The organism is Rhodobacteraceae bacterium M385 (assembly GCA_025141835.1).
GTDB lineage: Bacteria > Pseudomonadota > Alphaproteobacteria > Rhodobacterales > Rhodobacteraceae > Gymnodinialimonas.
Genome location: CP081102.1, coordinates 2,727,907 through 2,785,040, shown reverse-complemented (window position 1 = coordinate 2,785,040; position 57,134 = coordinate 2,727,907). Strand labels below are relative to the sequence as shown.

Sequence of the window (57,134 nt, the reverse complement as noted above, 5' to 3'; positions counted from 1 at the left end):
GACAGAGGCGGAAGTTGCGCGGGCGCGCGCACAGATGAAGGCGGGCCTTTTGATGGGGCTGGAAAGCCCCTCGGCTCGGGCCGAGCGTTTGGCGCGTCTGATCGCGATTTGGAACCGCATCCCGCCGTTGGAAGAATCGGTGGCCCGAATTGATGGTGTCACGCTGCAAGGGTTGGGCGAACATGCCAGCGCGTTGGGCCAGGCAGGTGCGGCAATGGCGCTATACGGACCGGTTGAAAAGGCCCCCGACCTTGCCACTGTGAGGGAGCGTTTGGCTGCCTGATGATCGCGCGAAAACGGAACCTGCGCCTAGAGACGGAGCGTTTGACGCTTCGCCTACCGCATCATTCGGACTTTCGTCCGTGGGCCGCGTTGCGGCATCAGTCGCGTGATTTTCTTGTCCCGTGGGAGCCGGTGTGGGCGGACGACCACCTGACACGGAAAAGCTTCACAGCCCGTGTCTATTGGGCGCAGCGCTCTGTCAACCAAGGCTCCGCAGTGCCGCTTTTCATCGTGCGTCGTGCCGATGATGCGCTGTTGGGGGCCATCACGCTGGACAATATTCGTCGTGGTCCGGCGCAGTCGGCGACGCTTGGCTATTGGATCGGCCTTCCGTTTGTGCGCCAAGGCTACATGCGTGAGGCCATCGGTGCAGTCTGCCATTACTCCTTCCATTCCCTGGATCTCAGCCGGTTGGAGGCCGCTTGCCTTCCCGAAAATGCCGCGTCGCGCGGTGTGCTGGAGAAGTCTGGGTTCAAGTATGAAGGCGTTGCGCAGAGCTACCTGCAAATTAACGGGCGCTGGCGTAACCATGTTCTTTACGCAAATTTGCGCAGTGACCGACGCGGGCGTACCGAAGTCGGGTGACGCGCGGCGACGGCTAGGGTAGGTCTGTTTTCATGACATGTCTTGATCGCCTGAAGGCTGAACTACCGCACGCATTGCGTGATGTTGAAGACCGCTATTTGGAAGAGCCTAGGGGCCGATGGCGGGGTAAAGCCTTGGCTGTCGTGGCACCGTCCAGCACCCAAGAAGTGGTGAAAGTCCTCGAAATTGCCGCGGAAACGCAGACTCCGGTCATCCCCTATTCCGGTGGCACGGGCTTGGTGAGCGGCCAAATCAAAGAACACGGCGCGCCGCCAATTCTGGTGACGATGGAGCGCATGAGCGCCGTGCGCGCAATGGATGCGCAGGCGGGCACGATGGTCGTGGAAGCGGGGGCGATCCTGCAAAACGTCCATAGCGTGGCCGAGGCCGAAGGCTGGATTTTCCCGTTAACTCTGGCGTCCCAGGGCTCAGCCAGGATCGGCGGCTTGTTGGCCACCAATGCGGGCGGCGTGAACGTCATTCGTTACGGAAACGCCCGAGATTTGGTTCTTGGGGTCGAAGCTGTATTGGCGGATGGCACCGTGGTTAACGGCTTGTCGCCACTGCGCAAGAACAACATGGGATATGACCTGCGCCACCTTTTGATCGGCTCGGAAGGGACGTTGGGCGTTATCACGGCGGCGACTTTGCGTTTGTTCCCAAGGCCCTCGGCTACAGGGGCCGCGCTGATGGCCGTGCCGTCTGCACATGCCGCGCTAGAGCTGCTGCGGATGGCGCAGGCGCAGATTGGAGAGGGGATTTCCGCCTTCGAGTTAATCGGCAGAGCGGGGTTCGACTTTCTTTCGGAAGTGGGGCCAGAGGTACGGATGCCACTTTCAGAAGTGCCGGATTGGTGCTGCCTGATCGACCTTGGCCTTGCGCAGGGCTCGCCCGAAGACGCACTAGAAGCCCTGTTCGCGGAAGCGTTTGAGGCCGGCTTGGTCACCGACGGCGCCATCGCACAGTCCGAGCAACAGCGATTGGATTTCTGGAACATTCGAGAGAGCATACCCGAAGCGAACCGCCGGATCGGTTCGGTGTCGTCCCACGACATTGCGGTTCCGGTGGCGCAAGTCCCTAGGTTTGTCGCGGAAGCGCCGGGGCGGTTGCAGAAGATAAACACGTTTAGGATCAACTGCTTCGGGCATTTGGGCGACGGGAATTTGCACTACAATGTGTTCCCACAACGGGGCAAAACACGCGCAGATCACGAAGGCGAAGCCGCGGCGGTGAAGGCCTGCGTCCATGATCTTGTACATGAAATGGGCGGCTCTGTATCCGCTGAGCACGGCATCGGGCGCCTGAAAGTGGGCGATCTGGAGCGCTACGGCGACCCCGGAAAATTGGCCGCTATGCGCGCGATCAAACAGGCGTTGGACCCGCATAATATCCTGAACCCCGGCGCGATGCTCCGATCGGAGTGAGCCGCGCCAAGGCAAAGATATCAGTGCGTTAGCTCCGCACGCCGGAGAAGCGTTCCGCCCATTCTTCACGTTGCTCATCGGCGATTTTCGCGAACAAGACCTCGGGCACTGTGAAGGCATGGCCACCGGGTAGCGCGGAAAGCGCGGTTTCCGCATCGGTCGGCCACGCGACATCTACGTTCATGCCTGCCGCCATTGCCTCAGCCGCGTCAGGGATGAAAGGCGCGGAAAGGCCAGCATAAAAGGGGATCAGGTTCAGGGCAAACCGGGTGACGGCGGCCGCCCGATCAGGGTCAGTTTTGAACGCGGTCCAAGGGGCTGCGGATTGCAGATACTCGTTCCCGGCGACCCAGATTGCGCGCAGTTCTGAGGCGGCTTTGCGCACGTCGATGGCGTCCATATGGGCTTGGTAAGCGGTAAGACGGGTTTGCAGATCGGCGATCAAAGCCGCCTCTTGCTCACCATATGCGCCCGCGTCTGGAACCACTTCGCCAAACTTGGAACGGCAGAATTTTGTGATCCGGCTCACAAAGTTGCCCAACACATCCGCCAGGTCTTTGTTCACGTCCTGCTGGAAGGTTTCCCACGTGAATTCGGAATCCGATGTCTCGGGCGCATGGGACAGAAGCCACCAGCGCCAGTAATCCGACGGCAGAATCTCCAACGCTTGATCCATGAAGACGCCACGGCCCTGAGAGGTGCTGAATTGGCCGCCATCGTAGTTCAGGTAGTTGAACGACTTGATGTAATCTACCAGCTTCCAAGGCTCGCCTGATCCAAGGATCGTGGCGGGGAATGATAGGGTGTGGAATGGGACATTGTCCTTCCCCATGAATTGCACATATCGAACGTCATCGGCGCCTTTATCCACACGCCACCAGCGCTCCCAATTCGAAATCGTACCTTCTTCCACAGCCTCGGCAGCGCAGGCGATATACTCGATCGGAGCGTCGAACCATACGTAGAAAACCTTCCCTTCCATGCCCGGCCAATCCGCATCACCACGTTTGACGGGCACACCCCAGTCCAGATCCCGGGTGATGCCCCGGTCCTGCAATCCGTCGCCGTCGTTTAACCATTTCTTTGCGATTGAGGTCGTAAGAAGAGGCCAGTCGGTTTTGGAAGAAATCCAATCGTTCAACTGTCCGCGCAGTTGCGATTGACGCAAGTAGAGGTGCTTTGTTTCGCGGACCTCAAGATCGGTGGACCCGGAAACGGCAGAGCGCGGTTCGATCAGATCGGTGGGATCAAGCTGTTTGGTACAGTTCTCGCATTGGTCGCCACGTGCCTTGTCGTAGCCACAGTTGGGGCAGGTGCCCTCGATATAGCGGTCGGGCAGGAAGCGGCCATCGGCGTGGGAATAAACCTGCTTCTCTTCCACTTCGGAGATCAGGCCAGCGTCGGCCAGTTTACCCGCGAAATGCTGGGTCAACGCATGGTTTTGCGGCGAGGAAGAGCGCCCGAAATGGTCGAAGGACAGGCGGAAGCCTTTGGCGATCTCGGACTGCACCGCGTGCATGTCGGCGCAGAACTCATCGACGGGCTTGCCTGCTTTGGCGGCGGCAAGCTCTGCCGGGGTGCCATGTTCATCGGTGGCGCATAGAAACAAGACCTCTTGCCCGCGCGCGCGCAGGTAGCGGGCGTAAAGATCGGCAGGCAATTGGGAACCCACAAGGTTGCCCAGGTGTTTGATCCCGTTGATATAGGGAATGGCGCTGGTGATAAGCGTACGGGTCATAGGTGCGGCCTTCGGAACATGCGGTTGCGGGCAGCTTTAACGCCGCAGGGCGCGCAAGGCCAGTGGCGGCATCACATCCGGCTTGCAATCATCCGGCCAAGGCCCGTGTCGGAGGCCGATACACAACCGCCAGTCCAATTGGCGGAGAAGACCACCCCATCGCCACGGGCGTGAAAATAGGCGCCGGTGCCGGTGCGGTCGCCATTGCAGAACGAGCCAGCATGGGAAACCTGAGCCCCATCGCCGCGCCCCTCGATCGTATAGCCGACCGAGTAGTTGTCATGCATCGGGCGATCAAACGGACGCGCCACAAGACCGGCCCTGTCCGAAAACCAATGCTGCGCAAGGCGCGCGTAGCTTTCGGCGGACATCTCCCATCCGCCATAGGACGACCGGGACCCCATGCGCCCGTGGATTGTGGCGTCGGTAATGCCTGCCGGCGCAAGGACGCGGTCCATGCAGGCCTCGGAATATGATTGCCCGGTCAGGGCTTCGATCGCGACCCCTAGTACGGCGTAATTGGTGTTGTTGTAGAAATAGCTGCGCGCGGTGCCCTGCATATTCTCTTCTCGCAGGGCTTCCGAGGCGATGCGGCGATGCAGGCCAAGGGCACCATGAAGGGTGCTGCCCATGGTGCCTTGGGTCAGGTCGGGCGCAAGGCCAGAGGTGTGATTGGCCAGGGCCGCCAGGGTGATCTGGGCGTTCCAAGGCTGCGGCGTAACCCGCACTGCGGACATCTGCGGGGCGATATCGCCCAAAGAGGTGTACCAGCTAAGCCCTTGCTCTTGCAGCACAACGTCCATGCAAATCCCGGTGATCGCTTTGGACAGGCTCGCCACGGGGACACTGGCATCGGTGGCCTGCGCCAGACCCGCGCGGTGCATTGTGCCATCGGGAAACAGCACCACCATTGCGCCTTGCGTCAGGCCGTTGTCGGCCATCCAAGTGCGCCAATCCCCCTCAATATTCGCCGCGAGAGAGGAGGGGGCGGCGGCTTCTGCTTCCGGCATCGGAATGATCGGCGCGGCTGTGGGGGACGTGGCCTCAGGCGCTTGGGGTGGGGTAATGCCAAGCAATGACGTGGCCATGTCGCGCAGGCTGATCTCGGCTGTGGGGCGGGCAAGGGCGGAGCTGTCGGCAGAGGCAACCTCGACCCGCTCTTGGCTGGCGGGAAGGCCGGACACGGCAAGATTGGCCACAGCAAAGAGGAACGCGGTGCCGATAACGACGCAAAGGGTGCGGAGAATGAAGGTCATGGAATACTCTGCCTGTTTTGTCGGGCAGAATATCACGGGGGATGGCGTCAGAATTGAGACGTGGATGGGGCGTTATTTGTCCTGATTGCGCCGAAAGATGCGCCCGACCTGAAACGAGGTGCGTGGTATCCAGACGTAGGGTTGCCGCGTATCTGACGCGGCGCGGCGGCCCATGCGGATCAGGCCGAACACGATCAGCCCGATGTGGGCGACAGAAACGAAGTAAAACAGGGCCGCGGGGCCATAGGCAGAAATCAGCCCCGAGGTGGCCAGTGGCGCAACGATGGCACCGCAAGCGAAGAAGAACATCAGCGCGGCCGACAGCTCGATCCGTTGGTCATCGCGCGCCCAATCGTGGGCATGGGCCGCCGAGATCGAATAGATCGGGAAGGTGGTAAACCCAAAGAGCAACGCCGCCCCGAACACGCCCGCAGGCCCAAGGACCGGCACGGCAACGGTCACGGCACATGACACGATGGAGGCCGCGGAAAAGCCGATCATGATCCAACGCCGGTCATAGCGATCTGCCAACCAACCCGCCGGCCATTGCGCCAAGGCGCCGCCTAACACGAAGGCGGCCAGAAACAGGCCGATGTCGCTGGCGGCCAAGCCCACTTGTTGGCCATATAGAGGCCCGGTCATCCGCAGCGACGCCGAGGAGACCCCCGCCACCACCACACCGCTGACCGCCAGCGGCGATAGGCGCCAAGCCAGCCAAGGGCGAAGGCGCGGCGTGCCGTGGCTTTCTGGTTGCTTCAAACGGGTCATCGTCAGGGGCAAAAGGGCGGCGCAACACAAGATCGCCAGCAGGTTGTAGGACACATAAGAGGCGGGGGCCAAAACGCCGATCATGAACTGCGCAACAAGCTGCCCACTGGTATCGACCATCCTGTAAATACCCATGGTGCGGCCTCGGTTCTGGTTCGTGGCCTTGGCCTGCAACCAGGCTTCGATCACCGTGTAGCAGCCCGCGATGCACAGCCCGATCGCGACTCGCATCAGCGCCCAAGCATAGGGGTTGAGGATCAGCATATGGGCCATCAGCCCAATGGCCCCCAAGGCGGTGCAAACCGCAAAGGCGCGGGAGTGGCCGACCGTTCCCATCAGGCGCGGTGCCCACCAGCATCCGACGAAGAACCCCAGGAAATGCGCCGATCCCAAAAGGCCGATATGCCCGTTGGTAAAGCCAAGTTCGGTGCCCGATAGCACGTCCAAGGGGCCCACACCGCTAGAGGAGAGTTGCAGCAGGATCACCGAAAGGAACAGGGCGGCGAAGGAAATCAAAAGACGCATGGGCAGCCTTGTTGGCTAGGGTCCGGTTTTTGTGCGCTTGTGGGGGCAGGGGCGCAAGCCTGTTTGCGTCACCCCAGGGGTGTTTTGGGGCAACAATGCCGCGCTTTAGGCAGGCTCCAACGCCGTGGGGCGCACCACATGGACCGCACCACGAGCGCTTCGGGTCACGGCCCAATCGGCCACCGGCGCGGTCCGCGCACGCAGCCGCGATAGCCGCCAGCGATCCGCGTCGGAGGTGTGATCCGGCATCAACTGCCATCGGCTCTCAACCCCGGCGGCTCCACCATTGCCGGGGGTCAGGATCACGCCCACAGGGGCGCGGCCCGTCTTCTCTCGTCCTGCCTCGGCCGCCAAATGCAGGCGGCGCACGGGCGTCAGGCCCGGCGGTTCTGGCAGGTCCAACACCACCAAGCGGTTCAACCCGCCGCGCAGAGCCTCTTCCATGCACCACAAAAGATCACCGGGGCGGCAACATTCCACAAAGATCAGGCGGCCCGGGTCAATCTCTTGCCGGACGCCTGCCAGATGCAGGCGATCGGGGTGCCAATCGGGCCTGATCCACAGGATTTGACTGGCTATATCGGTCTGCTTGTCGGACGCTGCCAACCAAAGGGCCAAGCGCCGCCGCCCGTGACCGCAGAACTCATGGGCGCGCGCGCCTGCCAGATCAAATTGATCCAGAAGCCGCAGGCCGGGCCGGGTTTTGTGGTGGGATTGACGGGTAAGCTTGGTGATGTCCATGGAGGGTAGTATAGATGTTCCCGATATGTTCTCAACCCTTGCACCTGCCGGAAAGCTGACTAGGTTGGCCGCGACGCAGCCCACCCCAGCGCTGCCCGAACACCGCTTCACGAAAGGCCTCCCCCTATGCGCGCGATCCCCTTAGGCTCGACCGACGAGACGATTACCGACTTCTGCCTCGGCACCATGACGTGGAGCACTCAGACCCCCGAAGCGGATGCCCATCGCCAGATGGATATGGCGCTTGAGGCCGGAATTGATGTGGTCGATACCGCCGAGATGTATCCGGTCAATCCCGTCAGCGCCGACACGATCGGGAACACGGAAAAGACCATCGGCAACTGGAACGCCGCCAATCCGTCGCGACGCGGGGAATATAAACTGGCAACGAAGCACTCGGGCCTGAACGAAGGCTTCGTGCGCCCCGGTCAGCCGATCACCTCGGCCACCTTTGCCGACACGCTCGATGCCTCGCTCAAGCGGTTGAAAACAGACTACGTGGATATCTACCAGCTGCACTGGCCCAACCGCGGCAGCTACATGTTCCGCCAGAATTGGACCTACGTGCCCAAAGGCGACCGGGCCGAGATCCTTGATGATATGCGCGACGTGCTGGAAGCCGCCGCTGCCGCGCAGAAGGCCGGCAAGATCAAGCATTTCGCCCTGTCCAACGAAAGCGCATGGGGCACTGCGCAATGGCTGCGACTGGCCGAAGAACACGGCCTGCCAAGGGTGCAAACGGTGCAGAACGAATACTCTTTGATGTGCCGCGCTTTCGACACCGACATGGCCGAACTGTCGTACCATGAGAAAGTGACGCTTCTGGCCTTCTCGCCGTTGGCGACAGGCATGTTAACCGGGAAATACAGCGGCGGGGCAGAGCCTGCGGGCTCTCGTCAGACCCTTTCCCCGGGCCTTGGCGGGCGCATGACACCACGTGCCTTGGCCGCCGCCGATGCCTATGTTGCCGTTGCGCGCAAACACGGGCTGGACCCGGTCCACATGGCACTGGCCTTCACCGTGCAACGGCCCTTTGCGGTTTCCACGATCTTCGGCGCCACCACGTCCGAGCAATTGGCCCACATTATTGAGGGCAAAGACATTGTGCTGTCCGATGAGGTCATGGATGATCTGACCGAGACCCATCGCCAACACCCAATGCCGTATTAATCGCCCATGTCCCGTATCCTGATCTTTGGTGATAGCAACACCCACGGCACCGTGCCCTTGCAGGTTTTGGGCCAATCCGACCGTTTCAAACCGGGCGTGCCATGGCCTGATGTATTGGCCGACCTGACAGGCCACACGATCTTCACCGAAGGTCTGCCGGGGCGCACCACTGTCCACGACGACCTGATTGATGGCGGCGCTCGCAACGGCGCTGCGGTACTACCCGCTGTGCTTTTGAGCCACGCACCGCTGGACGCGGTTATCATCATGTTGGGCACCAATGACCTGAAGCCACGCTTCGCCACATCCGCCTTCGATATCGCAAAATCGGTGGAGCGTTTGATCGGCATCACGCGGTCCCTCGTGCCGGCGGCCCGCATCCTCGTGGTTGCCCCCGCTCCGGTCACGGAAACCGGCGTTCTGCGCGATGCCTTTGCTGAAGCCGAGGCGCGACAACGGGGCTTGGACCGGCATCTGGCCGAGGCCGCCGCCCGCGCGGGCGTGGAGTTTGCCGCTGCCAAAGATTACGCCGCCGTGTCGCCCGTAGATGGCGTTCACTTGGACGAGGCTGGCCACAGCGCCTTGGCCCAAGGTTTGGCGCCGCTTGTGGCCGCGCTGCTTGACGGGCGGGGCTGAACGCGACCCGGCAACAGACCGATAGGACCGGGCCCGCCTTGCCGAGATAAGGTTAACGGATCTCGGCCCGCAGGCGCTTGAGCACACCTAGCACGTCATGGGACGCCACCGAGGCGTCTCGAACCAAACCATCAAAATGCTGCGTCATCGTACGCACGCGATCCTTGTCGCGAAACGCGAGGTAGTGACGGCCTATATACAGCACCGCCATCTTCGGCCCAAATACAGTGACCGGGGCCGAATAGGTAGTGCGCGCGTCGAACAGAACGATCCGCAGCGCCGGATACAGGCGGTTGTAGATATCGGCCATCCAGTCCAGTTGCTCGGCGCGCACATCCGCGCTCAGCCCGGTGTAATACCCTTCGGCGCGGGCAAAACTTTCCAACTCGTGGATCGGCATTGCCATCTCATAATCGCTAAGGGTCAAGGCCAACCAATCAAGGCGTTGGGCGGCGGCATCAATCGCCTGATCGGGCCTGCGGTGGGTCAGCGGCGCATATTCCCACCGCAACACGGCATCGGTTTTCAAGATGTCGGGCAGGGTCGCGGGGACGTGGCGGATTTTGTAGCCTTCGGCCTCTCGCTGCCATTCAAAAATCTGGTCGTCCAGCGTCGTTGCTCGCCCGGTTTCCGAGATCGACAGGCTGGTCGCCAGTAGCTTCCCCGCCTGTTCCGGCCTGTCCGACAGGCCAAGCAACCAATCCGCCGACACGTCGAGCGTTTGGGCACAGGCCGCAACCACATGCCCTCCGGGCACCCGCGCATCGTCCAAGGCCAGCATCTGCGTCACGGTGGAGCGGTCAATGTTCACCGCCCGTGCCAAGGCAGCCCGGCTCATCCCGGACGTGGTCAACGCGGCGATCAAACGCTCTCGAAACACCTGCGCCCGCGTAGATCTGCCCTGAGAACTCAGCATTGTTGATTTTATCCAGCATAGTTTGATTTGTGTAGAGAAGACCCTGACTGCTCCTGACAATCAAGGTGCCCTATCACCAAAACATGATGACGCGTCCCACCAACTTCCCCCCGGAATGGCCGACGCTGGCCTTAATATTCGCGTGTTACGGCGCTTGGGCCGCCACCTTGTTCTGGGTCCCGTGGAGCGTCGTGTCGGTGACAATCCTGATTCCGGTGATCGCTCTGCAAGCCTCTCTCCAGCACGAGGTTATCCACGGCCATCCCTTTGCCAATCGCCCTTTGTCCGAAGCCTTGGTCATGGCATCCCTCAACCTTGCCGTGCCGTTTCAGCGCTTTCGTGACACCCATTTGGCCCATCACACCGACGACACGCTGACCGATCCCTATGACGACCCCGAAACCAACTATCTGGATCCAGTGCGGTGGGGAGATCTTCCGCCTGTGTGCCGCGCCGTCTTGCAGGCAAACAACACGCTCCTTGGCCGCATTCTAATCGGGCCACTCTTAGGACAAGCAAGTTTCATGGTGTCCGAAGCCCGCCTGATCCGTGCCGGAAACCGTGTCGTCCTACGCGCTTGGGGCTGGCATATCGTGACCTCGGTGCCCGTTGTGGCGCTTATCATCGCCTCTTCCACATCACTCGGACACTACCTTGTCGCCAGCTACGGTGCCCTTTCGGTCCTGAAAATCCGCACCTTCCTAGAGCATCAGGCCCATATCTCTGCTTCTGGGCGTACCGTTGTGGTAGAAGATCGCGGGTTCTTGGCGTTTCTCTTTCTCAACAACAACTTCCACGTCGTCCATCACATGCACCCCGGCGTGCCTTGGTATCGCCTGCCAGGGCTATATGCGGCCAATCGAGGGGCATATCTCAGCAGCAACGACGGCTATCACTACGCCAACTATCGCCAGATCTTCCGAGACTACCTTTTGCGCGCGAAAGATCCCGTGGCTCATCCGCTCTACCCGCAAAAATAGCTTGGCATCCCCTTACTTGGGGCGCATGGATCACCCATGCCTCTTTGGATCATCGCCACAATCTTCGCCGCGTTCATGCAAAACCTCCGGTTCGTGCTGCAACGCCACCTCAAGGTCACGACCCTTTCCACGGGGGGGGCCACCTGGGCCCGTTTCGCCTTTGCCGCTCCCTTTGTCGCGCTGGCCCTGCTGATTTACAAATCCGCCAGCGGACAGGCTTGGCCCCTGATCGGCCCCGGCTACTGGAGCTATGTGACCACCGGAGCGCTCGCGCAAATGACGGCAACAGCCTGTGTCGTCGCATTGTTTTCGCGCCGCAACTTCTATGTCGGCATCACCTTGAAGAAATCCGAGGTCATCCTGACCGCCCTCATCGGCCTTTTGGTATTGGGCGAGGCCGTCAGCGGCTCGGTCCTTGTCGCCATCGGCGTGGGGTTTGTGGGGGTGCTCGTCCTCTCCGATCCGCCCCAGGAAGACGGCCTTCCTTGGCGCGCGCGAATCTTTAACACGGCCTCCGGCTTCGGCCTTGCTTCGGGGCTTCTCTTTGGGATATCCGCCGTGTGCTACCGGGGCGCGATCTTGTCTCTGGATGGCGGCGATGCGCCGCTTCGCGCCGCCATGGCGCTACTCACAGCGACAATCGTGCAAACCGCCACCCTCGGCTTCTGGCTTGCCCTGCGCGAGCGGGGGCAAATCGGCGCCGTCTTCGCGTCATGGCGTATCTCTTCGCTTACCGGGCTCACCTCAATGCTTGGCTCCATGGGGTGGTTTATCGCCTTCGCCCTGCAAACGGCGGCCTATGTCAAAGCGCTGGGGCAGGTTGAGCTGCTGTTCACCTTCCTCTTCTCCGCCTTCTGGCTGCGTGAAAAAACCAGCCGCAACGAAATCATCGGCATCGCCCTTATTATCGCGTCCCTCGCCCTCATCCTGTGGGCAGGCTTCCAAGGCTAGGCGGCCCCCTTCATCTTTTCAAAAATATCGCGGGGGGTAAGGGGGGCTGGCCCCCCTTGAACGCTCCCCAGATGCGTCCATGGCCGCTACCAATCTACAGCCTGTAAAACCGGCTTTCTTCCGTGCCGTTATCAAAGAATGGCACGCCGGGCGCGGCGCGGCCCTCTACCTTCGCGGCCAGTTCCGCAAGGACAACTTCAGTGATGAACGGCATATCGAAACTGCGCACTTCATCCAGAGGAATCCATTGCAGATGGCTCAACTCGTCCTCCGCCCCCGAAAAATCATCGGGATCAGAGGCCAAACCATCAGCATTTACCAGAAAGAACCGTGCATCGAACCGCCGGCTTCGGCCCGGTGGCGTAATGGCGCGGAACACATATTCCATCGCGGCGCCATCCGGCAGATGACCCGTCGCCAGATAGCCGCGCCATCCCTTGGGGGCGTCTATCGCTTCGGCCCGCGCGTCTTTGGCACCCAGTAACAGACCGGTCTCTTCCCAGATTTCGCGCACGGCGGCGGCCATCAGGGCAGTGCCATTGCCTCCATCGTGGGCAAGCCGTGTGGCGCAATCGGGGGCAGGGGGACGGGCGAAAGGGATCTGCGCGTCCACGGCATCCACAGCCCCGCCGGGGAAGACGAATTTCGACGGCATGAACGCGGCATCCTTGCCGCGCTGACCCATAAGAACCCGGGGGCGCGTCGCAGCATCCCGCAGCACGATCCCCGTGGCCGCGTCCCGAATGGCTGTCTTGTCGATCAAAACCCGTGCATCCGCTTGGCCCATTGCACGCCCACGATCAGCCCCTTGAACCGAGGTAGCAAGGCGAGCGCCATCACCACCACACCGATGCTGAACGTCACCGCCATGACCCAGGCCGAGGGTTGGAACAGCTCGTAAACCAACAACTGTAAAGATCCCATCACATGGGCCGTCACAAGGATCGACATATAGGCCGGGCCGTCATCGGCGCGGGCGCGGCTCAGGTCCTCGCCGCATTCCGAACAGGTCTTGTTCAACTTGAGGTACTTTTCATACAGCGCGCCCTCGCCGCAGTTGGGGCAACGATGCTTCATGCCTTTGCGGATCGCAGGCCAGACGGGCCGCTCCGCATCTGCGTCCAACACGGCGTGAACCGCAGGCGCTGTCTGTGTGTGTTGTGTCATAGGCGCAAAATGGCCCTTCCGCTGAAATAGGTAAAGGGGAGGCCCGTGCGACTTGAAAGCACGTCCCCATCGCAGCACCCAAAACTTTTTCCGACGGAAGTGCGCCCGCCCCCCGTGAGACTAAGCAGACGAGCAAAACAAAGGAGACACTCGTATGACTTTCCTGAAAGCAGGCACATTGGCCCTTATGATCCCTCTCGCGCTGAGCGCGCCGGTTTCGGCCCAAGAAGCAGACCGTCAAGGCGGGCCGCGGATGATCTTCTCAGAAATGGATGCCGATGGTAACGGTGCCCTGACCTTGGAAGAGCTTCAGGCCGCAGGCTCTAACCGTTTCGAGGCAGCAGATGCCGACGGCAACGGCGCCTTGTCGCGGGACGAGCTTCTGGCACAGGCCCAAGACCGGGCAGAATCCCGTGTGGACCGTCTGTTGGAACGCGCTGATGCCGATGGCAACGGCGAACTGACAGTGGCCGAGATGGAAGAGGCCCGCGAAGAAGGTCGGGGCCGAGGCCGGGGCCATGGCCGCCGTGGCGGTCGCGGTGGCCCGAACCCGGAGCAGATGTTCGAGCGTATGGACGCCGATAGCGACGGGTCCGTGACACAGGCCGAATTCGACGAAGCCGTCGCTCAGATGCTGGAGCGGATGGGCCGTCGCCACGGTGGCCGTGGTAACTAAAGCGGGGTGGGGCCTGCCGATTGGCGGGCCCCCTTCATCGGGCAGGGGCCGCATTGTTCAAATAACGATGGCCCATTTCCTGAAGACGAGCAGCAGGATAGACAGGCAGAATGACCACGGCCGACACACAGCTTGGCGCGTTGGATGATGGGGCTTTGATGGTCCTGTTCGCCAATGGCGACCCACAGGCCGCGCGGCTATTGAGCGAGCGTCTGCTGCCGCGTGCCTACCGCCATGCGGTGCGGGTCTTGGGCAATGCGTCAGATGCCGAAGATGTGGCGCAAGAAGCCATGTTGCGCCTGTGGCGCGCGGCGGCGGACTGGCGCACGGACGGGACGGCCAAGCCCTCGACTTGGTTGCATAAGGTCGTGGCCAATCTTTGTGTGGATCGGCTGCGCCGATCCGGGCGCTCGGTTGAATTGGGTGACGATGATTTTGCAGACGACAGCCCCAGTGCGGATGCGCGCCTGCAAGACCAACGCCGCATGGCGGCCTTGGATGCCGCCCTGTCTGAATTGCCGGAACGGCAGCGGCAGGCAGTGGTTTTGCGCCACATTGAGGGGTTGTCGAACCCCGAGATCGCGGCGGTTCTAGAGATTGGCGTGGAGGCTGTCGAAAGCCTGACAGCACGCGGGAAAAGGGCGCTGAAGGTGGCGCTGGAAGGTAAGAAGGAGGCCTTGGGATATGACGGATGAGCACAACAAAGACCCGCTAGAGGCGCTGTTTGCACAGGCCAAAGCGGATGGTCCCGGGCCCGACCTGATGGCTCGCGTATTGGCAGACGCCGATGCAGTGCAAAGCCATAGTACGACGAGCGCTCCTGCCGCGGAAAGCCGTTCCGGCGGGACATGGTGGGCGGGACTTCTCAGCGTGCTCGGCGGTTGGAGCGCTGTTTCAGGCATCACGGCAGCGGGCGTGATGGGGCTGGCGGTGGGGCTTTACTCGCCTGACACTGTATCGGGCTTTCTGGACGACCAAAGCCTGTTTTTCGGCACCGATGCGCTTGAGATGACCCCTGATATGGCGGATTTCTGGACGGAGGACGGTGATGTCTGAAGACAATAAACCCCGAAGCCCGAAGTGGGTGAAGGTGGTGCTTGTGATCTCGTTGGCGATGAACCTTGCGGTCGCCGGATTGGTTTTCGGCACCTTCGCGCGCGGCGACGGAAATAGGGATCGGGTAGAACATTCTATGGCGCTGCGGTCTTTGGGGCTTGGGCCGTTCTCTCGGGCCTTGTCGCCTGAGGATCGCGACGAGCTGCGCGAGCGGGTCACCCGCAACGGGGTGGAACTGCGCGAAGAACGCCGCGCGGTGGGCCGTGAGTTGCGCCAGATCGAACAGGCGTTGCGGGTGGAACCTTTCGATCGCGCTGGCGTGGAAACAGCGCTTTTGCGATCCCGCAACCTCGTGGTCGCTTTGCAAGAAGTGGGCCACACGGCCCTGTTGGACCAAATCGAAACGATGAGCTTCGAAGACCGCATTGCGCTTGCCGATAGTCTAGAAGAGGTGACGCGACGCAATCGCCGTCCGTAAGCTGCGCCCTTTGAGCAGAGTGCTGTTAAGCACAGTAGGTAGGCGTCAGGCCGCGGCTACGCAGACATGGCTGACTTGGTTACGCCCATGGGCTTTAGCGCCGTAAAGGGCGGTATCGGCCTGGTGGATCAGGGCCTCTGGAGTGACGCCTGGGATCTCTCCAAACACCTCGGGCAGGGCTAGCCCGACGCTTGCCGTCACCCGAATGGGGAAGGTGTCATCGCCCAGATCAAAGCTAGTCCCACCAATGCACGATCGCAGCCGCTCGGCGCATTCCTTCGCGGTGTGCACATTGGCCCCGGTCAAAGCGACTAAAAACTCTTCCCCCCCGATGCGGGCCAAAAGATCGTTGGCCTGAAGTTGTCCGCGAAGGCGGGTCGCAACCTCTTGCAGCACCGTGTCTCCGGCGGCATGGCCGAAGGTGTCGTTAATACTTTTGAAGTAGTCCAGGTCTATCATCATAACAGCCAACCCTGCGCCGGGCCGGGCCATCATTTGTTCCATCCGGTGAAGGGCGAAACGACGGTTATAAAGCCCGGTCAAGGGATCGGTGATCGAGGCTTCGATACTCGCGCGAACACCTTCGCGCATACGGTCGGATTGACGCTTGCGGTCCAGTTGCGCGGAAATTCGGATCGCCAGTTCCTGCGCGTCGAACGGGTCGTGCAGCACGTCACTGGCCCCTAAATCCAACGCAATCGCGGCCCGTTCGCTATCGCCTTCGGGCAGCACCATAACACAAGCGGCGTGGCGCGTACCGGGGCGGGACCGTAGGTCCGACAGCAAGCGTAACCCTTCGTTGCGCTGGTTCAAATCGACAGAAATCACAAAAACGTCCGGCATCTCCCCGTCATGGGCGTTTTGGGACAGGGCCTTTTCCTTGGGGATAGCTTGCACATCGCCCCCGGTGCGGGCATCGATGGCGGCTTTCCACAGAACCGCGCCACGGGGGCCGGGGGCCACCAGTGCGACGCGACCGGGCTGGGTTTTCCCTTCAAACCCAAGCGCTGCCTCGGCGAATCCAAACGCCGATACTGTGTCGCTACGCCCGCGCAGTTCTTTTACAGAATCACTGGCCCGCAGAAGCGACCGCACCCGGGCAAGAAGCGTGACTTCCTCCACCGGCTTCGTCAGAAAATCGTCCGCGCCCGCCTCCAGCCCATCCATTTTGGCAGAGCGATCCGTGAGGGCGGTGATTAACACAACGGGAATATCGGCGGTTTCCGGGTCCTGCTTCAGGGCCCTGCACACTTCTAACCCGCTCATGTCGGGCATCATGACGTCCAGTAAAATAAGGTCCGGCTTAGAGCTTCGTGCGGCCTTCAGGGCTTCTGTCCCATTCTCTGCCTGCTCAACGGTGTAACACGCGGCCGTCAGTTTGACTTTCATCACGATCCGATTGGTCGCAACATCGTCAACGACAAGTATACGTCCCGCCATGAGCTATTAACCTCGTGTTACCGTTTTAGGTCGAATAAGCATTTTTACTTATGCATTCTGAATGTGAACGCGAATAGTTAACAAACCCTTTAAGAAGAATTGGAAGAAAAAGGATGCAGCAAGAAACCGCCGAAACAAAGGCGCTGGCGTTGCTGGCATGGCTGGCAGGGCACGATGAAATCCTGCCAGTTTTCATGGGGGCCACGGGCGTCGGAGAGGACGATCTTCGCGCCCGTGCCGCAGAGCCGGAGTTCCTTGCCTCGATGATGGATTTTCTGCTGATGGACGATAATTGGGTGATGCAGGGGGCAGAATCGACGGGCATCGCGGCCCAAGAATTTGTTCTGATCCGCGCCGCCTTGCCCGGCGGAGAGCAGGTGAACTGGACATGACTTTGCGCGTTCAAGGAATTGTCTTCGATAAAGACGGCGTGCTGTTCGACTTTCAAAAGACATGGGGCGCTTGGGCGCACCGAATGATTGAGGCGCTGGCACAGGGGGACGAGGCGCTGGCCCAAACATTGGCGGATGCGCTTGCCTACGACCGCCCTACGCGTAACTTTCGCCCCGAAAGCTTTGTAATCGCAGGCCCGGCCCATGATGTGTCTCGCGTGATTGCGGATCATTTACCTGATCGTAACTTCTCGGAGGTACACGAGTTTCTAGTGACCCAAGCCGCGCAAACGCCCCTTGCCCCGGCGGTTCCGTTGCGGCCGACGCTGATGGACCTCAAGTCGCGCGGGCTGCGCCTTGGGGTGGCGACCAATGATGCAGAGCGGGCGGCGAAGGCGCAATTGGCCTCGGAGAACGCGTTGGACGTGTTCGATTTGGTGTGCGGTTTTGATAGTGGCTTTGGCGCAAAGCCAGAACCGGGCATGTGTTTGGCTTTTGCCGATACCACGGGGATCGCTCCCGATGCGCTGGTGATGGTGGGCGACAGCACCCACGACATGGACGCAGGCCGGGCGGCTGGGTTCACCTGTGTTGCCGTTCTGACCGGGGTGGCAACGGCCGATGATCTTGCGCCCTACGCCGATGTCGTCCTGCCCGATATCGCCGCTTTGGGGGCGTGGCTCGATACGTTCTGATCCATGAAGGGCGAAATACGACGCCGCGCCGTCGCAATCGGCCAAACGCGGGCGCGGGTGCTTGGGTGATGGTTAGGGCAGCCCTGAAGGAAGTCTGCCCCATGACCGAAGCCCAACCACCCCGCCGTCGCCGAGCAGGAGGTCGAGCCGCCGGCACAGCACGCGCAACGGCCCATGCGATCGACCAGCAGCCGTGGCGCTTGCCCCGTAACAACGACCGCCCGACAGAGCCGTTGGATGAGGAAGGCGTCCTGACGCTGCACAAGGGTGCGATGCGCATTCTGTCAGAGATCGGGATCGAGTTTCTCAACGAAGAGGCGGTGGGATACCTGCGCGAAGCGGGCTGCAAGGTTGAAAGGCAGAACGTGTTCTTCGATCCTAAATTCGTGGAAGAAATGGTCGCCCGTGCCCCGGAAACCTTCACCATCACCCCCCGGAATCCCGACCGGAAGCTGATTATGGGCGGCAACTACATGCTGTTCGGGAATGTCTCATCTCCGCCCAATGCTTGGGATCTGGAGCGGGGCAAACGCCCCGGCGACATGGAAACCTATGTGGAATTCATCAAGCTTACCCAATATTTTAACTGCATCCACTTCGCGGGCGGCTATCCGGTGGAGCCGATTGATGTCCACGCCAGCGTGCGGCACCTTGATTGTCTGTTTGAGAAACTGACCCTGACCGACAAAGTCGCCCACGCCTATTCCCTTGGGGCCGAGCGTGTTGACGATGTGATGGAGATGGTGCGCATCGCGGGTGGCCTGACCGACGCCGAATTTGATGCGTCGCCCCGGATGTACACGAACATCAACTCTGTCTCGCCCTTGAAACACGACTTCCCGATGCTTGATGGGGCGATGCGTCTGGCGCGGCGCGGGCAACCTGTGGTGGTGACACCCTTCACCCTTGCCGGAGCCATGGCACCGGTCACGCTGGCAGGCGCTGTATCGCTTAGCCTTGCGGAAGGGCTCGCCGCGATTGCTCTGCTGCAATGGATCGCGCCGGGGTGCCCGGTGGCGATTGGGACGTTCACTTCGAACGTCGATATGAAGTCCGGCGCGCCCGCCTTTGGGACGCCAGAATACATGCGCGCCACCCAAATGACCGGCCAGATGGCGCGGTTCTACGGCCTGCCGATGCGGGCCAGCGGCGTTTGCGCCGCGAATGTGCCCGACGGTCAAGCGATGTGGGAGACGTCCAATTCCCTTTGGTCCGGGGTGCAGGCGGGCGCGAACATGATCTACCACGCCGCCGGTTGGCTGGAAGGGGGGCTAATCGCCTCGCCCGAAAAGTTCGTGATGGATTGCGAGGTGATCCAGCAAATCCAGCGCTATTTTGAGCCACAGATGACGGGCGTGTCCGAGGACGATCTGGGTTTCGATGCGATCAAGGAAGTCGGCCCCGGTGGCCACTTTTTTGGCTGCCAGCACACCCAAGACCGCTATCAAGAGGCGTTCTACGGCCCGTTTCTGTCGGATTGGCGCAACTTTGAAGCCTGGCGCCTGGACGGCGCCGTTTGGACAGCCGAGCGCGCCCATAAAACCTACAAAGAAATCCTCGGAGAGTTCGAGGCCCCGCCCATGGATGTCGCGATCCGCGATGAATTGGCGGATTTCGTGGCCCGTCGAAAATCCGAGGGCGGTGCGCCGACCGATTTCTAAACGTGCGGGCGGCAAAGGATTTGTTTACCTCTGTTCTCTAGGCTCCCCCTCAGCAGCCCCTTGAAGAGGATACAGCTGAACCATGCACGGGATGATAAATCGCGCGCTTCAAGGGTTCATCGTCGAAACCTACGGGAAAGATGTATGGGCAGAGGTTCGGTCCGTCGCCGACCTTCGCTTTGATGAGTTTGAAGCCATGTTGCACTACGATGATGCGCTGACCGTGTCATGTTTTGAAGCTGTGACCCGCATCGTGCATCAACCAGAAGTTTCGCTGTTGGAAGACTTGGGCACCTTCCTGATCACTCACCCTCCACTGGACCCGCTGCGCCGCTTGCTTCGATTTGGCGGGGCGAGTTTTGCTGAATTTGTGCTGTCCCTGGAGGAATTGGCCGATCGTGGGCGCATGGCCATTCCGGACATAGAGGTCCCTGAAATTACGGTGCGCCAGATCGACGTGGCGGAATTTGAACTCAGCGCCCGTTGGCGATTGCCGGGCATCGGGGCGCTTTTGTTGGGGTCGCTGCGCGCGATGGCGGACGACTACGGCGCATTGGCGTTTTTGCAGTTCGTCTCCAGCGATGGCGGGGAGGATCGCCTGAACATCGTTATACATGACGCACACCACGCCGAAGGTCGGGACTTCGTGCTGGCAGAGGCAGCCCTATGAATATTTGCGCCCCGGTTGCCGCCCGTTGCCTTTCCTTGTCTCTAGAGGTGCTGGACCTGTTGATGCCGATGCATGTGGCTGTCGATAATGACGGTTGTGTCACCCACGCGGGCCCGACGATCCTGAAGCTTCTTGGCGACGCGCCTATAATCGGCGTTCCCTTGCTTGACGCTTTCGACCTTCGCCGCCCCGGCGGGCTTAACTGCTTTGAGGATGTGAAGCACCGGGCCGGTCAACGGTTATCACTGGCGCCCCGGTCAGCGGATCATCTGCCGTTACGGGGGGTGATTATGCCATTGCCGGGGGAAGAGGGGATGATCCTTGATATCTCGCTCGGGCTATCATTTGCGCGCGCGGTGGCTGACTTTTCCCTGACCCTGCATGACTTTTCGCCCTGCGATCAGACGATTGAGCTTTTGTACTTGCACGAGGCGAACGCTTCGACCTCGCAATTGTCCCGACGTCTGTCCGAACGGCTACAGGCGGCCCATGCCGCAGCGCAGGAACAGGCGCGCACCGATGTGCTAACCGGCCTGAAGAACCGCCGGGCGATGGATGATGAGTTGGAGCATCTGCTGGTGGAGCGGAACCATGATTTCTCTCTCCTCCATCTGGATCTGGACCTGTTCAAACACGTGAACGACACTTACGGCCATGCCGCAGGGGACGCCGTTTTGATGGAGGTGGGGCGCATCCTGACCGAGGAATTGCGCCGCACTGATCTGCCCGCCCGCGTCGGCGGGGATGAGTTTCTGGTGATCTTGCGTCCCGCGATGTCCGATGAGGTCGCAGGAAGCGTCGCGGCACGGCTGATTGACCGGATTGAACAACCAATTCAGGTGGAAGATACCCAATGCAGCGTGTCAGCCAGTGTTGGCATCGTATCAACTGATCGATACCGGACCCGCCCCTCGATTGAACAGGTTCTGGCGGACGTTGATAGCGCCTTGTATCAGGCCAAGAACGCTGGACGGGGGCGTTTTGTGATCTCGAACGGCGGCGGAAGAGTGCCGGACGCAGCCCGACAACCGTGATCACCGGCCGAGGTGTTTTGCTCACCCTTGGTCAGCTTTGCGCAGCTCCGCTTTCTGCACCTTACCCATCGCGTTGCGAGGCAGTTCCCTAAGAATTCGTACATGGCGCGGGATCTTGAAACGGGCCAGCCGGCCTGAAAGCGCCTCGATGATCGCGGCGGCGTCAGTGTTGCCGTGGGCTTCCAGTACCACAGCGGCGGCGACAACTTCGCCTAAATCAGGGTGCGCCACGCCGTAGACGGCGCTTTCGACGACGCCGGGCAAGGCGTCAATCTCGACCTCAACCTCTTTCGGATAAATGTTAAATCCTCCAGAGATTACCAAATCCTTTTCGCGCCCGACGATAGAAACATAGCCATCGGCGTCCTTCTGGCCCAAATCCCCGGTGATGAACCACCCGTCCTTGGTGAAGCTTTCTTCCGTCTTTTCCGCGTTCCGCCAATAACCGGGGGTCACATTCGGCCCGCGCACCTCAATCCCGCCGATACCCGCATCGTCGCGGTTGGCAAGGCGCAGCGAAACGCCGGGGAGGGGGTGGCCAACAGTGCCCGCGCGGCGGTCGCCCGTATAGGGGTTGGAGGTGATCATATTCGTCTCGGTCATGCCGTATCGCTCCAAGATCGCATGGCCCGTCTGCGCCTCAAACGCCTTGTGGCTTTCCGCCAAGAGCGGCGCAGAACCCGAGATGATAAGCCGCATGTGCGACAGGGCTGCCCTGTCAAAGCGCGGGTCGCCAACCATTCTTGTATAAAAAGTCGGCACGCCCATAATCGTTGTGGCTTGCGGCACCAATTCTGCCAATTGATCTAGGTTGAACGAGGGGCAGAAGATCAACTGCCCGCCCACGGCAAGGATAACATTGGTGGCAACAAATAGCCCGTGAGTGTGGAAGACGGGCAGGGCGTGCAGCAACACATCGTCCGCCGTGAATTGCCAGTGATCCTTCAGCGCAAGCGCGTTGGAGATCAGGTTATCGTGGGTCAGCATCGCCCCCTTGGAGCGCCCGGTCGTGCCCGAGGTGTAAAGGATCGCCGCCAGATCACCCGCGTCACGGGGCACAGGCGCCATCGTCGTGCCGCCCGCATGGACCAAGTCGGCTGGTGCCGCGACAGCGACGCCACGGGCTTCGGCGACGGGGCGGGCTGCTTGGGTTGTCGCGTCAAGGATCAGCAGGGCGGGCTCTGCGTCTTCAAGAAAGTAATCCAATTCCGCCGGCGTATAGGCCGTGTTGAGGGGGACGAATACCGCCCCCGCGGTGACCGTAGCCAGATACAGGATGAGCGCCTCGGGGGATTTTGCGATCTGGCACAGCACGCGATCTCCGGGCGCAACACCGGTGGCGGACAATGCGGCAGCCGTGGTGGAAACGGCGCCGCGCAACGCCCCGTAGCTCATGGGCGCGCCTCCGGGTTCTGTCAGGAACACCGCGTCATCGTGTTGGTGGGTCAGAAGGGCGCTATGCAGTGGGTTCGTCATCGGCTCGTCTCTTGCGCACCCGACATTGCGGGCGAGGGCTTCGGGTTCAGCGGCAGCAACGGGCCGCCGCCTGGTTGGCGTTACAGAAGCAATTAACCATTCTGCACAAACTTGCGCCATGCCCTTTAGCAGGGCCAAAGCGCGGCATGTCCGAAGACGGCGCTTCTACAGCAGGCTTCGTGCCCCCCAAACTTCTGCCATATAGCCTCGGATCGTACGGTCGGACGAGAAATGGCCCGAGCCTGCGATGTTGCGAAGGGCAAGGCGTTGCCAATGGGTTTGGTCCTTGTAGGCCGCATCCACTTCAGCCTGCGTGGCGACGTAGGCATCAAAGTCCGAAGCCACAAGGAACGGATCGTGGTTCCAGGTTGCGTCGATAAGGCCGTGATATCGCTTGGGTTCCTCAGCAGAGAAGCGGCCATCGGCGATGATCTGCAAAACCTCGGCCAGCATTGGGCTTGCCAAAATCGCCTTCCGTCCGTGGTCGGCCACGCCGTAACGCGCCTGCACAGCGTTGGCATCCATGCCGAACAAAAAGAAATTTTCGGCCCCAACACGTTCGCGGATTTCCACATTGGCCCCGTCCAGCGTGCCAATTGTTAACGCACCGTTCATGGTGAACTTCATGTTGCCGGTTCCCGAGGCCTCTTTCCCCGCCGTCGAAATCTGCTCGGACAGGTCGGCGGCCGGGATCAGGCGCTGCGCCATGGAAACATTGTAATTGGCCGGATAGATCACCTTCAGCCGATCCCGCATCAGCGGATCACTGTTAACAACGGCGGCTACATCATTGATAAGGCGGATAATATCCTTGGCGACCCAATAGCCGGGTGCGGCCTTGCCGCCGAAAATTTTGACCCGTGGCGTCCAATCTGCGTCTGGATTGTTGCGGATCGCGTTCCAGCGATGGATCGTTTCAAAAACATTCAGAAGCTGGCGCTTGTATTCGTGAATGCGCTTGATCTGCACATCGAACATGGCGTCGGGGTTCAGGGTCACTCCAACATTGGCGGCCACCCAGTCGGACAGCGCCACCTTGTTGGCGCGTTTGGCGGCTTGCAGACGTGCGATGACATCGGTGTCGTTCTCAAAGGTTGAGAGTTCGCCCAAACGCCTAAGGTCCGCCTCCCAACCGTCACCAATAACGTCAGTAATCAGGCTGCTCAGGGCAGGGTTGGACAGGCGCATCCAGCGGCGCGGCGTCACGCCGTTAGTTTGGTTAAGGATGCGTTCGGGGTAGGCGGCGTCCAGTTCCGCGAAGACCGTCTGCTTCATCAGGTCCGAATGCAGCGCCGACACGCCGTTCACATGGGATGCCATGACAAAGGCCAAAGTGCCCATATGAACTTGATCTTGATACACAATCCCAAGATGAGGGGGGCAGTTTGTTGCCGCTTGATGCTCTGCATCAATGCGCTCGATTATCTGCATATGGTGGGGCAGGACGCGACCCATTAGCCAAGTCGACCAAGCCTCCAACGCCTCGGGCAGAAGGGTGTGGTTGGTGTAGTTCAGGCAGCCTTGGGCGATGCGTTTGGCAGTGTCCCAATCCAACCCGTGATCCACCATCAAAAGCCGGATCATTTCGGGTCCGGCCAAGGCGGGGTGGGTGTCGTTCATCTGGATTGCCACCTTTTCGGGCAGCAGGTTCAGGTCGTCATATTCGCTGAGGAACCGGCGCAGCAGGTCTTGCAAAGCGGCGGAGACAAGGAAGAATTCCTGCTTCAATCGCAGCTCTTTGCCGCCGTCGGTGGCATCTTCGGGGTAGAGGACGCGGGACAGGGTGCGGGCCAATGCCTCGGGATGGGCGGCGGCGGTGTGGTCGCCGGAATTGAACCGATCGAGGTCAAAAAGCTCGGTCGGATGTGCCCCCCAAAGGCGCAGGGTGTTGGCCCATTTGCCCTGCCATCCCACGACGGGCGTATCATAGGCGCGCGCCAAAACGGTTTCCGCAGGCGTCCAGACGCCATCCCAGACGGTGCCCTTGAAGGGGATCGTGTAGGCGGCTTCGGGGCGCTCAAACTCCCACGGATGGGGTTGGTTCAGCCAATCTTCAGGGGTTTCCACCTGCCGCCCGCCTTCAAACCGCTGCCGGAAAAGCCCGTGTTCGTAGCGGATGCCATAGCCGAACGCAGGGCAGCCAATGGTGGACATGGATTCCAGAAAACAAGCGGCCAGACGGCCCAAACCGCCGTTGCCAAGGGCAGCGTCGGGTTCATCCTCCACCACCTCGGCCAGCGAGATGCCATCTTCTGCCAAGACGCTGTCGATCTGTTTGTGAAGGCCAAGGTTAATCATCGCATCTTCCAAGATGCGGCCAATCAGAAATTCCATCGACAGGTAATAAACGCGCTTTCCCTGCGCCTCGTAGGTGCGGCGCGTGGCGGCGAACCAAGGCTCCACTATCAGGTCACGGACAGTGTAGCTGACAGCCATGCGCCAGTCGTACAAGCTGGCGTGGGCTTTGTCCTTGCCGATTGTAAACGTCAGATGTTGTGCGATGCGCGCGCGCATCCCGTCGGAGGAGAGGTCTGACATAGCGTTCATGGGGCCGTCCCTTTATCGATATCAGGGACGGCTTGCCACGTTTCTGCGGAAGTTAACAGACAAAGGCACCGCTTTTGGGCCGCGCCCTTAGGTAATCACGTTGGGCGCATCCCGCCCGGTCAACGCTTGTAGATCGGAAAGCGTTAAAGCGGCGCTAACGACCGGGGCCAACGCGTCTTGCGGCGACTGCGAAAGGGCATCGGCGGCGGTCTCCAGACGCTCCAGATAGACGCGGATTGTGGCCCCTACGGTGCCTGTCCCCGACAGGCGGAACACGGCCCGCGCGCCACCTGCAAAGCCGATGCGGATGCCTTGGGCTTCGGTGCGGGCACCGTCGACCGGATCGTCGTAGGCGAATTCATCGGCGAAGTTCACCGTCAGCCCTGCAACCTCACGGCCCGGCAGGTTTGAAAGCTGCGCCCGCAACCCGTCCATCACGGTTTCTGCCTTGGCGGTTTCGACATCTTCATAATCATAGCGCGTGTAGTAGCAGCGCCCGTAGTCGCGCCAGAGCGCCTCCATGATCTGAGCGACAGATTGGCCGCTTTCCGCAAGGATGTTGAGCCACAACAGAACCGCCCATAGGCCGTCTTTCTCTCGGACATGGTCCGATCCGGTGCCGGCGCTTTCCTCTCCACATAGGGTCACGCGGCCGGCGTCCAGAAGGTTGCCGAAGAACTTCCAGCCCGTGGGCGTCTCGTAGCATTCGATCCCCTGGGCCGCCGCCACCCGATCCACCGCGCCTGATGTGGGCATGGACCGTGCGACGCCCGCCAGGCCCTTGGCGTAGGCCGGGGCGCGGTGGGCGTGGGCCGCCAGAACCGCGAGACTATCGGAGGGGGTGACGTATTGGTGCGGGCCAACCACCATGTTGCGGTCGCCGTCCCCATCCGAGGCGGCGCCGAAGTCGGGCGCATTGTCGCCGTACATCTCATCCATCAGGGTCTTGGCCCAAACGGGGTTGGGGTCCGGGTGGCCGCCGCCAAAGTCGGGCGAGGGGGTGCCGTTAATCACGGTGCCCTTCGCAGCACCCAGAGTGTCTTCCAAAATCGCCGTCGCATAAGGCCCGGTCACGGCGTGCATCGCATCGAACCGCATCCGAAAGCCCGAGGCGAAAAGCGCCCGGATCTTGTCGAAATCAAACAGGCTGTCCATCAACGCCGCGTAATCTGTGACCGGGTCCACGATCTCGACCGACATCTCGCCCAAGGCTGTCTGGCCAATCGTGCCAAGGTCCACGTCCTCAGCGGTAGCAATGTGGTAGGCGCTGATCTTGGTCGTTGCCTCCACGATCTTGGCGTTGACGGCTTCAGAAGCGGGGCCGCCATTGGCACCGTTGAACTTGAGGCCAAAGTCCGCATCAATGCCGCCGGGGTTATGGCTTGCCGACAGGATAAAGCCCCCCGCCGTGCCCCGTTTGCGGATCAGGTGAGAGGCCGCAGGCGTCGATAGAACGCCGCCTTGGCCTACAATCGCCCCCGCAGCGCCGTTGGCGGCCAACATGCGCAAGATCACTTGAATGGCCCGGTCGTTGAAGTATCGCCCGTCCCCGCCCACGACCAGATTCTTGCCCGCAACGCCGCCAATGCCGTCGATGATCGACTGCACGTAGTTCTCGAGGAAATGGGGCTCCATAAATACGCGGGTCTTTTTGCGCAGACCACTGGTGCCGGGTTTCTGGCCCGCGATGGGCTGTGTGGCGACGGTGTCATGCTGCATGGATAGATCCTTCCGAATGGGGGTGGAGCTCGAACACGACGACGCTGTTGGCGTCGATGTGGGTCTCGGTACTGTGCACCGATGGGGCATCTTGGGCGGTGTCAAAGCAACGCGTCCATACTTCGCCATCCTGCAACGGCGGATGGGTGATCTGGGTCGCGTCGCCCACATTCAGCACCACAAGTAATGCAGGACCCCGAGCGGTATAGGCGGGGGTACCAGAGGCCATGCGCATCTCGACGATGATGGTCTGAAGGTCGGGGTTATCCCAATCCTCTTGCCGCATGGCGCTGCCGTCCGTGCGCCGCCAGAACAGGTCCGGCGCGCCGTCGATGTAGCGGGACTTGGAGTGCAGGAACCGCCGTTGCCGCAACACGGGGTGGGACTTGCGGAACGCAATCGCGGCCTTGCAGAAGGCAAGAAACCCGTCGTCACGGTCTTCCCAATCGACCCAACCGATCTCGCTGTCCTGACAATACGTGTTGTTGTTGCCGCCTTGGGTGTTGCCAATCTCGTCACCGGCCAAGATCAGCGGCGTGCCTTGGGACAGCATCAGCGTGGCAATCAGGTTCCGGCGGCGGCGAATTCGCGCGGCGATGATATCGGCGTTGTCGGTTTCGCCCTCGACCCCGAAATTATCGGAGTGGTTGTTGGAATGCCCGTCGCGGTTTTCCTCGCCGTTGGCCTCGTTATGCTTCTCTTTGTAGCTGACCAGATCGCGCAGGGTGAAACCGTCATGGGCGGTGATGAAGTTGACCGATGCCGTGGGTGCACGCCCATCGTGGTCAAAGAACATGGAAGAACCCGACAACCGCGCCGCCATGGCCGACACCATGCCCCCGTCGCCCCGCCAGAACTGGCGCGTGTCATCGCGGAATTTGTCGTTCCATTCGCCAAATGGCGCTTGATATGCGCCCAATTGGTAGCCGTCCGGTCCCAGGTCCCAAGGCTCAGCGATCAGCTTCACCCGGTTCAGAACCGGGTCTTGGCGGATGGCGCGGAAAAACGGCCCGTCGCGCTTGAATACGCCGTCGGTGCGGCCAAGGGATGTGCACAAATCGAACCTAAAGCCATCCACATGCATGACCTCGACCCAATAACGCAGTGAGTCCATGGCCATGCGCAGGGTGAACGGGTTGTCGAAATTCAACGAATTGCCGCAGCCCGCGTCATTCACGTAGTACCGTTTATCTTCGGTCAATCGGTAGTAGCAGGCGTTGTCGAGGCCGCGGAACGACAGGGTGGGGCCGAACTCGGACCCTTCAGCGGTGTGGTTGTAGACCACATCCAAGATCACCTCGATCCCGGCGGAATGGTAGCGGGCCACCATCTGCTGGAATTCGGCAATCGACCCATTCGACATGTACCGCGGTTCCGGGGCGAAGAAACCGTAGGTCATGTAGCCCCAGTAGTTCCGAAGGTTCTTTTCAACCAGAAAACGGTCATCCACGAAGGCTTGGATCGGCAGAAGCTCCACCGAGGTCACACCCAGATCGGTCAGGTGATCCAGCATCGCGGGCGAAGCCATGCCGCTATAGGTGCCGGGCCGTTCCACGCCGGGGTGGGTCGCTGTCAGGCCTTTAACGTGAGCCTCGTAGAACACGGTTTCATCCATCGGAACCCGCGGAGAGGCATCCGCACCCCAGCTAAACGTCGGATCGGTGACGATCGAGCGCGGCATAAAGGGCGCGCTATCGCGGGTGTCGAAGGTCAGATCATCTTCGCCATGGACATAGCCGTAAAGCGCATCATTCCAGACCGGTTGTCCTGTAAGGCGCTTGGCATAGGGGTCCATGACAAGTTTGTAGGGATTGAAGCGATGGCCGTCCTTGGGCGCATAGGGGCCGTGAACGCGGTAGCCGTATTGCTGACCCGGTCCCATACCGGGGATATAGCCGTGCCAGACATGCCCGGTACGCTCGGGCAGGGCGATCAGGTGGGTTTCCTGACCGGCGTCATTGAACAGGCACAGCATGACTTGTGTCGCATGACGAGAGAATACGGCGAAGTTCACGCCGTTGCCGTCGAAGGTTGCCCCCAAAGGGTTAGGGGAACCTGCCTCGATCGCGTAGTTTTCAAGCATTGCCTGCGGTGGCCTCATAAAGCGCGTGATAAGCGGCGGCTGAGGTGTCCCAGCCAACAGGCTGCTTCATGGCGTTACGTTGCATTGCCGTCCAGACCTTACGCTCTGCATAGAGGTCGCAGAGGCGCCCGAAGGCATTGGCCAGCGCCTCGGCGGTGATCGGCGAGAATTGAATGCCCGTGGCCACCTTGCGCGCCAAGGCGGCGGGAGAGGCGTTAATAATCGTGTCAGCTAGCCCACCCGTCAAAGCCACAAGGGGCAGGGTGCCATATCGCAACCCGTAAAGTTGCGTCAGCCCGCAGGGTTCAAAGCGCGACGGCACAAGGATGCTATCGCCCCCCGCCATCATCCGGTGGGACAGGGCCTCATCATAGCCGATTTTCACGGCCAGATTGGGTTCTTTGTCGGCCCGCTCCAACAATGCCACTTCCAGCGAAGGGTCGCCCGAGCCGAGGACAGCCACCTGACCGCCCCGCTCCAACATCACATGCAACGCGTCCAAGAGCAGGTCGATGCCCTTTTGGTCCGTCAACCGCGATACCAGCACACACAGCGGCCCCGGCGCTTTGGGAAGCTCGAACTCGGCCTGCAACGCGGCCTTGTTGGCGGCTTTGCCCTTCAGGGTCGTGTAGGGAGAAATCAGCGGGTCCGTGGCGGGGTTCCAGACATCGGTATCAATGCCGTTCACGATCCCCGTCAGGTCGCGGCGACGGTGGCGCAACACGCCGTCCATGCCCATGCCGAAATGCGGTGTCATCAGCTCTTCTGCATAGGTCTGGGACACGGTGGTGATCTGCGCCGCCCCCATAAGCCCCGCCTTCAGGGCCGAGATTTGCCCCCAGAATTCATAGTGATGGGCGTGGAAGCGCGCCGGATCAAGGCGCAGAGTTTCCAGCGCCTCGGCCCCGGTGTTGCCGTGGAAAGCGACGTTGTGAACAGTCAGCACGAAGGGCGTATTACAGCCCATCGCGGCCAGATATTCCGGCACGAACCCGGCTTGCCAATCGTGGCCGTGGACCACGGCAGGCGTCCAATCGCCCACGCCCTCCGCCGCGATGTGGGCAGCAGCATAGGACAGCGCAGCGAAGCGTTGCGGGTTGTCGGGCCAATCAGTGCCGAACGCGTCCACGTAGAGCCCGCCGTTGCGATCAAACAGGTGATCGGCCCGCAGGATCAACAGATCTAAGCCTGCATGGGTCAACGCCTCGATCGTGGCGGGGCCGCCGAACAGGTCGGCCAACCGTGCCACGACTTTGCCGCCGGTCGGCACGGCGGAGTAGCCGGGGATCAACGTGCGCAGCTCATCCCCCAAGCCCGACATGGCGCCGGGCAAGGCCCCCACAACATCGGCGAGGCCGCCGGTTTTCACCAGCGGCGCGCATTCCGATGCGACTGACAGAACCCGTGTCACTATGCTGTTCCCAAGGCTTCCGCCCGTTTATCGAGCATTTCTTGTGTAATCAGAGTGATGCCGCGGTCCGTCACCCGGAACCACTTGGCGTCCTCGGCCCGGTCCTCGCCCACCACGAGGCCTTCGGGGATGGTGACGCCGGTATCAATCACCACATGGCGCAGCCGGGCAGAGCGTTCCACCACCACGTTGGGCAAAACAACCGCATGGTCGAGCACCGCGTAAGAGTTGGTGTGGACGTTGGTGAACAGGCAAGAATTGCGCACCTCAGTGCCCGAGATGATGCAGCCCCCCGCCACCATGGACGAAATCGCCACGCCGCGTCTGTCGCGCTCATCGTGGATGAATTTCGCGGGCGGCACGCTTTCGGAATAGGTCCAGATCGGCCAGTTCTTGTCCCACAAATCCAGATCGGGGGTGAAGTTGGTCAGGTCGATATGTGCCTCCCAGAAGGCATCGACGGTGCCGACATCTTTCCAATATACGGGTGCGCCCTCGGCCCGGACACAGCTACGGTCGTAGCGGTGCGACATGGCTTTGCCGTTCTTCACGATCTCAGGAATCAGATCGTGGCCGAAGTCGTGGGTCGAGTTGGGGTCCAGCGCGTCCACTTCCAGCAGGTTGCGAAGGAAAGACCACTTGAAGACGTAAATCCCCATCGAGGCCAAAGAGCTTTTTGGATCATCCGGCATCGCTGGGGGATCGGCGGGTTTTTCAAGGAACGAGGTGATGCGCCCCGTGTCGTCCGTCGCCATCACGCCAAAGGCCGAGGCTTCTTCGCGCGGGACCGTCAGGCAGCCGACGGTCACATCGGCTCCGCTTTCGACATGCTCGCGCAGCATGATCTCGTAATCCATCTTGTAGATGTGATCGCCCGCAAGGATGATCACATAATCGACATCGTAATCATCAACGATATCAATGTTCTGTGTGACCGCATCCGCCGTGCCTGCATACCAGGCATCGGTGCCCGTGCGTTGCGAGGCGGGCAGGATATCAAGGAATTCGTTCCGCTCGGCCCGGAAGAAGTTCCAACCCCGTTGCAGGTGCCGGATCAAGCTGTGCGCCTTGTATTGCGTGGCAATCGCCATCTTCCGAATGCCGGAATTGAGCGCGTTGGACAGGGCAAAGTCGATGATCCGCGCTTTGCCGCCAAAGGGCACGGCAGGTTTTACGCGGCGGTCCGTTAATTCTTTCAGGCGGCTCCCCCGTCCTCCTGCAAGTACGAACACCATAGAGCGTTGTGTCAGTCGTTTAGTTTCCATCAAAGTTCCTCCCCGAACCTTTCAGTTAGCTTTTGAGCCGCAGTACGACCGTTGATAGTGGTGGCAGCGTCAGCGTGACTGACTGCCCGTGTCCGTCGCAGGGTGTGGCTTGCGCCGTCACAGCACCCAGATTACCGCGATTTCCGCCGCCGTAGATCTCGGCGTCGGTGTTCAGCACTTCCTCCCAAACCCCGGCGCTTGGCACACCGATACGGAAGTCCAACCGCTCAACCGGGGTAAAGTTGCACATCACCACAACGGGCGCGTCGCCCTTGTTGCCGTAGCGCACGAACCCAAGGGTCGATTGCGACGGGTCGTTACATATCCACGCAAAGCCTTCCGGCACGCAGTCCCCCACATGCAGGGCAGGGGTTTCGCGGTAGAGTTTATTGAGGTCGCGCACCAGCGTCTGCACGCCGCCGTGGGCGGGTTGGCTGGCGGCATCCCAATTCAGGTCGCCATCGTGGCTCCATTCTTCGGGCTGCGCAAATTCGCACCCCATGAACATTAGTTTCTTGCCCGGATGCATCCACATATAGCCGTAGTAGGCGCGCAGATTTGCGAATTTCTCCCACTGGGTGCCGGGCATTTTTTCCAGCATCGAGCCTTTGCCGTGCACGACTTCGTCATGGCTTATTGGCAGGATGAAATTCTCGGTGAATTGCCACATGATCGGGCGGGTCATTTCATCGTGGTGGTGTTGGCGGTAGATCGGGTCCATCTCCATGTACGACAGCGTGTCGTTCATCCACCCCATGTTCCACTTGTAGCCAAACCCAAGCCCGCCAGTGTGAACGGGTTGCGACACGCCGGGGAACGAAGTGCTTTCCTCGGCCACTGTCATCACGCTCGCATCCGCGCCGTACACGGCGACATTCATTTCTTGCAGGAAGGCGATGGCTTCAAAGTTCTCTCGCCCGCCCTCGTGGTTGGGCACCCATTGGCCTTCCTCACGGGAATAATCGCGGTAAAGCATGGAGGCCACGGCATCCACGCGCAGCCCGTCCAGATGGTATTCCTCCATCCAATAGAGCGCGTTAGACACAAGGAAGTTGCGGACTTCGGTGCGGCCATAGTTGTAAATCAGAGTGTTCCAATCTTGGTGGAACCCCTCTTTCGGGTCGGCGTGTTCATACAGATGCGTGCCGTCGAACGTGGCCAGTCCATGCTCATCGGTGGGGAAATGCCCCGGCACCCAATCAAGCAACACGCCCAAGCCTGCTGCATGGGCGGCATCGACGAAATCGCGGAACTCGTGGGGCGGGCCGAAACGGATGGTGGGCGCGTAAAGGCCCACGGGTTGATAGCCCCAAGACCCATCGAAGGGGAATTCCGACACCGGCATCAGCTCGATATGGGTGAAGCCCATGTATTTGACGTAGTTGACCAGATCTTCGGCCAGCTCTTTGTAGGACAGGGGCCTGCCGCCATCGTCATACTTGCGCCGCCAAGACCCAAGGTGAACCTCGTAGATCGACACGGGCGCATGGCGGTCCGCGGCCTCCGCACGGGTCTTCATCCAATCGCCATCGCGCCAGCCATAGCCGTCAATGTCGCGCACGACCGAGGCTTGCTCGGGCGGATGTTGCGCACCAAAGCCCACCGGGTCCGCCTTCAGGCGGGTTGCGCCATGGGCGTCGATAACGTGGTACTTATAGAGCGAGCCGTCGCCCGCGCCCTCAACCACGACTTCCCAAACGCCATTCGCATTGCCTTGAGCCATAGGGGCGCGGGACGGGTCCCAATCGTTGAAATCCCCAATCACCGAAACGGCCCGTGCGTTGGGCGCCCAAACGGCGAAATGCGTGCCCTTGGGGCCGACGTGAGCCCCCAGAACCCGCCACAACTGTCGGTGCGTGCCTTCGCCCAGAAGGTAGCCGTCGAAGTCGGAAATCATCGGCCCCGCCGGTGGGGACGTCTGAGCTGTCGGCTTGCGATCGACCTTGGTCGCTCGGGCGGCCTTGCTTGGCTTTGCGGGTGGGGATGTCTTTTTCGCCACGGTTTCTACCCTGTCTGCGGTTTCGGCACCCCTTTATGGTAGCGCTAACATCACCGCTCTGTCATTGCCTTTTGCCAATTGCAAGCGACTTAAGCGGTCGCATGAGAGGCAATAGCAGCAACCACAGCTTGGTCTGACAATGGATTTCATGCCAGCATAAACTTTACATCAAGGGGGAAACCGATGGCCGAATGGTGGCGCGACGCGGTAATTTATCAAATCTATCCGCGGTCTTATCAGGATAGTACCGGCAACGGCGTCGGCGATCTGGCGGGAATCACGCGGCGCTTGCCCCATGTGGCAGAGCTTGGCGCAGACTGCATTTGGCTGTCGCCCATTTTTCAAAGCCCGCAGGCGGATATGGGTTATGACGTGTCCGATTACCTGGCCGTCGACCCGCTTTTCGGCACGCTCGAGGACTTTGACCGGCTGATCGACGTCGCCCACGGCCTCGGCTTGAAGGTTATCACGGACCAAGTTCTGTCCCATACCTCGGACCAGCACGAATGGTTCAAAGCCTCTCGCAAGGACCGCACCAACGATAAGGCAGATTGGTACGTTTGGGCCGACCCGCTGCCCGATGGTGCGCCGCCCACCAACTGGCACAGCCACTTTGGCGGGCCCGCTTGGGAGTTTGACCCACAGCGGGGGCAGTATTACTTGCACAACTTCCTTGCCTCGCAGCCCGATCTGAATTTCCATAACCCGGATGTTCAAGACGCGATCCTAGAGACCGCGAAGTTCTGGCTGGATCGGGGGCTGGATGGATTCCGGCTCGATACGGTCAACTACTATGTTCACGACGCCAAGCTCCGCTCTAACCCGCCCGCACAAGCCAAACCGCAGGTCATGGCGACCGACCTCTATGGGATGCAGGACAACATCTACAACAAAACCCGGCCTGAGAACGTCGCCTTCCTGGAACGTCTTCGCGCCCTGACGGACCAATATGAAGGCATCATGATGGTGGGCGAAGTGGGCGAGATGGGCCACCGCTCGATCGAGATCATGGGCGAATACACCAAGGGCAGCGACCGCCTTCACATGGCTTACAGCTTCGCCATGCTTGGCCCCGATTTCACCGCCGAACACTTCCGTAACTGCATCGAAGGCTTCCAGCAGGGCGCGCCCGACGGGCATCCCTATTGGTCCTTCTCCAACCACGATGTCCCGCGCCAAGTGAGCCGTTGGGCGGAATACGCCACCAGTGACGACGCCATGGCCCGTTTCGCTTGCGCCATGTTGATGGCGTTTGAGGGCACGATTGGCATCTATCAGGGCGAGGAGTTAGGCCAGCTGGAAACCGAAATGGAATTCCACGAGCTGACCGACCCGCCCGCCATTCGCTACTGGCCCGGTGTTAAGGGCCGCGATGGCTGCCGGACACCAATGGTATGGGAAGCGGACGCGCCCAATGCGGGTTTCTCGACCGGTAAACCTTGGTTGCCGGTGAAGGCGCCTCAGGCCGCGCGAGCCGTCGATCAGCAGGGGGAGGGCAGCGTGCTGGCGTTCTACAAGGACACCATCGCCTTCCGCAAATCCAGCGACGCGCTTAGCCATGGCGCGACCGAATTCCTGAACCTGCCCGAGCCGATCCTCGGCTTCCGGCGCGTAGGGGCGCAGGTGCTGACCTGCCTGTTCAACCTCTCGCCCGAGCCTGTGACGTTGCACGTGGGCGACGCAGCGAAGCTGTCCGGCCCCTTTGCGGCCAGCTTGGACGGCACAACCCTCACGCTGCCCGGCAATGGCTTTGCCTATGTCGCAGATGCAAAAGAGGTGTCAGCGCTTTAAGCGCTGGCGGCCATGGTGCGTGTCGATCTGTCTGGAAAGAAACCACCGCCATGGCAGCCCGTAGGGGAATCGAACCCCTCTTTCCAGGTTGAAAACCTGGCGTCCTAACCGATAGACGAACGGGCCGCGCTTGGCGGTAGCGCGTCTTTAGAAAATGCGCGCCGGGGGTTCAAGAGGATTCTTTAGGTATTTTTAGGAACCTTCATTCTGGGGCCCATGCAGCGTCGTCCAGTCGCAGCTGAACACGGGTGCGACCCTGCCAATGGTTTAGCTCTACGCGACCTGCCACATGGACCGCGCGGCCATTGTGGGCTTGCAATTCATCAAGGCCGGAACGCACCGCATCAAAGCAGATGGCGTCAAGGGTTACAGGGCCGCCGTCGGTCAGGGTCAGCTTCAAATGGCTTTCTCCCACCGGGCGCGTGTGGCGGATACGAAGGGCGGGCAGCGCGAATCGCGGGGCCGGAGCGCCGGCGCCATAGGGGCCAGCGGCCTCGATCTTCTCGATTAACTCGGGCGTCGCCGCCGATGGCATCAACGTGCCGTCTAGTCGCAAATCTCCGGGCCCGCCGGTGCCCGCGCCCTGTTTGGCGAGCAATTCTGTCAGCCGCTCCATCGCTGGCTCCAGTTGAGCGCGACTCAGTGACAGGCCCGCGGCCATCTTGTGACCGCCGCCCTTCTGGATCAGCCCCTCGGCCGCGAGCTTCTGGATCGAGGCGCCAAGGTCCACCCCCGCGACAGAACGGCCCGAGCCTTTGCCATCGTCGCCGTCAAAGCCGATCACAATCGCCGGGCGCCGGGTGTGGTCTTTCAGGCGGCTGGCGACGATGCCCACAACACCGGGGTGCCAGCCATCTTCGGCGGCCCATACCAGCGGCGCTTCCAGTCCCCGGGCCTCGGCCTGCGCCAGCGCCGCTTCGCGCACCCGTTGTTCAATCTCTCTCCGGTCAGTGTTGAGGCTATCGAGTTGCGCCGCGATCTTCTCGGCCTCAGTCACGCTATCGGTGGACAGGCACCGCGCGCCCAAGTCCGCCGCACCAATCCGCCCGCCTGCATTCACGCGGGGGCCAAGTACGAAGCCCAGGTGGTACGACGTGGGCGCACGGTCCAGCCGCCCCACATCTGCCAGGGCCACAAGGCCGGGGCGTTGCCGCCGTGCCATCACTTTCAGGCCCTGCACCACAAGCGCCCGGTTTACCCCGATCAGTGGGGCCACATCGGCCACGGTGGCCAGAGCCACGAGGTCCAGAAGCCCCATAAGATCAGGGCCTTGCACACCAGTCGCCCGCATCCGGCGGTTGGCATCCACCAGCACCATAAAGACAACACCCGCCGCGCAAAGGTGCCCGCTGGCCCCGTCCTCGTCCTGTCTGTTGGGGTTCACCACGGCCACGCAATCGGGCAGCTCTGCCGTGGCAAGGTGGTGGTCCAGAACCATCACATCCGCGCCCTTGGCGGCCGCAATCGGCCCGTGGGACAGCGTCCCGCAATCAACGCAGATAATCAGATCGTGGTCACGGGCCAGCGCGGCCATGGCCTCATCATTTGGGCCGTAGCCTTCGTCAATCCGGTCTGGGATATAGAGCGTCGCCTTCCGCCCCAAAGCACGCAGCCACCAGATCAACAAAGCGGCGGAAGACCCGCCATCCACGTCGTAATCCGCGAAAATCGCGATGCGCTCATTATTTTGGGCGGCGGCCACCAGCCTTGTGGCGGCGGACTCCATATCCTTCAGGCTCATCGGATCGGGCAGCAGATCGCGCAGGGCAGGGGCGAGGAAACTTGTGACCTCTTCCGGTTGCACGCCGCGCCGGGCCAGAATCGCGGCCACGGCAGGCTCCACATCGGCCCGTTGGATCAGCGTTTGGGTGAGGCGTTCGGTTTCGTCCGAGGGGCCAACCCACCGGCGTCCCGTCAGGGAAGTCTCCACCCCCAGAAAGCTGCTCATGGGCCTTCCAACAGGATTGCGTCCGTCGTCATCGCGCGGGCAAATTCGCCGTGCAGGTGGCTGATGGCCGTGTCGTGGATCACTTGCGGCGTCAGCGCGGCCATACCCTCGGCCCATCCGGTGTCGGAATTGCCCGCGAAGGATGCGCAGGCGTCATGGGCCAATCGCACGCCGAACCCAAGGTTGGCGGCCATGCGCGTCGTGGTGGACACACAATGGGGCGTGGTCAGCCCGCAAATCACCACATCCCCGATGGAGGAATGGGTCAGGTGTTGTTCTAGCTCGGTCCCGATAAAGGCAGAGTTAACGGATTTCTCGAACACCGGTTCATCGCCCATAGGCGCGACTTTCGCCATGATTTCCGCCCCTTGGCCCACCAAGGGGCTTCCCGGCGTCGTGCTCAGGTGGCGCACGTGGCAAATCGGGGCCGAGGCTTTGCGCCAGGCGGCCAGCAGACGGGCAGCATTATCCTCGGCCCCGGGGTTGTTGCGCGCACCCCAGACGGGGCTGTCAAAGCCCTGCTGGATGTCGATCAGGATCAGCGCAGACGCCATGATATTAGGTACGAGGGTTGCGGTAGCTCATCCGCCGGACAGAGCCGGTCTTCGAGCGCATCAGGATCGTTTCAGTCGTCAGATGCCCCGGCTCGCGTTTGATGCCCGGCAGGATAGAGCCATCGGTGACGCCTGTGGCCGCGAAAATCACGTCCTCGGTAACCATATCATCGCGCGAATAGATGCGATCCAGATCCTTGATCCCAGCTTTTGCCGCGCGGCCCTTTTCATCGTCATTGCGGAACACGAGGCGGCCCCACATCTGCCCGCCCATGCATTTCAGCGCAGCAGCGGCCAGCACGCCCTCAGGCGCGCCACCAAGGCCCATATACATGTCGATGCCGGTCTGTTCGGCCTCGGCGCAATGGATCACACCGGCCACGTCGCCGTCGGTAATCAGGCGGATCGCGGCGCCCGTTTCACGCAGCTCTGCAATCATGTCCTCGTGGCGCGGGCGGTCCAAAACGCAAACCGTGATATCCGCCGTCGTGCATTGCTTGGCGGCCGCCAGAAGGCGCACACGCTCGGCCGGGGTTTGGTCCAGCGAAACGATGTTTTCGGGGTAACCCGGCCCGATAGCCAGTTTTTCCATATATACATCAGGTGCATGCAACATGGAGCCGCGCGGCCCCATGGCGATCACCGTCAGGGCGTTGGGCATATCTTTCGCGGTTAGCGTGGTGCCTTCCAGCGGGTCCAGCGCGATATCCACGTCCGGCCCCGTGCCACTGCCGACTTCCTCGCCGATGAACAGCATGGGGGCTTCGTCCCGCTCGCCCTCACCGATGACGACAACGCCTTTGATGTCCAACTTATTAAGCTGTTCGCGCATCGCGTTCACCGCCGCCTGATCCGCGGCCTTTTCGTCGCCACGTCCGATCCAAAGCGCCGAGGCAATCGCCGCCGCCTCGGACACACGGGCAAGGCCCAAAGAAAGCGTACGGTCGTTGAAATCAGTTTTGGGCATCAGGCGCGGTCCCTTAGAGGAAATGAAACGATGTCTCTGCATTAGCGGGCAGGGGACGAGGCCACAAGGCTGGGGGCGCTAACGGAAATGAACAAGCGCCGCGCCAGCCCGTCAGATCGGCAGTGCAGGAGAGGGGCCGCTCTTCTCAAAGTGCCAGATTGCTGACCAGTCACTGCCGCTCCGTTCCAGCACCAACATATTGCGGTCCGCCACATAGCGCAGTTTCTGGCCGGGGATGCGGCGGATACGGATGCGGTGGCCGGGAAGGGGCGATTCCCCCAATCGCGACAGGGCCCCAAGGGTGCGAGCCCACAGCCGGGGCGGCGGGCGGTGCGTGATGCCCGAGGCCACCAGTTGGTTCAGCACTTGGCTCCTGCCCACGGCCATTGTGGCCCGTGTCGCAAGATGGATTTCGCCTGATAAGATCGTCACGTCCTGCCCGTCGCGTTCCTGTATCTGCATCATCGCCCGCAACATCCGCCGCCAGCTATCGCGATGGGCACGGCTTTGCCATTGGTCGCGCAGGTCGTCCTCATACTCCTGCATTTTGGGGATCACGACCATCAGCGCCTCGAGTATCGACAGGCGTGGCCCCAACAGCGGCACCGAGGAGACGACCAGCGTGCGCCCTTTATACGGGGTCCCCGCCTGCGCCTCTATGTCGGCCCACCCGCCGTCGCCCAAAACTTGCCTGCGGGTGCGCTCGGATCGCAGGTCGGGGCCAAGCAACCTCAATCCGGGCAGCTCTACGGCCCAATTCAGGTGATACCCCTCAGGGTCGGTAAAGCGCGGCGACAGATCGCCCGCTACGGTGCCATGCTGGAAGGCCAATGCGGCCTCTTTCGCGACCTCAAACAAGGTCTGCCCCACCGGAGAGTACGTCCGTGACCGCGGCAGAGACCCCCAGCCATCGCAAATATCATGGTCGTCCCATTGCGCCAGCGACGGCACCCGTGCCACCAGCCAAGCGTAATCCGCCTGCGCCAATTGGGCGGTGTAGCGTTCCATGAAACGCTCGCGCAGATGGTCGCGCAACTCGTCGATATCGTGGGGCAGGGGATCACGGGGGATTTCGTTGGGCCACCGCTCGGACATTGGGTGGCCGTGGGTCACCTCGTCGGCATAGACCTGATCGCCCCCGTGCAGCAGCAGGGCAAAGGGCGTGCGGCGGTGCTCTTGTGCCAACTTGGCCCACATCACGTTTCGCTCGCCTTCATCGCGGTCCATGTCGCCATGTTCCTCGCCATTGCACGAGGCAAAGGCCAGCCGCAGATCGCCGTTGAGGTCCGAGGTCAGGTCAAACCGCGTCCCGTCCCATTCATAAAATGAGGGCGCATCAGCGCGCACAGCGAAGCGTGCCCGCCACAGCTGCGCCGCGCCGTAGGCGAGAAGCGGCTGCACGGGCACGTCAGTGCCCGCCACCCGGACCGGAGGGACGGGTTGCCCCGGAGGGGCCACGAATACAGCCGCCAGATGCATCCGGCCCCGGACGACATGATCCAGGATCAACAAAGGCCCGAGGATGCGGTTAACCATGGGAAGGGCGGCCTGCGCGATAATTCAGACGTCTTCGATCCGAAGCGCCACAGGCGTATCGGCAAGCACGCCCGTTGTGGGCAAGGCGGCCAAGGCGGCGTCCAGATCAGGGCGGGCGCTCTTGTGGGTCACGATCAGGACAGGCGCGTTGGTGCCATCGTGATCGTATTGGCGCATCCGGTCGATAGAGATACCGTTTTCGCCCAAGGCCGTCGCCACCTTCGCCAAGGCGCCGGGTTTGTCGACTAGCTCCATGCGCAGGTAAAAGCGTGCCGGGCTTTCGGAATTCGCAGGCGGCGCGGTCTTCAGGCTGGCGGCCGGTTGCCCAAAGATCGGCAAGCGCAATCCACGGGCGATATCGCAGATGTCACCAACCACAGCACTCGCCGTGGGGCCTTCGCCGGCGCCGGGGCCGCGTAGCACGATTTGTTCGACCGCGTCGCCCTCGATCACCACCATATTCGTGCCGCCCACCAGTTGCCCCAGCGGCGAGGTCGCGGGCACAAGGCAAGGCGTCATGCGCTGTTCCAACCCGCGTCCTGTCATCTGAGCCACGCCCAACAGTTTGATTTTATACCCCAAATCACCCGCACGGCGGATATCATCAATGGAGACCGCACCGATGCCTTCCAGACGCATATCATCAAAGGCCACGCGCGTGCCAAAGGCGATAGAGGACAGCAGGGCGAGCTTATGGCCCGCGTCGATGCCGCCCACGTCAAGGTTCGGATCAGCCTCCAGATAACCCAAGCCATCGGCCTCATCAAAGGCCTCCTGATAGGACAGGCCCGCCTCATCCATGCGGGTCAGGATATAGTTACAGGTGCCGTTCATCACGCCCATGACTCGGGTGATCCGGTTTCCAGCAAGCCCTTCTGTCAAGGCTTTGATCACCGGAATGCCGCCTGCGACAGCCGCTTCGTACCGCAGGGCTGCACCCTTTTCTTCGGCCAGCTCCGCCAGCGCCTGCCCGTGGTGGGCCAGCAGCGCCTTGTTGGCGGACACCACGTCTTTGCCCGCCGCCAGCGCCGCTTCTGTTGCCAGCTTGGCGGGGCCATCGTCGCCGCCCATCAGCTCTAGGAACACGTCCACATCGTCGCGTTTGGCCAAGGCCACCGGGTCATCTTCCCACGCGTAGGCCGACAGGTTCGCGCCGCGGTCCTTATCGCGAGACCGGGCGGAAACGGCTGAAATGACAATCTCTTTGCCGGTCCGAGCTTTCAGTAACGCTGCCTGACGCTGGACGATTTTCACCACGCCAATGCCCACAGTGCCAAGCCCTGCGATACCAAGTCTGAGAGTGTCGGTCATGGGGGCCTCCGGGCGCATCTTGATCAGTCGCGCCGGGTGTAGCGGCTTCGCGGCGAGGCTGCAACGAAGTGCTGCACTTGGTGCCGCTTAAAGGGACATCGCCCTGAGCCAAGCGGCGCGGCGGCGCAGGTCGGCGGCGCGGGCCTCCAGGCTGTTGCCTTCGGTCTCGGCGCTCCGCAGCAGGGGCGCATCGGCCGTGGCCAGCAAGGGGCCAAGGGCGACAAGGCTTGGGTAATCAGCGGCGCGCGCCTCGGCGCTTAGGTCTGCATCCAAATCCGGCATACCGGGGCCGCAAGCAGCGGTGAGAAGACACAAAAGGAAGGCGGCAGATCGCATAGCCAACAGGTAGCGGATCAAATGGGGGCAAGTCTAGATGTGGTTTGCGGTGGCGCAGCGCCCGAGCAGATCGCCCCAAGATGCTTGAATTGAACGTACGTTCAGATAATCATGGCCCATGGCACGCACCCAAGGCAGTCACTCCGTCACCACAGGCCCCAAGGTCCGCGCGGTCGCATTGCGGCTGTTTGCGCAACACGGATTTGCCGCCGTCTCCATGCGCCAGATCGCGCGGGAAGTGGGGGTTCAGGCCGGGGCGCTCTATCTCTATACCCCTGATAAACAGGCGCTTTTGTTCGAACTGATGCGCGGCCATATGGAAGAGCTTCTGGCCGATTGGAGCCCGCCCGGCGGTGGCCCCTTGGCCGAGTTGGAGGACTTCGCCCGCCACCATATTCGCTTCCACCTCGACCGCCCGGACCTTGTTTTCATCGCCTATATGGAACTTCGCAACCTGACGCCCGAGAACTTTGCGGTGATCGAAAAGCTGCGCGGCAGCTACGAGGCGCGGTTGGAGAATATCCTGCGTGCCGGGGTGGCCGATGGCGTTTTTGACGTGGCGGACCTGCGGTTGGCGACGATGGGGCTGATTTCCATGCTGACCGGCGTGACCACTTGGTTCCGGGACGACGGCCGCCTGACGCGGGCCGATGTGGAGGTGATCTATTGGGACATGGTGCGCCGCGCCGTGGGCACGGCGAGCGGGGGCGCCCCGCTTCGGGCCCCCTGAAGGGAGCCGCTCAGCGAGCCGCGTTGCCACGAAGGCGGGGCGAATGGCGCTTGGCTATTCAGCCGGTATCGCGGAGGAGGGCGTGGGGCGGCGCTTGGGGAAAGGCACTAAACGCTCTTGCTTCTCGTCCCATAGCTTCAAGGTGAAAGAGCGCAACGCCTCGGCCCAACCGATTGTTTGCACGTCATATTTCTCGCGCAGGGCTAGGTGGCAGCGACGCAGGCGGTAGCTGGGAATATTGGCGTTGAAGTGGTGAATATCATGATAGGTGATGTTCGCGACCGCCAAATCAAACCACCACCCCAGATCCAGCGCCGATGATCCCTGAAGGGCGGCGCGGGCCGGGTTCAGATCGGGCTTTCGATCCCACCAAGTATCCTCAAAATTATGTTGCAGATACACAAGGAAAACCCCGATGCACCCGGCGGTAAACACTGTGCCTGCATAGATAATCAGAGCGGGCACGCCCGCGACGGCCCATAGGGCTGCGATCCAAAGGGCAAGGCCCAGATTGTGCAAGCTGACCTGCACGGGCGCGACTTTCGCAGTGTTCTTGGGCCAACGGTAGGCCAGCGCATAGGTAAACACGCCGCCAAACGGCACCATCAGCGCGGGATTGCGATAGAGCCGATACCACAGGCGCGTCCAGGGACTAGCGTCCTGCCATTCGGCAACGGTCATGGTGAAAATCTCGGTCGTATCGCGCTCTTCGAGGTTGCCCAGATGGCTGTGATGGGCGTTGTGGTTATGCTGCATGACCGAGAACGGCGTCAGGGTGAAGATGCTAAGCCCATGACCTGCAACAGTATTTAGCTTTGACGTCGTGAAAAGGGAGTTATGGCCCATGTCGTGCTGCAACACGTATAGGCGCACGCCGGTGAAGGCGTTAACCACGATCAACGGGACCACCAACCACGCCATCGGCCACGCCCACAACGCCAAAGCGAGCGTTACGAAATATGCGGCGAGCGTGCCGAAATAGCTGATCGCAGCCAGTCGGTTGTCGCGTTTTGTCCAGTCGCGGGTGAAGCGGCGAATCTCTCGCTCCGCCTCTTGACGGTAGGTTGGGGTGATCTCGGGAAGGGACGATGTGGCATGCATGGGGCCGGTCCAGGTCTCGAAGGGGTTGTTAAAATTGGATCTTTTGAGGTTAACGCTTGGCGTTCGGTTGGTGTCGTCTTAGCCCAACAAAGATAGGTATCTGGCGAGCGGTTTTAAACTGCCATGGTAAACGCAACGTCGCAACAATGGCACGGAAGACCCTATAACTGCGCAGAATTCAGCCCAAAGAAAATTGGGGTTTTCCTTGCCTCTCTGGCGCTGATAGTGGTTTGAACGGCGTTCAAAGAGGGCTTGGCGATGGCGGGAAAAGTTGAGGCGCGCAAAGCGGCACTGCGGGAAAAGCTGATTGATTTGGCCGAGGCGCAGATCGAGGCAGAGGGGCTTGCATCGCTGCGTGCGCGGGAGTTGGCGCGGCAGGCCGGATGTGCCGTGGGCGCAATTTATACGCATTTTGAAGACCTTAACGCGTTAACCTTGGAAGTTAACGGGCGCACCTTCACCCGGTTAGGCGCATCAGTGGCCGAGGCTGTGGCGCAAGGGCAGGGACAGCCGCCCAACGCGCGGCTGATTGCCATGTCTCACGCTTACTTGGAATTTGCGCGTACACATCCAAAGCTGTGGCGCGCCCTTTTTGATGTGGAAATGCGCAGCGATGGGCCGGTGCCAAAATGGTACGGCACCGCGATGGGGCAGCTTTTTGCTTACATTACAGAGCCTTTGACCGAAATCTTCCCCGATTCTAACGCCTCCGAATTGGATCTGATGACTCGCACATTGTTTTCCAGCGTCCACGGAATCGTGCTTTTGGGCCTGGAAAACCGCATTTCCGGCGTGCCGGGAGAGCAACTAAAGACCATGATCCGCTTGCTTCTGGAGCAGGTCGGTCAAAATAAATGAACGCCGTTCAAAATATTTCTTGAACACTGTTCATGTTTCCGCCTATACCCAATTTGTGAACGATGTTCATTAATTGGAGAGCGAAGATGTTCAAAACTCTGACAACCTTGGTGAATGGCGCCAATGCCCGCGCAGAAGAGCGGGTGCGGGACCATTACAGCATTGAATTAATTGACCAAAAAATCCGCGAGGCCGACGCGAGCCTGAAGGCGGCCAAGTTCTCTCTGGCGTCGCTGATCCAGCGCGAACGCTCGGAAGCGCGGCAGGTAGAGGCGCTTTCAAACCGGATTGCGGACCTGACCCAGCGCGCAAAATTGGCGCTGGTCGATGGCCGCGAGGACATGGCGACAGAGGCGGCGGGCGCGATTGCGCAGTTGGAAAACGAGCTGACCCTGCGCCACACCACGGTCGAGCGTCTGGAGACGCGCATATTGAAGCTGCGCCATTCTGTGGAAGGCGCGACACGGCGGATTACTGATTTAAAACAAGGCGCTATCGCGGCCCGGGCAGCGAAGAAAGAAGCCGATATTCAAAAGCATCTGGGCCGCCACGTTTCCCAAGACACCGCATTTGAAGAGGCGGAGGAACTAATTGCCCGCGTCCTGAACCGCGATGATCCATTCGAGCAGACGCAGATCCTGCGCGAAATCGACGAGGGGCTGGACCGCTCGGACATGACCGAACGCCTTAGCGCCGCAGGCTATGGCGCCCCCCTGAAATCAACCGCTCAGGACGTTCTGCAACGTCTGCGCGCCGACAAATAACCAAACCTTAACAGGAGAAGACCTATGATTGATCGTCACCATAACACCCTGATTATGAACCTGAATTTCCTTGGCGTCGCGATCGCGTACGGCCTGCTTGGCTTGTCGCTTTGGCTGTCCACAGACGTGCCGCTGGCCACGAAGGGCTACTGGGCGATGGGCATTTTGCTCTTGACCCTAAGTCTGATTAACGTGGTGAAATATCGCTTCGACATGCGCTTCAGCGACGATCGTTTGCGCAAGATTGAAGACGCGCGAAACGAGAAGCTGTTGGAAGACGCGCTTAAAGAAGACGCTTAACACCAGCCCTGCCGGACCCCAATGAAAAGGGCCGCCGAGGATGACACCTCGGCGGCCCAACTTTGCACCGTTAACCATTGTTAACCCGCGATGGGGTATATCAATGGTATATCAATCCGAAATCCTCAGAGGTTCGGGTAGATCGGGAAACGGTCACACATCTGCTGCACTTCGGCGCGGACTTTCGCCTCGACCGCGTCATTGCCGTCCTCGCCGTTCGCGGCCAGACCATCGACCACTTCAACGATCCAATCGGCGATCTGGCGGAACTCGGCCTCGCCAAATCCGCGGGTCGTGCCAGCGGGGGAGCCAAGGCGCAGGCCAGAGGTGACCATGGGCTTTTCGGTGTCAAACGGGATGCCGTTCTTGTTACAGGTGATGTGGGCGCGACCCAGCGCTTTTTCCGTCGCGTTGCCCTTCACACCTTTGGCGCGCAAATCGACCAGCATCAGGTGCGTGTCGGTGCCGCCGGTAACGATGTTCAACCCGCCTTTAACCAGCTGGTCGGCCAGTGCCTGAGCGTTGGCGATCACTTGAGCTTGGTAGTCCTTGAACTCGGGGCGAAGCGCCTCGCCAAAGGCCACGGCTTTACCGGCAATGACATGCATCAACGGGCCGCCCTGGATGCCGGGGAAAATGGCCGAGTTAACCTTCTTCGCGATGGCTTCGTCGTTGGTCACGATCATACCGCCACGGGGTCCGCGCAGGGTTTTGTGGGTCGTGGTCGTGGCGACATGGGCGTGGGGGAAGGGCGAGGGGTAATGGCCCGACGCGACCATGCCTGCGAAATGCGCCATGTCCACCATCAGATACGCGCCGACGGTATCGGCAATCTCGCGCATCCGCTTGAAATCAATGATCCGAGGGATGGCAGAGCCGCCTGCGATGATCATTTTGGGCTTATGTTCCGCCGTCAGCGCAGCGATTTGGTCGTAGTCTACATCCAGAGTGTCCTGGCGCACGCCGTATTGCACGGCATTGAACCACTTGCCCGACTGGTTTGGCCGCGCGCCGTGGGTCAGATGACCACCGGCATCGAGCGACATGCCAAGGATCGTATCGCCGGGCTGCAACAGCGCGGTAAACACACCTTGGTTCGCCTGAGAGCCAGAGTTGGGCTGCACATTGGCGAAGTCACAGCCGAACAGCTGCTTGGCACGGTCGATCGCCAGTTCTTCGGCGATATCAACGTATTGGCAGCCGCCGTAGTAGCGACGCCCCGGATAACCTTCGGCGTATTTGTTGGTCATCACGCCGCCCTGGGCCTCCATCACGGCGGCGGAGACGATGTTCTCGGAGGCGATCAGCTCGATCTCGTCGCGCTGACGGCCAAGCTCCTGACGGGTCGCGGCGAAGATTTCGGGGTCACGGGACTCGAGGCTTTCGGTGAAAAAGCCCGCGTCGGTGTGGGAGGCGGTCATGGCGGGTGCTCCTGCATGGCAGTGATTGTCTGGCCAGCGATGTATGGCAGATCGACGGGCCGGGAAAGCCCGGATTACGGCGCTGTGACAAGGAAATGCGGCATTTGCGGTGCCGATGTTGTCGTGATGAGCATTGTGTTTCCTATAGGCGCGGGCAATGGTCGAAGGGTAAACCATTGATCGAAAGGGGTCTTGATGCCCTCTGCGCGCAACATTGCGTTTCTGGCGTCCGATACGCCGATGGCCCAAACGGCGAAAACGGCGCTGGAACAGCGGTACGGGAATTTCTCGCCCAAGGATGCTGATGTGATCGTGGCCTTAGGCGGCGATGGCTTCATGTTATCCACCTTGCACGGCACCCAAGCCCTGCCTGCGCCTGTCTACGGCATGAACCGGGGCACGGTCGGGTTCTTGATGAACAGTTATAGTGAGGAAGACCTGATTGCGCGGCTGGAAGCGGCCGAGGAAGCAGTGATTAACCCCCTGCATATGCGGGCAGAATGCGTGGACGGCTCCACCGTGGACGCGCTGGCGATTAATGAGGTGAGCCTTCTGAGAGAGGGGCCACAGGCGGCCAAACTAAGGATCGTCGTGGACGGTAAGTTGCGCATGGAAGAATTGGTTTGCGACGGCGCATTGGTCAGCACTCCGGCGGGGTCCACGGCCTATAACTACTCGGCCCACGGTCCGATTTTACCTATTGGGTCCGAGGTGTTGGCCATGACAGCTGTTGCCGCCTTCCGCCCCCGGCGCTGGCGGGGGGCCTTGTTGCCCAAATCTGCCGTGGTGCGGATCGAGGTGGTCGAGGCCGCAAAACGCCCGGTGATGGCGGATGCAGACAGCCGATCCGTCAAAGGGGTGGCTGCGGTGGAAATTCGGTCCGAGCCGAGCGTAGAACACCGCATTCTATTCGATCCCGGCCATGGGCTAGAGGAAAGATTGTTGCAGGAGCAGTTCCAGTAGGCCAAAGGAGCGCAGGTGTCGCAGTGATCTTGCGCTGGTCCATTGATAGAGACTGTTTAACGTTAAACTAATTTGCGGGAGGGTGCTGGTATGAGCGAAGAGAAGAAGGATGGTCTGCGCGAGGCGGCGTTGGCGTATCACGAGTTTCCCCGTCCCGGTAAGCTAGAAATCCGCGCCACCAAGCCCCTGGCCAATGGCCGCGACCTGGCCCGCGCCTATAGCCCCGGTGTCGCGGAGGCGAGCCTTGAGATTAAGGCCGATCCGGCCAATGCCGCCCGCTACACCGCCCGCGGAAACTTGGTGGCTGTGGTGTCGAACGGGACAGCGGTTTTGGGCCTTGGCAACATCGGGGCGCTGGCCTCGAAGCCGGTGATGGAAGGCAAGGCGGTACTGTTCAAGAAGTTCGCCAACATTGATTGCTTTGACATAGAGGTGAACGAATCCGATCCCGAAAAGCTGGCCGATATTGTCTGCGCCCTAGAGCCGACCTTTGGCGCCATCAACCTTGAAGACATCAAAGCGCCCGATTGTTTCATCGTTGAACAACTCTGCCGTGAGCGGATGGGCATTCCGGTGTTCCACGATGACCAGCACGGCACCGCCATCGTTGTGGGCGCGGCCGCAACCAATGCGCTGCGCGTCACGGGACGGAAGTTTGAGGATATAAAGGTCGTGTCCACCGGTGGCGGCGCGGCGGGGATTGCTTGCCTCAACATGCTGCTGAAGCTGGGCGTGCGGCGCGAGAACGTGTTCCTATGCGATATCGACGGGCTGGTTTATGAAGGGCGCGGCGGGTCCACCCCGCAAAAGGATGCCTATGCCCAAGGCACCGAGCCCAAAGACTTGGGCGATGTCATCGAAGGGGCGGATTTGTTCCTTGGCCTGTCGGGGCCGGGGGTTCTGACACCCGAGATGGTGGCGAAAATGGCCCCCACACCGATCATCTTCGCGCTGGCTAACCCGACGCCGGAAATCTTGCCCGATGCCGCCCGCGCCGTCGCGCCCGATGCCATCATCGCCACGGGCCGCAGCGATTTTCCCAATCAGGTCAATAACGTCCTGTGTTTCCCCTTCATCTTCCGGGGCGCCTTGGACGTGGGCGCGACCGAGATCAACGACGCCATGCAGATCGCCTGCATCGAAGGCATTGCGGCCATGGCGCGCGCCACCACCAGCGCCGAAGCCGCCGCCGCCTATAAGGGGGAGCAGCTGACCTTTGGCCCCGACTATCTGATCCCCAAACCCTTTGACCCGCGCCTGTCCGCCGTGGTCGCCAGTGCCGTGGCGAAGGCGGCAATGGAATCGGGCGTGGCGACGCGGCCGATAGAAGACCTCAACGCCTATCGCGCCAAATTGAACCAATCGGTGTTCAAATCCGCCCTCGTGATGCGGCCCGTGTTTGAGGCGGCGGCGACCTCGAAACGGCAGATTGTCTTTGCCGAGGGCGAAGATGAACGGGTGCTGCGTGCGGCCCAAGCGATGATCGAAGACACCACTGACATGCCGATCATGATTGGCCGGCCTGAGGTGATCGAGGCGCGTATTGAACGGGCCGGGTTGGTGATCCGCCCCGAAAAAGACTTTGAGATGGTGAACCCCGAGAACGACCCAAGATACCGGGATTATTGGGAAACCTACCACTCGATCATGGCAAGGCGCGGTGTTTCGCCGGATTTGGCCCGCGCGATCATGCGCACCAACACGACGGCGATTGGCGCAGTTATGGTGAACCGGGGGGAGGCCGACAGCCTGATTTGCGGCACCTTTGGCCAATATCTGTGGCACCTGAACTATGTCACGGAAATCCTTGGCAGCGAGATCCACAAACCGGTGGGTGCGTTGAGTCTTGTGATCCTAGAGGACGGGCCGCTGTTCATCGCGGATTCGCAGATCCACCCGCAACCGACCGCCGCGCAGATCGCGGAAACCACCATCGCTTGCGCCCGCCATATGCGCCGCTTTGGGGTGGCACCAAAGATTGCGCTTTGTTCGGGCAGCCAGTTTGGCAACCTCGACAGCCATTCTGGCAGGGTGATGCGCGAGGCGCTGGAGATCCTCGACAGTGAGCCGAGGAATTTTGTCTATGAAGGCGAGATGCACGTCGATAGCGCATTGGATGAGGAATTGCGGGCCCGCGTGTTCCCCAATTGCCGTCTGGAAGGCGCGGCGAATGCCTTGATCTTCGTGTCCACCGACGCGGCTGGGGCGACGCGCAACATTTTGAAATCAAAGGCCAACGGGCTAGAGGTCGGCCCGATCCTGATGGGGATGGGCAACAAGGCGCATATCGTGACCCCTTCGATCACCGCCCGGGGCTTGCTAAACATCGCGGCCTTGGCCGGAACGCCGGTTAGCCACTACGGTTAAGGGGCGGGTGGAACGCTACTGCCAAAGGACGTGTCGCAGATAGGGAAGGCGCCTGACATGCTGAGGGGGCAAATCGCGAGGGGATATTGCCGTGGCTGAGGACAAGGCATTGCCCGAGGTCGCTCGGTCCCCGCAACTGCTGGCGGACAGTTCCCCAGAGGCATTGCAACGGCTGTCCCACGATATCCGCTCGGCCATGTCGGACGTGTTGGGCGGGCTTAGGCTGGTGGAAACCGCCCGCCTTGATCCTCACGCCCAAACCCAGATTGACCGCATCCGCGCCGCCGCTGACACGCTGGCCGCGCTGGTGGATGACGCGCTTTTCGTTGCCTCCGGAGAGACTCAAATCAAGCCCGAGGAACTCTCGGTCAATGTCACGGACTGGCTCACTACGTTAGAGCAGCGATGGGCGGGGCGGGCAGCGGAACGGGGCGGACACTTCAAGGTTGTGATAAAAAGCGAGATGCCCGAGCGGTTGAGCATTTCAGCCATAACGCTGGACCGGATCGTGGGTAATCTGGTCAGCAACGCCCTTGTCCACGGAGAAAGTAGCGATGTGGTGGCCGAGATCTACTGCGAGGCCGACGAGGGCTTTTTCGTCTGCATCAAGGACGGGGGGGGCGGCTTTCCTGACCATGTTTTAAACGCCGATCAAGGCGGTGTTTCCAGCGACAAGGGCAGCGGTTTGGGCCTGTCTATCGCCCGCACTCTTAGTGCCGAGATCGCGGCTGATCTCACGCTGGCGAATGGCTGCAACGGGGAAGGCGGTTTTGCCTGCCTGACCGTCCCTTGGGACAAAATCATCTGGATTGCGGCCCCGGTGCAGTTCCAAGAGCCGCCGGACCTGAGCGGCCTACGTATCTTGGTGGCGGAAGATAACCTGACGAACCAGACGATCCTGCGGCAGATGCTGGAAGCCATGGGCGCGGCCCCAATCTTCGTGACCGACGGCATTGCTGCGATGGATGCGTTGCGGCGTGAAGTTTTCGATATCGCCTTGCTCGACATCGAGATGCCAAGGATGTCGGGGTTGGAGGTGATGGAACAGGTCCGCGCCGCTGAAGGGGCTTTGGCCAAGTTGCCGATGATCGCGATCACGGCCTACGTTCTGCGCGATAATCGAGAGGCGATTTACGCCGCCGGTGCCGATGGTATTTTCGGCAAACCAATCGGATCAAGCGCGCAGTTTGGCCGCTCGATCCTGCGCCATGTGGGCAAGCTTCCGGCACCTTCCGAGGGGCCCGAGCACGCGGGGCTGGCGGGCGCGGGGTTGGCGCCCAAGATGGACGGATACCGGTTTGAGCAACTGCTCGACGCCGCGGGGCCAGAGGGGAGCGCCGAGTTGTTGCAGCGGATGGAAGAAGACCTGAGTGCCGTGCGTCACGCCTTGGACGGGGGCATCGCAAACGTCTCGGTCACAGAGCTTAGGGCGCAAACCCACATCCTTATCGCGATAGCGGGGGCGGTGGGGGCCGATAGATTGTGCCAATTGGCGGAAGTGTTGAACATCGCGGCGAAGCGGGAAAAGTTGGATCAATTACCGTTGATTTACAATCATCTGAGGGTGGCGCTTTCGGACCTGTTAGACTTGATCGCGCAACGGCGCGCCCCCTCGGCGTAGGAGCGCTTGCACTGGCCCGCACATCGCCGCACACTCGACTACTGATGTTCCCGAGAGAGGCACCCTGATGTCCGACACTACATTAATCGACGAAGCGACCCGCGTGCGCGAAAACGCCCATGCTCCCTACTCGAATTTCAAGGTTGGCTGCGCAATCCGATCCGTCGAGGGAAACCTATATGTGGGCTGCAACGTGGAGAATGTGGCCTATCCTGAAGGCACCTGCGCCGAGGCCGGGGCGATTGCCGCGATGATTGCCGCAGGCGATACACGCATCGCCGAAGTGGCGGTGATCGCCGACAGCCCCGCCCCGGTGCCGCCCTGCGGGGGATGCCGCCAGAAGCTGGCCGAATTTGCCGATTTGGACGCGCCGATCACCATGGCGACAACAGAAGGCAAGACCGAAGCGACGCAGGTTGGGACCTTGCTGCCGGGCGTGTTCACCGCAGCGCATATGACGAAATGAGCGACGCCAGCACGATCCTGACGAAACTGCGCCAAGGGGATCGCCTGACCGAGGCAGAGTTGATCTGGTTCGCCACTGGTCTGGCATCAGGGGAAGTCACGGACGCCCAAGCGGGCGCCTTCGCCATGGCCGTGTGCCAAACGGGGTTGGGAGAGGAAGGGCGCACCCATCTGACCCGCGCCATGTGCGCCACGGGCGACGTGCTGGATTGGCAGTTGGATGGCCCGGTTCTGGACAAGCATTCAACCGGGGGCGTGGGCGATTGTGTCTCGCTTCTGCTGGCGCCGGCCTTGGCGGCCTGTGGGGCGTTTGTGCCGATGATCTCGGGCCGCGGATTGGGGCACACGGGCGGCACTCTGGACAAGCTAGAGGCCATTCCCGGCTACAACACCGATGTCTCGCCCGACGATTTGCAAGACATCGTGGCCGATGTGGGTTGCGCAATTGTGGGGGCCACAGCGGATATCGCCCCCGCTGACAAGCGCCTTTATGCAGTGCGCGACGTGACGGGGACGGTGGCATCGATTGATCTGATTACTGCCTCAATCTTATCTAAGAAGCTCGCCGCCGGGTTAGAGGCGATGGTGCTGGACGTGAAGGTCGGCTCTGGCGCGTTCATGGGGGCAGAGGCCGAAGCGATTGCCTTGGCGCAGGCCTTGGTGGCCACGGGGCAGGGGGCGGGGTGCATGACCTCGGCGCTGGTCACGGATATGAACCAACCCTTGGCGCGAAGCGCGGGCAATGCGCTGGAAATCATCGAAGTGATGGAGGCGTTGACGGGCACGACCCCGGACTCGGCGTTGACCCAATTGACCGTCGCCTTGGGCGGAGAGGTCTTGGCGCTGGGCGGTCTGGCCGCCGATGCCGCCGATGGCGAAGGCCGGATCAGAACCGCGATCACCAGCGGTGACGCTGCCGCCGCCTTCGGAGAGATGGTCGCAGAACTGGGTGGCCCCGCAGACTTCGTGGAACGCTGGCCCGACAGGTTGCCCGCCGCCCCGGTGTTGATGGATATCCATCCCGGTCAGCCGGGCTATGTTACCGCCATTGATACCCGTGCCTTGGGCGAGGCGGTGGTGCATCTGGGCGGGGGAAGAATGCGGGAAGACGACCGGATTGATCCGGCGGTTGGCCTGTCGGAGATTGCGCGTCTGTGCATGCAGGTGGACAATGAAACGCCGCTTGTGCGCATTCACGCCGCCGATGAGGATCAGGGCCGCGCCGTCGCGTCACGGTTGCGCCGCGCCTTCACCCTGTCGGACAAACCGATTGATACGCCACCGCTGATCCACGAAAGGATTGCCTGAATGGCAGACACCAAAGGACGGGCTTTTCTGGTCGTGATGGACTCGGTCGGGGTCGGGCATGCGCCCGATGCGGGGGAGTTCTTCAACGGGGATTTGCCGGACACGGGCGCCCATACCCTTGGACATATTATTGAGGCCTGCGCGGCGGGCCATGCCGACGAAGGCCGCAGTGGCCCGCTTTCCACGCCGGTTCTGGACAGCCTTGGATTGCGGGCAACGCTGGACCCCGACAGCAGCGACAAGGGGCAGGGCGCGGGCCTGTGGGGCGTCGCGCAAGAAGTAAGCGCCGGCAAAGACACCCCCTCGGGCCATTGGGAGTTGGCAGGTCTGCCAGTGCCGTTTGATTGGGCCTACTTCCCTGAAAAGACAAACAGTTTCCCTATGGATATCCTGCACGAGGTGCAACGCCTCTGCGGCACGGACGGCACTTTGGGCAACCAGCACGCCAGCGGCACCGAAGTGATTGCGCGACTGGGCGAGCAGCATGAACAAAGCGGGTGGCCGATCTGCTATACCTCGGCCGATAGCGTGTTCCAGATCGCCGCCCATGAGGAGACCTTTGGCCTCGACCGCTTGCTACGCCTCTGTGAAGGGCTGGCCCCGATGCTCCATAAACGGCGCATCGGGCGCGTGATTGCGCGGCCTTTCACGGGCAAGCCGGGGGCTTATCAGCGTACCGGAAACCGGCGCGATTACGCGCTGGAACCGCCGCAAAAGACCGTGCTGGATTGGGCGACAGAGGCCGGGCATCCGGTTATCACCATCGGCAAGATCAGCGACATTTTCGCGGGCCGCAACACTGGAGAGGTCCGCAAAGGCACGGACGCCGCCTTGATGGATCACCTGCTGGACACCGCCCGAACCGCGCCGGAGGGTGCCTTTGTCTTCGCCAATTTCGTGGAGTTTGACAGCCTTTATGGCCACCGCCGTGACGTGGCGGGCTACGCGCGGCATCTGGAGTGGTTTGACGCGGCCCTTGCCCCCGTGCTCGACGCTTTGCGCCCCGATGATCTGCTGATCCTGACAGCCGATCACGGCAACGACCCCACTTGGCCCGGCACGGACCACACAAGGGAACGCGTGCCGGTGCTTGCCAAGGGCCCCTATAGCGGGCATCTGGGCGTTCGCGCCTTCGCCGATGTGGGCGCATCTGTGGCGGCGCATTTGGGCCTGTCGGAACGCGGAGCAGGGAAGAGTTTTCTATGAGAGATCTGCCAAAAGTTGAATTGCACCTTCACATCGAAGGGGCTGCACCGCCCGCCTTCATTCGCGGTCTGGCGCAGGAAAAGCGCATAGATATCAGCGGGATATTTGCGGAAGATGGCGGCTACGCCTACCGCGATTTCCACCACTTCCTTGAAGTATACGAAGCCGCCTGTTCGGTGCTGACGGGGCCAGAGGAATTTCTGCGCCTGACCAAGGCTGTGCTGGAAGAAAGCGCCTCCCACGGGGTTGTCTACACCGAGATGTTCATCTCGCCCGATTTCTGCGGTGGCGGCGATGTGGCGGCGTGGCGCGAGTATCTGGCCGCGATGGAAGAAGCCGCCCATGCGGTGCCCGACATCACCATGCGCGGGATCGCCACCTGCATTCGCCACTTCGGCGGAGAAAAAGCCAAGCAAACCGCAGTTTGCGCCGCTGAGACGGCGGGTGACTTCGTCACGGGCTTCGGCATGGGCGGGGCCGAGGATGCTTTCACGCCCGCAGATTTTAAATGGGCCTTTGATTGCGCCCGCGAGGCAGGGCTACAGATCACCACCCACGCGGGCGAATGGGGGGGCGCGAAGTCGGTGCGCGACAGCATCGAGGCGCTTTCTCCGTCACGCATCGGCCACGGGGTGCAGGCGATTGACGATCCGGCGCTGTGCGATCTGCTGATCGAGCGTGATATCACGCTGGAAGTTTGCCCCGGCTCGAACGTTTTCCTCGCCTCCAACGTGTTCAACGGCGAGACACCGCGCCTTGATAAGCACCCGATTGAAAGGCTGCGCGACCGCGGCGTGAAGGTCACAATCTCGACCGATGATCCGCCATTCTTCCGCACCACGATGACCCAGGAATACGAGAACCTCGCCCGCACCTTCGGCTATGACGAAGCGGTTTTTGCAGAGCTAAACCAGGTGGCGCTGGACGCTGCATTCTGCGATGACACAACGCGAGAGACGATCCGAAAAAGGCTGACCCAATGACCGATTCCCAGACATCCGACCACTTGACCGTCGTGGACCACCCCCTTGTGCAGCACAAGTTGACGCTGATGCGCGATGTGGAGTGCTCGACCAAGTCGTTTCGGCAACTTCTGCGCGAAATCAGTCACTTGCTGGCCTATGAGGTGACACGCAACCTGCCCATGACCACGGTCACGGTGCAAACGCCGCTGCAACCGATGGACGCGCCTGCGATCAAGGGCAAGAAGCTGGCGCTGGTGTCGATCCTGCGGGCTGGCAACGGTTTGCTGGATGGTATCCTAGAGCTGATCCCGAATGCGCGGGTGGGTTTTGTGGGCCTTTACCGCGACCCTGAAACGCTGCAACCGGTGGAATATTACTACAAGGTGCCCGACGCTATGGAGGACCGCCTGACCATTGTGGTTGATCCCATGCTGGCGACGGGGAATTCCACCGTGGCCGCCGTGAACCGCCTGAAAGAGGGCGGGGCGCGCAACATTCGGTTCCTGTGCTTGCTGGCGTCGCCCGAAGGGGTCGCGCGGATGAAAGAGGCGCATCCCGATGTGCCAATCGTGACCGCCTCGCTCGACAGCCACTTGAACGATCACGGCTATATCGTACCGGGTCTAGGGGATGCGGGTGACCGCATGTTCGGCACTAAATAACCGTTTGATACCCTTTACTTGGCGTCACATTTCGCCCTAGATATCCCCAAGCGTTTATCTGGGGGATATCGCATGTCTATCAAGCATTGGCGCAGTGCCGCCGTTTTGAGTCTTTCTATGGGGCTCGTTCTGCCCGGTGCGGCTTTCGCACAGGGTGTTCCGGCAGAAGTGCCGTCCTCGTCCTACACAGGCGATCAATATATCGACAGTCGGGGCTGC

At 61.2% G+C, this 57,134-nt stretch carries 53 protein-coding genes and 1 tRNA gene (2 of these 54 only partly in view); 30 read left to right on the top strand and 24 right to left on the bottom strand.

The features are described 5' to 3' along the window. The 3 genes in view from K3728_13585 to K3728_13575 are tightly spaced (at most 32 nt apart) and all read left to right on the top strand, a layout consistent with a single transcriptional unit that may run on beyond the window. Positions 1 to 283: the 3' portion of an insulinase family protein gene (locus K3728_13585; GenBank protein UWQ94726.1), read on the top strand. It extends 977 nt beyond the left edge of the window; only the last 283 of its 1,260 coding nucleotides appear in the window; its start codon lies beyond the left edge, outside the window; the stop codon is at positions 281 to 283. Beyond that, entirely contained in the window at positions 283 to 867 is a 585-nt protein-coding gene (locus K3728_13580) for a GNAT family N-acetyltransferase (protein UWQ94725.1), read from the top strand. The genes K3728_13585 and K3728_13580 overlap by 1 nt, the downstream gene beginning before the upstream one ends. Positions 868 to 899: 32 nt before the next feature. Beyond that, positions 900 to 2,291: an FAD-binding oxidoreductase gene (locus tag K3728_13575; GenBank protein ID UWQ94724.1), complete on the top strand. Its 1,392-nt coding sequence runs from the start codon at positions 900 to 902 to the stop codon at positions 2,289 to 2,291. Positions 2,292 to 2,319: 28 nt separating this feature from the next. Here the strand turns inward: K3728_13575 and metG are convergent, their stop codons facing one another. The 4 genes from metG to K3728_13555 all read right to left on the bottom strand — a co-directional run bounded on the left by metG (position 2,320) and on the right by K3728_13555 (position 7,319). Next, the gene (metG, locus tag K3728_13570) at positions 2,320 to 4,029 is read right to left on the bottom strand and encodes a methionine--tRNA ligase (GenBank protein ID UWQ94723.1); all 1,710 of its coding nucleotides are present in this window, start codon (positions 4,027 to 4,029) and stop codon (positions 2,320 to 2,322) included. A gap of 71 nt (positions 4,030 to 4,100) precedes the next feature. Continuing rightward, a complete protein-coding gene (locus tag K3728_13565) occupies positions 4,101 to 5,285 on the bottom strand; it encodes a beta-lactamase family protein (GenBank protein ID UWQ94722.1) in 1,185 nt (394 codons plus the stop codon). 72 nt (positions 5,286 to 5,357) lie between these two features. Further along, a complete protein-coding gene (locus tag K3728_13560; GenBank protein ID UWQ94721.1) occupies positions 5,358 to 6,578 on the bottom strand; it encodes an MFS transporter in 1,221 nt (406 codons plus the stop codon). A 105-nt stretch (positions 6,579 to 6,683) separates the two neighbouring features. Beyond that, positions 6,684 to 7,319: a hypothetical protein gene (locus tag K3728_13555; protein ID UWQ94720.1), complete on the bottom strand. Its 636-nt coding sequence runs from the start codon at positions 7,317 to 7,319 to the stop codon at positions 6,684 to 6,686. A gap of 126 nt (positions 7,320 to 7,445) precedes the next feature. On the opposite strand from K3728_13555, the gene K3728_13550 reads away from it, so the two are divergent. Both K3728_13550 and K3728_13545 read left to right on the top strand, forming a co-directional pair. Next, entirely contained in the window at positions 7,446 to 8,489 is a 1,044-nt protein-coding gene (locus K3728_13550) for an aldo/keto reductase (GenBank protein UWQ94719.1), read from the top strand. Between the two features lie 6 nt (positions 8,490 to 8,495). Continuing rightward, positions 8,496 to 9,125, top strand: coding sequence for a GDSL family lipase (locus tag K3728_13545; GenBank protein UWQ94718.1), 630 nt, complete (start codon positions 8,496 to 8,498; stop codon positions 9,123 to 9,125). A 52-nt stretch (positions 9,126 to 9,177) separates the two neighbouring features. Here K3728_13545 and K3728_13540 read toward each other — a convergent pair whose 3' ends face one another. After that, on the bottom strand, positions 9,178 to 10,041 hold the full coding sequence (locus K3728_13540; protein ID UWQ94717.1) for a helix-turn-helix domain-containing protein: 864 nt from the start codon (positions 10,039 to 10,041) through the stop codon (positions 9,178 to 9,180). 86 nt (positions 10,042 to 10,127) lie between these two features. On the opposite strand from K3728_13540, the gene K3728_13535 reads away from it, so the two are divergent. Further along, positions 10,128 to 11,021 carry a fatty acid desaturase gene (locus tag K3728_13535; GenBank protein UWQ97560.1) on the top strand — a complete coding sequence of 298 codons (894 nt, stop codon included), beginning with the start codon at positions 10,128 to 10,130 and terminating at the stop codon, positions 11,019 to 11,021. Positions 11,022 to 11,057: 36 nt separating this feature from the next. Next, a complete protein-coding gene (locus tag K3728_13530) occupies positions 11,058 to 11,972 on the top strand; it encodes a DMT family transporter (GenBank protein UWQ94716.1) in 915 nt (304 codons plus the stop codon). Positions 11,973 to 12,066: 94 nt separating this feature from the next. Here the strand turns inward: K3728_13530 and K3728_13525 are convergent, their stop codons facing one another. After that, the gene (locus tag K3728_13525) at positions 12,067 to 12,759 is read right to left on the bottom strand and encodes an NUDIX hydrolase (protein UWQ94715.1); all 693 of its coding nucleotides are present in this window, start codon (positions 12,757 to 12,759) and stop codon (positions 12,067 to 12,069) included. Continuing rightward, complete coding sequence (locus tag K3728_13520) at positions 12,732 to 13,139, bottom strand: DUF983 domain-containing protein (protein UWQ94714.1); 408 nt, start codon at positions 13,137 to 13,139, stop codon at positions 12,732 to 12,734. The genes K3728_13525 and K3728_13520 overlap by 28 nt, the downstream gene beginning before the upstream one ends. A 154-nt stretch (positions 13,140 to 13,293) precedes the next feature. On the opposite strand from K3728_13520, the gene K3728_13515 reads away from it, so the two are divergent. The 4 genes from K3728_13515 (at position 13,294) to K3728_13500 (ending at position 15,349) form a co-directional block, all read left to right on the top strand. Continuing rightward, the gene (locus K3728_13515; protein ID UWQ94713.1) at positions 13,294 to 13,815 is read left to right on the top strand and encodes a hypothetical protein; all 522 of its coding nucleotides are present in this window, start codon (positions 13,294 to 13,296) and stop codon (positions 13,813 to 13,815) included. Between the two features lie 110 nt (positions 13,816 to 13,925). Further along, a complete protein-coding gene (locus K3728_13510) occupies positions 13,926 to 14,510 on the top strand; it encodes an RNA polymerase sigma factor (GenBank protein ID UWQ94712.1) in 585 nt (194 codons plus the stop codon). After that, positions 14,500 to 14,871, top strand: coding sequence for a hypothetical protein (locus K3728_13505; protein UWQ94711.1), 372 nt, complete (start codon positions 14,500 to 14,502; stop codon positions 14,869 to 14,871). The genes K3728_13510 and K3728_13505 overlap by 11 nt, the downstream gene beginning before the upstream one ends. Next, on the top strand, positions 14,864 to 15,349 hold the full coding sequence (locus K3728_13500) for a periplasmic heavy metal sensor (GenBank protein ID UWQ94710.1): 486 nt from the start codon (positions 14,864 to 14,866) through the stop codon (positions 15,347 to 15,349). The genes K3728_13505 and K3728_13500 overlap by 8 nt, the downstream gene beginning before the upstream one ends. Positions 15,350 to 15,394: 45 nt before the next feature. Here the strand turns inward: K3728_13500 and K3728_13495 are convergent, their stop codons facing one another. Beyond that, complete coding sequence (locus K3728_13495) at positions 15,395 to 16,789, bottom strand: diguanylate cyclase (protein ID UWQ94709.1); 1,395 nt, start codon at positions 16,787 to 16,789, stop codon at positions 15,395 to 15,397. Positions 16,790 to 16,902: 113 nt separating this feature from the next. On the opposite strand from K3728_13495, the gene K3728_13490 reads away from it, so the two are divergent. From K3728_13490 to K3728_13470, 5 genes are all read left to right on the top strand, one after another. Then, entirely contained in the window at positions 16,903 to 17,181 is a 279-nt protein-coding gene (locus K3728_13490) for a DUF3572 domain-containing protein (GenBank protein UWQ94708.1), read from the top strand. Beyond that, positions 17,178 to 17,876: an HAD family hydrolase gene (locus K3728_13485; protein UWQ94707.1), complete on the top strand. Its 699-nt coding sequence runs from the start codon at positions 17,178 to 17,180 to the stop codon at positions 17,874 to 17,876. Before K3728_13490 ends, K3728_13485 begins: the two co-directional genes overlap by 4 nt. A gap of 101 nt (positions 17,877 to 17,977) precedes the next feature. Beyond that, on the top strand, positions 17,978 to 19,537 hold the full coding sequence (locus K3728_13480; GenBank protein UWQ94706.1) for a trimethylamine methyltransferase family protein: 1,560 nt from the start codon (positions 17,978 to 17,980) through the stop codon (positions 19,535 to 19,537). Between the two features lie 82 nt (positions 19,538 to 19,619). Further along, positions 19,620 to 20,207 (top strand): heme NO-binding domain-containing protein, encoded by a 588-nt coding sequence (locus K3728_13475; GenBank protein UWQ94705.1) that lies wholly within the window; start codon positions 19,620 to 19,622, stop codon positions 20,205 to 20,207. Next, positions 20,204 to 21,241, top strand: a complete 1,038-nt coding sequence (locus tag K3728_13470) for a diguanylate cyclase (GenBank protein UWQ94704.1) — start codon at positions 20,204 to 20,206, stop codon at positions 21,239 to 21,241. Before K3728_13475 ends, K3728_13470 begins: the two co-directional genes overlap by 4 nt. Before the next feature lie 21 nt (positions 21,242 to 21,262). On the opposite strand, the gene K3728_13465 is transcribed toward K3728_13470, so the two are convergent. The 7 genes from K3728_13465 to glgB all read right to left on the bottom strand — a co-directional run bounded on the left by K3728_13465 (position 21,263) and on the right by glgB (position 33,639). Further along, positions 21,263 to 22,717 carry an AMP-binding protein gene (locus K3728_13465; GenBank protein ID UWQ94703.1) on the bottom strand — a complete coding sequence of 485 codons (1,455 nt, stop codon included), beginning with the start codon at positions 22,715 to 22,717 and terminating at the stop codon, positions 21,263 to 21,265. Between the two features lie 165 nt (positions 22,718 to 22,882). Then, a complete protein-coding gene (locus K3728_13460; GenBank protein UWQ94702.1) occupies positions 22,883 to 25,264 on the bottom strand; it encodes a glycogen/starch/alpha-glucan phosphorylase in 2,382 nt (793 codons plus the stop codon). A gap of 87 nt (positions 25,265 to 25,351) precedes the next feature. After that, positions 25,352 to 26,983, bottom strand: a complete 1,632-nt coding sequence (locus tag K3728_13455) for an alpha-D-glucose phosphate-specific phosphoglucomutase (GenBank protein ID UWQ94701.1) — start codon at positions 26,981 to 26,983, stop codon at positions 25,352 to 25,354. After that, complete coding sequence (glgX, locus tag K3728_13450; protein ID UWQ94700.1) at positions 26,973 to 29,066, bottom strand: glycogen debranching protein GlgX; 2,094 nt, start codon at positions 29,064 to 29,066, stop codon at positions 26,973 to 26,975. Before glgX ends, K3728_13455 begins: the two co-directional genes overlap by 11 nt. After that, positions 29,059 to 30,477 (bottom strand): glycogen synthase GlgA, encoded by a 1,419-nt coding sequence (gene glgA, locus K3728_13445; protein ID UWQ94699.1) that lies wholly within the window; start codon positions 30,475 to 30,477, stop codon positions 29,059 to 29,061. Before glgA ends, glgX begins: the two co-directional genes overlap by 8 nt. Beyond that, the gene (glgC, locus tag K3728_13440; protein ID UWQ94698.1) at positions 30,477 to 31,742 is read right to left on the bottom strand and encodes a glucose-1-phosphate adenylyltransferase; all 1,266 of its coding nucleotides are present in this window, start codon (positions 31,740 to 31,742) and stop codon (positions 30,477 to 30,479) included. Before glgC ends, glgA begins: the two co-directional genes overlap by 1 nt. Positions 31,743 to 31,767: 25 nt before the next feature. Beyond that, on the bottom strand, positions 31,768 to 33,639 hold the full coding sequence (gene glgB, locus K3728_13435) for a 1,4-alpha-glucan branching protein GlgB (protein ID UWQ94697.1): 1,872 nt from the start codon (positions 33,637 to 33,639) through the stop codon (positions 31,768 to 31,770). Between the two features lie 285 nt (positions 33,640 to 33,924). Here glgB and K3728_13430 point away from each other — a divergent pair, with 285 nt between their 5' ends. Next, positions 33,925 to 35,532, top strand: coding sequence for an alpha-glucosidase (locus K3728_13430; protein ID UWQ94696.1), 1,608 nt, complete (start codon positions 33,925 to 33,927; stop codon positions 35,530 to 35,532). A 51-nt stretch (positions 35,533 to 35,583) separates the two neighbouring features. Here the strand turns inward: K3728_13430 and K3728_13425 are convergent. From K3728_13425 to K3728_13395, 7 genes are all read right to left on the bottom strand, one after another. Next, positions 35,584 to 35,658 (bottom strand) — tRNA-Glu (locus K3728_13425). A 76-nt stretch (positions 35,659 to 35,734) separates the two neighbouring features. Beyond that, positions 35,735 to 37,480 carry a single-stranded-DNA-specific exonuclease RecJ gene (gene recJ, locus K3728_13420; GenBank protein ID UWQ94695.1) on the bottom strand — a complete coding sequence of 582 codons (1,746 nt, stop codon included), beginning with the start codon at positions 37,478 to 37,480 and terminating at the stop codon, positions 35,735 to 35,737. Beyond that, on the bottom strand, positions 37,477 to 38,034 hold the full coding sequence (locus K3728_13415; protein UWQ94694.1) for a cysteine hydrolase: 558 nt from the start codon (positions 38,032 to 38,034) through the stop codon (positions 37,477 to 37,479). Before K3728_13415 ends, recJ begins: the two co-directional genes overlap by 4 nt. Before the next feature lie 4 nt (positions 38,035 to 38,038). Beyond that, on the bottom strand, positions 38,039 to 39,001 hold the full coding sequence (gene glpX, locus K3728_13410; protein ID UWQ94693.1) for a class II fructose-bisphosphatase: 963 nt from the start codon (positions 38,999 to 39,001) through the stop codon (positions 38,039 to 38,041). A gap of 111 nt (positions 39,002 to 39,112) precedes the next feature. After that, on the bottom strand, positions 39,113 to 40,537 hold the full coding sequence (locus tag K3728_13405) for an alkaline phosphatase family protein (protein UWQ94692.1): 1,425 nt from the start codon (positions 40,535 to 40,537) through the stop codon (positions 39,113 to 39,115). 24 nt (positions 40,538 to 40,561) lie between these two features. After that, on the bottom strand, positions 40,562 to 41,848 hold the full coding sequence (locus K3728_13400) for a homoserine dehydrogenase (protein UWQ94691.1): 1,287 nt from the start codon (positions 41,846 to 41,848) through the stop codon (positions 40,562 to 40,564). An 87-nt stretch (positions 41,849 to 41,935) separates the two neighbouring features. Next, entirely contained in the window at positions 41,936 to 42,184 is a 249-nt protein-coding gene (locus K3728_13395) for a hypothetical protein (GenBank protein ID UWQ94690.1), read from the bottom strand. A 118-nt stretch (positions 42,185 to 42,302) separates the two neighbouring features. Between K3728_13395 and K3728_13390 the strand changes: the two genes are divergently transcribed. Next, positions 42,303 to 42,914 (top strand): TetR/AcrR family transcriptional regulator, encoded by a 612-nt coding sequence (locus K3728_13390; GenBank protein ID UWQ94689.1) that lies wholly within the window; start codon positions 42,303 to 42,305, stop codon positions 42,912 to 42,914. Between the two features lie 54 nt (positions 42,915 to 42,968). Here K3728_13390 and K3728_13385 read toward each other — a convergent pair whose 3' ends face one another. Continuing rightward, entirely contained in the window at positions 42,969 to 44,015 is a 1,047-nt protein-coding gene (locus K3728_13385; GenBank protein UWQ94688.1) for a fatty acid desaturase, read from the bottom strand. 258 nt (positions 44,016 to 44,273) lie between these two features. Here K3728_13385 and K3728_13380 point away from each other — a divergent pair, with 258 nt between their 5' ends. From K3728_13380 to K3728_13370, 3 genes are all read left to right on the top strand, one after another. Further along, positions 44,274 to 44,873: a TetR/AcrR family transcriptional regulator gene (locus K3728_13380; protein ID UWQ94687.1), complete on the top strand. Its 600-nt coding sequence runs from the start codon at positions 44,274 to 44,276 to the stop codon at positions 44,871 to 44,873. Between the two features lie 86 nt (positions 44,874 to 44,959). After that, positions 44,960 to 45,637 carry a PspA/IM30 family protein gene (locus tag K3728_13375; protein ID UWQ94686.1) on the top strand — a complete coding sequence of 226 codons (678 nt, stop codon included), beginning with the start codon at positions 44,960 to 44,962 and terminating at the stop codon, positions 45,635 to 45,637. Between the two features lie 24 nt (positions 45,638 to 45,661). Next, positions 45,662 to 45,937: a hypothetical protein gene (locus tag K3728_13370; GenBank protein ID UWQ94685.1), complete on the top strand. Its 276-nt coding sequence runs from the start codon at positions 45,662 to 45,664 to the stop codon at positions 45,935 to 45,937. A 125-nt stretch (positions 45,938 to 46,062) separates the two neighbouring features. Here K3728_13370 and K3728_13365 read toward each other — a convergent pair whose 3' ends face one another. Continuing rightward, positions 46,063 to 47,358, bottom strand: a complete 1,296-nt coding sequence (locus tag K3728_13365) for a serine hydroxymethyltransferase (protein UWQ94684.1) — start codon at positions 47,356 to 47,358, stop codon at positions 46,063 to 46,065. Positions 47,359 to 47,553: 195 nt separating this feature from the next. Here K3728_13365 and K3728_13360 point away from each other — a divergent pair, with 195 nt between their 5' ends. The 9 genes from K3728_13360 to K3728_13320 all read left to right on the top strand — a co-directional run. After that, positions 47,554 to 48,321: an NAD kinase gene (locus K3728_13360; GenBank protein UWQ94683.1), complete on the top strand. Its 768-nt coding sequence runs from the start codon at positions 47,554 to 47,556 to the stop codon at positions 48,319 to 48,321. Between the two features lie 90 nt (positions 48,322 to 48,411). Next, positions 48,412 to 50,688 carry an NADP-dependent malic enzyme gene (locus K3728_13355; GenBank protein UWQ94682.1) on the top strand — a complete coding sequence of 759 codons (2,277 nt, stop codon included), beginning with the start codon at positions 48,412 to 48,414 and terminating at the stop codon, positions 50,686 to 50,688. Positions 50,689 to 50,779: 91 nt separating this feature from the next. After that, entirely contained in the window at positions 50,780 to 52,309 is a 1,530-nt protein-coding gene (locus K3728_13350) for a response regulator (protein UWQ94681.1), read from the top strand. A gap of 67 nt (positions 52,310 to 52,376) precedes the next feature. Continuing rightward, on the top strand, positions 52,377 to 52,775 hold the full coding sequence (locus K3728_13345) for a cytidine deaminase (protein ID UWQ94680.1): 399 nt from the start codon (positions 52,377 to 52,379) through the stop codon (positions 52,773 to 52,775). Continuing rightward, positions 52,772 to 54,082 carry a thymidine phosphorylase gene (locus K3728_13340; protein UWQ94679.1) on the top strand — a complete coding sequence of 437 codons (1,311 nt, stop codon included), beginning with the start codon at positions 52,772 to 52,774 and terminating at the stop codon, positions 54,080 to 54,082. Before K3728_13345 ends, K3728_13340 begins: the two co-directional genes overlap by 4 nt. Further along, positions 54,083 to 55,288, top strand: a complete 1,206-nt coding sequence (locus tag K3728_13335; protein ID UWQ94678.1) for a phosphopentomutase — start codon at positions 54,083 to 54,085, stop codon at positions 55,286 to 55,288. Then, on the top strand, positions 55,285 to 56,271 hold the full coding sequence (locus K3728_13330) for an adenosine deaminase (protein ID UWQ94677.1): 987 nt from the start codon (positions 55,285 to 55,287) through the stop codon (positions 56,269 to 56,271). The genes K3728_13335 and K3728_13330 overlap by 4 nt, the downstream gene beginning before the upstream one ends. After that, positions 56,268 to 56,915, top strand: coding sequence for a uracil phosphoribosyltransferase (gene upp, locus K3728_13325; GenBank protein ID UWQ94676.1), 648 nt, complete (start codon positions 56,268 to 56,270; stop codon positions 56,913 to 56,915). Before K3728_13330 ends, upp begins: the two co-directional genes overlap by 4 nt. A 72-nt stretch (positions 56,916 to 56,987) precedes the next feature. After that, on the top strand, positions 56,988 to 57,134 hold the 5' portion of the coding sequence (locus tag K3728_13320) for an SPOR domain-containing protein (protein UWQ94675.1). Its footprint extends 1,038 nt past the window's final position; only the first 147 of its 1,185 coding nucleotides appear in the window; the start codon lies at positions 56,988 to 56,990; its stop codon lies beyond the right edge, outside the window.

Bases quoted from the DNA above. Each gene is read 5' to 3' on its own strand.
- glgC (UWQ94698.1), bottom strand. From the start codon at position 31,742: ATGGAAACTAAACGACTGACACAACGCTCTATGGTGTTCGTACTTGCA.
- K3728_13560 (UWQ94721.1), bottom strand. From the start codon at position 6,578: ATGCGTCTTTTGATTTCCTTCGCCGCCCTGTTCCTTTCGGTGATCCTG.
- K3728_13535 (UWQ97560.1), top strand. From the start codon at position 10,128: ATGACGCGTCCCACCAACTTCCCCCCGGAATGGCCGACGCTGGCCTTA.
- upp (UWQ94676.1), top strand. From the start codon at position 56,268: ATGACCGATTCCCAGACATCCGACCACTTGACCGTCGTGGACCACCCC.
- K3728_13345 (UWQ94680.1), top strand. From the start codon at position 52,377: ATGTCCGACACTACATTAATCGACGAAGCGACCCGCGTGCGCGAAAAC.
- K3728_13390 (UWQ94689.1), top strand. From the start codon at position 42,303: ATGGCACGCACCCAAGGCAGTCACTCCGTCACCACAGGCCCCAAGGTC.
- K3728_13405 (UWQ94692.1), bottom strand. From the start codon at position 40,537: ATGGTTAACCGCATCCTCGGGCCTTTGTTGATCCTGGATCATGTCGTC.
- K3728_13530 (UWQ94716.1), top strand. From the start codon at position 11,058: ATGCCTCTTTGGATCATCGCCACAATCTTCGCCGCGTTCATGCAAAAC.
- K3728_13465 (UWQ94703.1), bottom strand. From the start codon at position 22,717: ATGACGAACCCACTGCATAGCGCCCTTCTGACCCACCAACACGATGAC.
- glgB (UWQ94697.1), bottom strand. From the start codon at position 33,639: ATGATTTCCGACTTCGACGGCTACCTTCTGGGCGAAGGCACGCACCGA.
- K3728_13565 (UWQ94722.1), bottom strand. From the start codon at position 5,285: ATGACCTTCATTCTCCGCACCCTTTGCGTCGTTATCGGCACCGCGTTC.
- K3728_13355 (UWQ94682.1), top strand. From the start codon at position 48,412: ATGAGCGAAGAGAAGAAGGATGGTCTGCGCGAGGCGGCGTTGGCGTAT.
- K3728_13385 (UWQ94688.1), bottom strand. From the start codon at position 44,015: ATGCATGCCACATCGTCCCTTCCCGAGATCACCCCAACCTACCGTCAA.
- K3728_13335 (UWQ94678.1), top strand. From the start codon at position 54,083: ATGGCAGACACCAAAGGACGGGCTTTTCTGGTCGTGATGGACTCGGTC.
- K3728_13510 (UWQ94712.1), top strand. From the start codon at position 13,926: ATGACCACGGCCGACACACAGCTTGGCGCGTTGGATGATGGGGCTTTG.
- K3728_13470 (UWQ94704.1), top strand. From the start codon at position 20,204: ATGAATATTTGCGCCCCGGTTGCCGCCCGTTGCCTTTCCTTGTCTCTA.
- K3728_13365 (UWQ94684.1), bottom strand. From the start codon at position 47,358: ATGACCGCCTCCCACACCGACGCGGGCTTTTTCACCGAAAGCCTCGAG.
- K3728_13500 (UWQ94710.1), top strand. From the start codon at position 14,864: ATGTCTGAAGACAATAAACCCCGAAGCCCGAAGTGGGTGAAGGTGGTG.
- K3728_13460 (UWQ94702.1), bottom strand. From the start codon at position 25,264: ATGAACGCTATGTCAGACCTCTCCTCCGACGGGATGCGCGCGCGCATC.
- K3728_13330 (UWQ94677.1), top strand. From the start codon at position 55,285: ATGAGAGATCTGCCAAAAGTTGAATTGCACCTTCACATCGAAGGGGCT.
- K3728_13395 (UWQ94690.1), bottom strand. From the start codon at position 42,184: ATGCGATCTGCCGCCTTCCTTTTGTGTCTTCTCACCGCTGCTTGCGGC.
- K3728_13575 (UWQ94724.1), top strand. From the start codon at position 900: ATGACATGTCTTGATCGCCTGAAGGCTGAACTACCGCACGCATTGCGT.
- K3728_13340 (UWQ94679.1), top strand. From the start codon at position 52,772: ATGAGCGACGCCAGCACGATCCTGACGAAACTGCGCCAAGGGGATCGC.
- K3728_13540 (UWQ94717.1), bottom strand. From the start codon at position 10,041: ATGCTGAGTTCTCAGGGCAGATCTACGCGGGCGCAGGTGTTTCGAGAG.
- K3728_13485 (UWQ94707.1), top strand. From the start codon at position 17,178: ATGACTTTGCGCGTTCAAGGAATTGTCTTCGATAAAGACGGCGTGCTG.
- glpX (UWQ94693.1), bottom strand. From the start codon at position 39,001: ATGCCCAAAACTGATTTCAACGACCGTACGCTTTCTTTGGGCCTTGCC.
- K3728_13525 (UWQ94715.1), bottom strand. From the start codon at position 12,759: ATGGGCCAAGCGGATGCACGGGTTTTGATCGACAAGACAGCCATTCGG.
- K3728_13455 (UWQ94701.1), bottom strand. From the start codon at position 26,983: ATGCAGCATGACACCGTCGCCACACAGCCCATCGCGGGCCAGAAACCC.
- K3728_13475 (UWQ94705.1), top strand. From the start codon at position 19,620: ATGCACGGGATGATAAATCGCGCGCTTCAAGGGTTCATCGTCGAAACC.
- K3728_13375 (UWQ94686.1), top strand. From the start codon at position 44,960: ATGTTCAAAACTCTGACAACCTTGGTGAATGGCGCCAATGCCCGCGCA.
- K3728_13380 (UWQ94687.1), top strand. From the start codon at position 44,274: ATGGCGGGAAAAGTTGAGGCGCGCAAAGCGGCACTGCGGGAAAAGCTG.
- K3728_13555 (UWQ94720.1), bottom strand. From the start codon at position 7,319: ATGGACATCACCAAGCTTACCCGTCAATCCCACCACAAAACCCGGCCC.
- K3728_13550 (UWQ94719.1), top strand. From the start codon at position 7,446: ATGCGCGCGATCCCCTTAGGCTCGACCGACGAGACGATTACCGACTTC.
- glgX (UWQ94700.1), bottom strand. From the start codon at position 29,066: ATGCTTGAAAACTACGCGATCGAGGCAGGTTCCCCTAACCCTTTGGGG.
- K3728_13430 (UWQ94696.1), top strand. From the start codon at position 33,925: ATGGCCGAATGGTGGCGCGACGCGGTAATTTATCAAATCTATCCGCGG.
- K3728_13480 (UWQ94706.1), top strand. From the start codon at position 17,978: ATGACCGAAGCCCAACCACCCCGCCGTCGCCGAGCAGGAGGTCGAGCC.
- metG (UWQ94723.1), bottom strand. From the start codon at position 4,029: ATGACCCGTACGCTTATCACCAGCGCCATTCCCTATATCAACGGGATC.
- K3728_13400 (UWQ94691.1), bottom strand. From the start codon at position 41,848: ATGACCGACACTCTCAGACTTGGTATCGCAGGGCTTGGCACTGTGGGC.
- K3728_13580 (UWQ94725.1), top strand. From the start codon at position 283: ATGATCGCGCGAAAACGGAACCTGCGCCTAGAGACGGAGCGTTTGACG.
- K3728_13370 (UWQ94685.1), top strand. From the start codon at position 45,662: ATGATTGATCGTCACCATAACACCCTGATTATGAACCTGAATTTCCTT.
- K3728_13360 (UWQ94683.1), top strand. From the start codon at position 47,554: ATGCCCTCTGCGCGCAACATTGCGTTTCTGGCGTCCGATACGCCGATG.
- K3728_13495 (UWQ94709.1), bottom strand. From the start codon at position 16,789: ATGGCGGGACGTATACTTGTCGTTGACGATGTTGCGACCAATCGGATC.
- K3728_13415 (UWQ94694.1), bottom strand. From the start codon at position 38,034: ATGGCGTCTGCGCTGATCCTGATCGACATCCAGCAGGGCTTTGACAGC.
- K3728_13520 (UWQ94714.1), bottom strand. From the start codon at position 13,139: ATGACACAACACACACAGACAGCGCCTGCGGTTCACGCCGTGTTGGAC.
- K3728_13545 (UWQ94718.1), top strand. From the start codon at position 8,496: ATGTCCCGTATCCTGATCTTTGGTGATAGCAACACCCACGGCACCGTG.
- K3728_13505 (UWQ94711.1), top strand. From the start codon at position 14,500: ATGACGGATGAGCACAACAAAGACCCGCTAGAGGCGCTGTTTGCACAG.
- recJ (UWQ94695.1), bottom strand. From the start codon at position 37,480: ATGAGCAGCTTTCTGGGGGTGGAGACTTCCCTGACGGGACGCCGGTGG.
- K3728_13515 (UWQ94713.1), top strand. From the start codon at position 13,294: ATGACTTTCCTGAAAGCAGGCACATTGGCCCTTATGATCCCTCTCGCG.
- K3728_13490 (UWQ94708.1), top strand. From the start codon at position 16,903: ATGCAGCAAGAAACCGCCGAAACAAAGGCGCTGGCGTTGCTGGCATGG.